We start from the raw sequence: 57671 nt of genomic DNA on the forward strand, positions 1-57671 counted from the left end.
TGCTGGCGACGTGGCGCCAGCAGGGACGCAATCCATACGAAGAGCTTCGTCGAGTCGTCAGCAGCAATGATATGATCTCACGGGCTCACGCTGTGCCGGCTGTCGAGACCTCGGGGTAAACACATACGTAAAATATAATCAATTCTCACTCTTTTATATCTGTAATGACGTTCTGTGTCTCTGTGATTATCCCTGTGTACAATAGGTTTGGTAAAGCACAAAGAGCAATTGATTCGGTTGCAAACCAAACCTACGACAACATCCAGCTAGTTATTATTGATGATAATTCAGAGGACGATATTGAAAATCATATTTGTATAGATTGTCAAAAATTCTCAGACGTTTCTATATGTAAACATTCTAAAAATAGGGGTGCGAATGCTGCAAGAAACACCGGCATTGATGAAGCATATGGTGAGTACATAGCTTTCTTAGACTCAGATGATGAATGGAGAGAAAGTAAGATTTCTGAGCAAGTAGAAGATGTTTCAAACTCCAAAGCGAAGTTCAGTTATACATGGGTTAAACAAGTTGATGAGCATAATGAGTATAATTCAATGAATACTCCGTGCGTCTACGGAAGTGCTACAGAAGACCTCATTAAAGGTAATGCGATTGGCACCTTCTCCTCTGTGATGGTCCAACATGATGTGATAACAATGGCAGGTAAGCCAGATGAGCGTTTACCGCTTTGGCAAGATTGGGAATGGTTCCTACGGTTGAGCAGGTATGCGGACTTCACTGGGATAGAGAAACCGCTTACAATACGTCATAACGAAGGTGGACAAATCAGTGATAATTTCGAATTAAAAAGAGATGAAGCATATCCTAAACTGTTGAACTCTTTAAAAAAGTTTGCATCTGAGGGGAATGAGCGAAAAGAGGCAATCGCTAATTTGCATTATAGTCTTGGTTACTCCGCGTTATCTTCGTACCGGTATTCCGAAGCTCGAAAGTGGATCGGCAGAGCAATCAAAAAAGACCCAACAGTTCCTAAGTATTACATGTATCTCTTATCCTCTAGTATTCATTACCCCTACCTTCAGAAGGGTAAGAGAAGCCTTGTGAGGATGTTCAATAATTAAATAAAAATGAACATCGTGCATCTTATAACGGCTTCCAGTTATCTTTGGATACATTCGTAGAAGACTGTGAGTCCCTATGTTAAAACATGAGAAATCCCCCGCCAGTCCCGTTGACTTGTTTACGGGTAGTAGTAGCTATGACCAATTTAAAAGATTTGGACAATGAGGACTGAACTTATTTTCACTCCACGTGAGTTCTTACAAGTCCTTTATGATAAACTAAGGTATTTAATTTCAAGCGGCAAAACCGAGTATGAAATTGGCAGGGAATCTGTTATATTTGTAACCTCATCTTATACCGAATTTATGCGGTTTATTGACCTTGTAGGCGAGGAAACAGTAGTTGAGGATTTAGTCAGTTCGATAAATAAAAGTGATGTCTTCTACGACATTGGTGCCAACGTTGGCACCTACACTTGCTTCGCCGCATCGAAATCACCCAATGGGAGCGTAGTCGCCTTTGAACCAGAACCAGATAACGCAACACGGCTCCGAGAGAACTTAAGTTTAAACGATCTATACGCTGAAGTAGTCGAAGTTGCTCTCTCGAACAGAACTGGAACTGTTAATCTTGAACTCACGGGTGATGAACCCGGTGAAGGCGAGCACACTATCGTAGCAAGCGGTGCTGATTCAGGCTCTATCGAAGTGCCGACAATGAGAGGGGATGATCTCATTGAGAAACGTGGGCTACCCGCTCCGACTATCATAAAGATAGATGTCGAAGGGGCTGAATTTATGGTTCTACAAGGGCTTGCCAAGACGATCGAAGAGAATTGTAGACTCATTTATGTGGAGGTCCATCCAAACAAGATGCTGAGTGGATCTGAAGACCAGGTAGTGTCGTTCCTTGAAAAGAGAGGCTTTGAAGTTGAGTACTTCACGCAGCGTGGTGACGAGCTGTTTTTACGGGCTACGAAGTAGCATCTAATGGCTCAAAGTCTCATCCATCGTTTCGCGTCGATACTTGGTGGGCGGGTGTCGTCCCTTCTATTAGGAGTCCTCATCACACCCATATTGGTCCGTCTCCTTGGTAGTAATCAGTATGGTGACTACGCGTTCTTACTGTCACTGCTTGGCATCACGATGATTCTCGTAAATGCGGGTATCTTTGACGGAACACGAAAATTCATTGCCGAGAATCGCGAGACAGCGGATTGGACGGAGCATGTCTTGGGTTTTTATATCCGAGTAGCCGGGGCATTTGCCGTAGCAGCAGCTATCGGATACGGAGTACTTGCATGGTCTCCACTCTCATCATCAGCCTTAGGCCCACAGTTTGAGACATATCTGTATCTGCTCGCCGCGCTAATACTAGCCCGACAAGCATTCTCCATCACACGTGGTGGTCTAATGGGGTTGGGGTTAGAAAATCGAAGTGAACCACTGAAAATTCTCCAGAAACTGTTGTTTGGTATCTTCGCTCTTTCATTAGCGTATCTGAATTACGGAGTTACGGGAGTTCTCATCGGCCATACCGCTGCGAGTGTTGTCGTCACAGTTCTCGGCGCAATACTGGTTTCGGCAGAAGTTGAGGTCTCAGCTGTCTTCAAGCGGATTCCTGCTGAATTCCCTCGTCGTGAACTACTCTCGTTCAACGGACTCAGCGTAGTTTTGATCTTATTGACTGCCTCGTTATATCATGTTGATATACTCCTGCTCCGGGTGTTAGTCGGGAGCCAACAAACGGGGTACTATCGTGCATCATTAGTCGTCGCAGAGTTTCTTTGGTTTGTTCCAAATGCTCTCCAGATGGTACTACTCCATTCCTCGTCTGAGTATTGGGCAAAGGAGAAAGTGGACCAAATCTCGGAATTAGTCTCTCGAACGACTCGATACAACCTCTTACTCACGATGCTATTCGCTATCGGAATCGCTGCACTTGCCAGTGATTTCGTCCCCTTGTACTTCGGTGCTGAGTTCCAACCTGCAGTCCTTCCATTACTGTTGCTACTACCTGGGGCAGTTGGGTTCGCTCTTGCCCGTCCCATATTTGCTGTTGGGCAAGGGAAAGGTAACCTCAAACCCTTGATTGGTGCGACAGGGAGCGCAGCTATCATGAATCTAGTATTCAATCTCATTTTGATTCCTCGCTATGAAGTAGCTGGAGCGGCAGTAGCTACCAGCATAAGTTATGGAATGATGATACTATTTCACGTGCGGGCAGCACGGAAGATCGGGTTCACTCCTGTCAGAAACCTGCGTATCGACAGAATCCTGGCAGTGGTACTACTGACCGCACCCATCATTTTCCTATTATCTTTCTTGATTGAATCATCTATAAATTCCTTGTTGATAGTACCGCCAATAGGTCTATTCGTATATTCTCTAATATCTTTGAAAGCGGGGGCTATAGAGGCGGATGAGGTAATCTCCGTATTAAATAGGCTCCCAGAGCCATTTTCGAACCACACGAACGTAATAATTCGACGTCTAGAGTAATCCAATTCCGCCGTACTGAATACCAATTCTGATATTCTCAAATAGCGCCCAGTTCCTCCAGAAAAAGAGCATCTTGACGGGGTGTCGTCAAGATAGTCAATGACTTGTAGTAGGGGAAACTGACCGTAGGTAGAACATGACTATTCTGGTGACGGGCGGTGCGGGATTCATCGGGTCACACCTCGTCGAGTATCTGCTGGCGGAGACTGACGAGTCTGTGCTTGTGCTCGATGATTTCTCGACTGGCCGTGAAGAGAATCTTCCCGGTTCGAGTAGGCTGGAACTGGTCGATGGTGATGTCTGTGACCAAGAGTTGATCGAAGACCTGGTGGACAGGTCTGATTCGGTGTATCATCTTGCAGCTGCGGTTGGTGTTGAGAAAGTGGTCGACGAACCGCTGGATTCCTTGCGGACGAATGTGGAGGGGACAAGATACGTTCTCGATGCAGCTGCGGTGGTTGGAACGCCAGTCTTTGTTGCGTCGTCATCGGAAATCTATGGAAAATCGACCGCGGTCCCCTTCAGAGAGGACGACGACAGAGTGATTGGTCCGACGTCGGTCCCGCGTTGGGGATACGCGAACGCGAAGGCGTTGGACGAGTTCTACGCACTCGCTCACCATGACGAGAACAACCTCCCGGTCGTCATCGGACGCTTCTTCAATACTGTCGGCCCCCGCCAGATTGGGGAATACGGGATGGTCATCCCAACGTTCGTCGAACAGGCGCTCGCTGACGACCCGATTACGGTCTACGGCGACGGCACGCAGACGCGGACGTTCATGCACGTCCACGATACCGTCGAGGCCGTTCACGGACTGATGACCGAACCGGAGGCGACCGGTCGCGTATTCAACATCGGGTCGTCCGATTCCGTCAGTATCAATGACCTCGCTCAGCGGGTCAAGGAACTGGCCGGGTCGAAATCAACGATTGAGTACGTTCCGTTCGAAGAGGCGTTCGATGAGGACTTCGAGGAACCGGACCACCGACAGCCAGACGTCACACGACTACGAGATACTCTTGGCTGGACACCGGATAGTGATCTCGATCGGATTCTGAAAGATGTCATAGCTGAACGCCGCGATGACGTGGAGGTGCCCTCATGAGCGACGAACCGCTCCTCGATAGGATCGCGAACCGTGAGACAAAAGTCGGTGTCGTCGGGCTCGGCTACGTCGGACTCCCGTTGAGTCTCTCGTTCGTGGAGGCCGGATTCCAGGTCAGAGGCTTCGACATCGACGACTATCGGGTGGGTGATCTTCAAGCGGGGACCAGTTACATCGACGACGTGACCGACGAACGTCTCTCGGCTGCCCTCGAGAGCGGGTTCGAGCCGTCGACAGAGCAACCGATTGTCGACAACTGTGACGTGTACATCCTCGCAGTCCCGACGGGAATGAGGGCAGATGAACCGGATATGTCTGCGGTAAAAGCCGCAGCAAGGACGGTTGCGGAGCGCTCTGGACGCCGTGAAACGCTCGTCGTCGTCAGCAGCACCGTCTACCCGGGGGCGACGAAGGAAGTCGTCACTCCCATCGTCGAGGCAAACAGAGACGACACAACGCACTTCGCAATGGTCCCGGAACGCCTGAACCCGGGCGGCGAATACGAGTTCTCAGAGATTCCTCTCGTTGTCGGTGCAGATAGTGAGGAAGCAGGGGCGGCAGCAACCGAGCTGTTCGAGAGCGTCGTCGCCAACGCGCATCCAGTCGATTCGACCGAGACCGCGGAGCTCGCGAAGACGCTCGAGAACACGTATCGAATGGTGAACATCGCCGTCGTGAATGAGCTCGTCACGCTCGCAGAGGGACTCGACGCTGACGTGTGGGACGCTATCGACGCAGCAGCCACCAAACCGTTCGGGTTCCAGCCGTTCCAGCCGGGGCCCGGTGTCGGTGGGCACTGTATCCCCATCGATCCCCAATTCCTCTCCTGGCGTGCGGAGGAACTCGGAACCGATCTTTCGCTACTTAACGGTGCCCAGCGGGTCAACGAGCGGATGCCGGCCCTCGTTTCCGAGCGAGTCGAGACGGCCCTTCACGACCGCGACATCGACCCGACTGAGGCACGGATTTTGGCACTCGGTGCAGCCTACAAGCCGAACGTCGGCGACACTCGGAACTCTCCCGCGCTCCAGGTCGTCGAAGCGCTTCCCGAGGACGCCGAGGTAATCGTCGCAGACCCCCACACCGAGCCGACCGAGGTCGCACGGGAACTCGTTCGGACACCGACCGCGTCCGATATGCAGTCCGCAGATATCGTCGTATTGCTCGTTGACCACGACGCATTCGACCTAGACGCTATCGGGGAGCACGCATCGCTCGTCTTCGATACCAGAGATGCGATGCCGGACGAAACGGATGCGGAAGTGGTTACACTCGGTCAAGGCTCCGGCGAGACTTCAGCCGAACATCCCACCAAACCTCCCAAACTGGAATCGAAGTAACAGTCAGCGACTCACTGTTCTCCTTCGGAATCCCAAACAAGTGAGAGCACGTCCTGAAACACCTTCCACAGCTGCCTGATGACAATTTTCAGATCGTACCATAAGCCTTGGTTACGGATGTACTGAATATCGTACTGGATCTTCTCACGCGGGTTCTGGCTGTTCGCCTCGTTGATCTGGGCTAACCCAGTCAACCCAGGCTTGACAAACCATCGCTGACGCCACTGTGCGGTCTCGGCTTCGAAGTCGTCTTCGAGAGCGGTCTGTGCGGGACGTGGACCGACCACGCTCATCCCACCGGTCAGAATCGACCAGAGCTGTGGAATCTCGTCGAGGTGGGTCGTCCGGAGGAAGTTCCCGAGTGGCGTCTCGCGGTCGCCTTCGAACGTGGTTCCGACTTCACCGTCGGGATCGGGCTTCAGTGTCCGGAACTTGTACACGGTGAACGTCTCCCCGAAGAGGTACGTCCGATCCTGACTGAACAGGATTGGACCGTTCCCCTCCAGTTTGATCGCGAGCGCGATGAGAGCGATAACGGGAGAGAGCACGAAAAGTGCCGTCCCAGCAAATGCAACGTCGAACCCGCGTTTGAACACGTAGTCTTGTATGTCCCAGGGTTCGACCTGAACGTCCACGAGTGTCCCTACCTCGATATCCTCGGTCAGCACGGCGTCGGCGTGGTCGCGGTGCACCTTCACAGCGACGCCGTGTTCGTAACAGGCGTCGAGCGCGCCGAAGAACTCCGCACGGTCAGTGTGCTCGAACGCGAGGACGACCGTGTCCACGTCGTATTCGACGAGCACGTCTTCGATGCGTGAGAGTCCACCGAGACGCTCCAGTCCTGTACCGCCGTCTGTGATAGCGATGGCAGGTTCGGTATCTCCGTTCCCATCGAACGCGACGGTCGGACAGAGATAGCCGAGCAGCGGGATATCGACTTCCTCCACGAGCTGCTTCACCCGGTCAGGGTCATCGCCGACGATGATCGCACGTTCGGCCTCACCCGACGGACGTCGACGAATCCAAACGAACCATGCGGGAAGAACCACCAGCAGGAGCGGTGCGACCGTGAGCAGGGTGAGTCGGGGGAGTCGATAGGTGTAGTCGAAGTACCCAATCGTCGCGAGTGCCAGCATCGCGACCAAGACGCGTTTCTGGCCGAGTACGACTGTATCGACGATCCGCCGTGGGCGGGGCTTGTAGAGTGGGATGAACACTGCAGTCACCACGACGACGGTCACTGTGATTTCGAAGACACCCTCCATACCGGAAGGCGAATCGACGGGAAGACGATTCAAGAGCGGGAGGGAGCCGAGAAGTGACTGGACAAGAGAGCTGTTGGCGAGCGCCACCACGAGCACTGTCAGCGCCACAACGCCAGCGACACTCGCGAGCCGATACCGCCAGCCACCATTCATTATCAGTCGGACTATCGTCGGTTAGGTTAAATGCTCCGAAGATGACAGACACCCACCGACGGCAGCACTGTTTCGTTCCAGTCTAGTATCCTATTATTTTCATTATCTCATGGATTCATCCTTCCACATAGAGCCGAGTATCGACACTCGTCGCAACAACATCCCCAATCAAAGTTGGGGGCAAAAAGGGACTGCTGGTTCTCGGCGAGTCCTGTCAGGCTGGAAGTCTCCAGCGAATCACGAATATCGCTCGGTGGCATTCCCGACCGAGACGGTTTCGTTTCCAAGCACTTCCGACTCGGTGACCGTGACAGTCGTCCCAGCCACTCGGTACTCAGTCCCGTACGGGACCCGAATCCGGTACGTTCCGTCCGCGCCGACCGTAACCCGACGCTCGTATGTGAACTCGGCTCCCGAGATCGTGACGGTCGTCGATGCGGTTATCGTTTCTCCTGCAGTCGCATTCCCTTCGATGACAGCCCCCGGTACAACCTGGAACACTCTGATCGACCCATCAGCACTCGCGTGAACTACGCGATAGTGTCCCAAGCCCGAAAATCCGTCCGTCGCACTCCCCCAGTACTCGTGCAATCGAACCCCGACCGTCGACTCGTTCATCCCATCAGAGATCCACTTGCTCTCTGTCACGATGTATCCACGTCTATTTCCGAGTCGTTCGTACGCAGACTGTGGATCAGTTTCAATCAAGAACTGGTTATAGTTCGACTGCGCGAACCCATACGAACTCGATTCGCCGCTCACGAAGTAGTTGTACATCCGGTTCCGGTCCCACTGGCTGAATACGTAGTTCTCGGGGTACTCCGAACCCTGTTCAACAGTGTGGCTCTCGATAGCCGTGGCAGCCTCGTACTGTTCGTCTTCGATTGTAGTGAGGTCGATCTTCAATGGCGTGAAGAGGATACCGACACCTGCGACGAGGATGAACAAGACGAGGAGGTATCGAAGTGAATTCCGGTCGGGGAGGGACAGTCCAGTCCGTTGACTCGATGGAACTCGTGCAGATACCGTGTCTGCTTCGTCGCTCAACACGTGCGGAGTAGGATCGGTGATGTCGACGACAGACGCGAGATGGACGAATCCCAGTCCGGCGAACAGTGCGACGAAGGCACCCAGTTCCCCGCTGAACCGCACCTGGATCAGTGCCAAAAGCAGGAAGAACCACCCGTACATGCAGGGAACGAGCCACCGTCTGCTCGGTGTCCGTGCCGCACGCCAGGTCACCCACGTGAGATACGGCAGGGCGAGAAAGAGGAGGAGTCCGAACCAGAAGATCGGCGCGGCTACCAACCCGAGGTCGCCTTGGAACAGTGGTTGTGACTCCGCGATTCCCTCCGTGTTGAACAGGAAGTCGAGTCCGCCAGAGAGTGTCGATTCGAGGTTGGGAAGTAGTACGAACGCACCAGCGACTACTGCACCCCCACCGACAGCTTCTGCCACCGCGTACGACCGAGCAGACAAACCAACCCGAGTGAACACCGCTGCAAGTACGGTCACCGTCAGGACCCCTGCGAACAGTAGCGCGGGCGTCGACGCTGCGAGATCCGTATGCCAGTCGAGCGTCGAGTGAAACAGCCACACGAGACCAGCCGCAAGGCACGTTCCGAGCAGTATCGGTGCATGATCACGTAACGGATGTCCGTCAGTTGCCACCAGCACGAGTGCAGACCCGGCAGCGTAGATACCCACCGGGAGTATCAGTAGGGGTCCAGCGTCCCAGGCGAGGACTTGTCCCGTAATGCCGACAGTCAAACACGCGACCGCGAGCCATCCCGACCAGTCCCGAACGTGGGGGCGGTCGGTCGCCACAACGAGGCCATAGGCAGTGAGCAGAAGCCACGGGTAGTCGAACGCGTGATGGTCTGCGAATCCGACTGCAGTCCGGAGTGCATGATCAGGAATCACGGCGAGCATCACGACCGCTGCGAGCGCGACTCGCCGGTCGGCGGTCAGCCGGAACGCGAGCAGGTACAACAGGACTGAGAGGACGACTGCTGCAACGACGGGGTAAACTGCCAGTACGACCCCTGTCGTGTACTGACCACCTCCGAAGAGAGCGGATACGAACCACAGTACAGCGACGAGCAGCGGCTCTCCCTTGCGAGCGCCAAATTCGATTTCCGAAACTACGCCGAAGTCGAACGGGCCGCTCGACTGCGCGAGCAGTTGTTCGACCAGATACCGATAGTAGTACGGATCGTTTGAGGAGAGAACCACCGCGTCGCCCCGGAACACCGACGGAATCGAGAACGACCGCATCGCGACCACGAGCAGGAGGGCACCAGCGAGCGCGAGTGCGGCGTTCCGGTCCACCGACGGCAGTGAGAGAGACGGCATCGAGACCCCCGACCCGTCCTCCTCCGTCACGGCGTCCTCGCCGTCGAGTGCAGCACGAACAGCGGACCGATCCGCAACGCGGTAGTCGCCGTCGTCGTCCTTCTCGACGGCGCCCCGGGAGACGAGTTCTCCGAAGGCCCCGGAGTCCAGCGGCACGTCGTCGAACGTCCAGCCGTCGGCGTCCGCATCGACATCGAGGACCGTCTCGAGGTCAGCCTCCAGCGCGGGCTTGTCCGCGAGCAGCGACTCAGTCGCGGACCGTGCGTCGTCCATACTCCGTTACTCCGTGATGAGTGGAATAAATCCATCGCGATAGTCGTCGCCCCATGAGTTTGGTTAACCAACAGAGGTCGGTTGTTGGTTAATGAGTGTCGCGAGTTCAACCACTATCGACCAATCGCGCCACAGCATCACACAACACCGACAGTTTATCTAAAGCGGTCGTAGTCGTTCGACGCACGCGCAGGCACCCCACGATGAAGGTATACCCGAAGATTCCGCGCTACGACCATCCGGTCGTTCCATCGTCGATGTTCGACGCCGACGACCTGACCCTGTGCGAGAAGTTCGACGGGAGCAGCTTCCGGTTCACGCTGTACGACGAGCGCTACAGCGATCACTACCCGGAACAGGTGTCGATGGCAGCTGACGGCGACGGGAGCCTCGTATTCGGTACGCGACGGTCCATCAGAGGTAGCCATCACGATTCGCTCGAGACAGTCGACGGTGCACTCCACCGAGCCGTCCGCACGCTCCGGGACGGAATCGACACCGAGGCGCTCCGAACGGTCCACGAGTCGTACGACACCCCGGCCGTGGTGTACGCAGAGAACCTCGTGTACTCGACGCTGGACTACGGGTACACCGAGCGAGCGCTCCCGGCGCTCGTCGGGTTCGACGCGCTTCCGTACTCGGCCATCAAGACGATGACACCACCCGGGAACCCATACGAAGAGACCTTCGACGGGTTCCTGTCGTGGGAAACCGCGTCGGATATCTTCGAACAGATTCGCGTCGAGGACGTGCCGACAACAGAATCGTTCGTCCCGGCGACGGTGCTCGAGCGCCCGAGCGATGGCTTCGAACCCGAGACCTACACGTTCCCAACGTCCTCGCTCGCGCCCGAGGTACAGGTAGAGGGCGTCGTCGCACGGACCGACGAGCATGGATACCGCGTGAAGCTCGTCCGGGACGAGTTCAGGGAGCTCAACCGCGAGCAGTTCGGACGCCAGCCGGCGGACGCCGAGTCCGGTGCGGAGTACGTCGTCGCCGCGTTCTGTACGCCCGGACGGATCCGCAAGCAGGTTCGAAAGCTGGTAATCGAGGAGGATCACGAGTTCGGCCTGCACCTGAATGACGAGCTGTATCCCCGCGTCGTCGAGGACATGTGGGCCGAGAACTGGCCGGAGCTGATGGAGCTTGATGTCTCGTTCATCCCGGCCGAGATCTACCCGTTGGTAGCCAATCGGTGTCGCTGTAACCCCTCATATATTTGCATAGTCAGAAGATATATTGAGACACACCACGTACAGTCGTGTATTACCGAGTTCGATCCGGCCCGGGACGCCGACACCACCGAGCGACGATGGCAGGAGGGGACGGACACGTTCGGACGCATCTACGAGGTCGCTCTCGGTGTCACAGACCCGACGCCGTACACCGAAATAGCCGAGATAGCGGACTGCTCGCCGAACGCCGCGAAGAAACATCTCGAACGGCTCACCGAGATGGGTATCGTTCGCGCAGACAGGGAGAGTCGGCCCGCCCGATACGAGCGGAACCAGGCCTACCTTGAATGGCAGGATGCCAGCCGGATTGCGGACGAACTCACCGTCGATGAGATCATCGACCGCGTCAAGCGACTGGAAGAAGAGCGTGCGGAGTACGAGGAACAGTTCGATACGACTGACCCAACGACTGTGTCTGTGTTCGACTACGAAGACCACGAGAGGGTCCACGAGCAGATGGCCGCGGTCAGCGACTGGCAGGGCGTGATTCGTGACATTCGATTGTACGAACTCGCGCGTCAGCTGTCACAGAACGACGGTCACCTGATTCCGGCGTAGGATGAGCCCGTCAGCAGACGGCCACGGCACGACTGGGCCACCGGACAGGGAGACACTCCGACTACTCGAACGACATCTCGCGTCGGATTCGCTCGTCGCCGAGACCGCGTTCGACCCGAACCGATTCGAGCCGCGACTCCTTCGAGTGAGACTCGCCGCCGAACAGTACCCGGAGATAGTCGAGACAGCCCGGCTCGACGTTCGATGGTTCACGACGGGCGATTTCTCGATACACTACATCGAGGAGCACGACGAGAGCCGTTGGGAGTGTCGGTGGGACCGGCATCCGAACGGCCACAACGCCCGCCTGCACTTCCACCAGCCTCCGGATGGAGCGGAAATCACGAATTTCTCGCTCTCCTCACTCCACCCGCTCGAACTTTACTCGACAGTCCTGGATGCAACCGAAGCACGAATCGAAACGCTGTGGGAAGAGACCAACCAGTATTTCTACACGCGAGCAGGCCGAATAGCCCGGAGCTTGACCCCGAGTCGACTCACCGAAATACGTGAAGCAGGCGTTGCAGTCGTGACGATTGCCGGATCGTGACCGACTCCGTTTGTATTCTGGATTCGGGCTCATCCTCCTGATGTTCAGTGAGACGCTGCTGGGACTGCTGTAGGTCGGTAACCTCGTCGCGTGTCCGTGCGAGTTCTCGTTCGAGGCTGTCGACTCGATTCCGGAGCAGGTCGACACGCTCGCGGAGCATCGTGGCTTCCTGATTCGAAACTGAAGGACGGGAGTCGCTGTCAGCAACGTCTTCGTCACCTACGGTTTGCTCGTACGTCTCACTCGACACCTGCACGGCGTTCGCGATAGTCTGTTCCCCGTATGTCGACCCGTCGGCGTAGTGGACCTCGTCCCACTTCTCGCGGTACAGGCCGGAGTCGCGAAACAGTCGGTCCATCTGCGTCTCGTCGTTGCCAGTCCAGAACGCCAGCAGACAGCACAGTGCCATATCGGCCTCAGACTGGCTCTCGTACCCCGCCGTACTCCCGTTCCAGAGTCGCTCGAACTTCGCGCCGTTCTTCGCGGTCGTCGCCTTCTCGACGAGGTCGGCATCAGAAAGAGACGTCGGCGTAGACACAGTACCGTGCTTCTGTGCTCGCTCTTCGGTCGACCGCTCGTCACCGCCGTACACGTACTGCTCGTACAACGGCGCGAATGCGTCCTGTCGTTCCTCGATGCATGTCGGCGTTCCCGCGAGATGGTCGCCCGTCATGGTGAAGAGACGGGCCGAGTCGTAGCACTCCACTGACCCCGACCGGGACTTCGTGCTTGGAATCACCCCCTCGATGAGTACGTGGACACCCTCACCGGAGGGGCTGACTTCGGTATAGGAATCTAACCGCTCCACGATATCCTCAGCCCAATCGGTCAGCTCGCCGTCCTCGCGACAGTCGTCGAGGTCCACGCCGACGAAGGGGTCGTCTTCGGTGAACACGAAGCCGAGTCCATCCTCCGCTTCAGAAGCACCAAGCGCGACCTCGTACAGACTCCACGTCTCCGGGTCCGAGACCGATGCAAAGGAACCGGTCTGTGGGTCGATCGGGACCTTGGTCATCTTCCCGTCGCGTTCCTTCGCTCGCCAGCACACCCACTGCGGGTAGTCACGAAGGGCAGCGGGAATCGCGTCCGCGTCGACCGTCATCGAGACCCCTCACCACCGTCGAGACTCAGTCGAACGTTCGGGTGCTGGTCACCATCAGGCTCGGAGTCCGCCTCATCCTCACCCATCACTTTCCCATCGAGCACCTGCTGCTCGTACGGGCTTGCTCGAACACGCAATGGAAACCAGCCTTCCTCGTCGATACCCAACAGTGCCTCAGAGAACCCATCCTCGTCGTTGCCTGCCTTCGCGGTGCGGACCCAGTTCACCTCGCGCTCGCTCAGCCCGAACCACTCCGCGAGCTTCTCCGCCTCTTCATCCACACGATGAAGCAACGTCATCGAGCAGAGGCTCGCGATGGTCTTCGCTTCTGGCGTGAGTGCGAACTCGCCGCCGGTCTGCGTGATGAAGTGCAGCGAGAGATCGTAGTGCCTGCTGTGACGTACCGCGGTCTCGAGAAAGCCCAGCGAGGTCGAGTCATGTAACAGATAGTGCGGCCTCGTCGATGACGAACACGACGCGCTTGTCGGTGCCCTTCGCGCGTTCATACACCGCGTTGAACAGTACCTGCATCATCAGGCTCGTCTCGGCCTGGCCACGGACGCCCTCTTCCTGGTGCAGGTCAAGATACACCACCGGGGAGCCGAGGTCGAACTCCGTGGGCTGGGCGAGGTTCTCGAAATCGCCGTCCGCGCGGAATGACGGCTGGAGGTCGGTGAGCAGCGCCTCCGCATCCGCCCGGACACGCTCCTGGACACCGTCGTTCGTGTAGCCGAACGCCGCAGGGTCGTCCAGCATCGACTCGAGCACGCGCAGGAGGTCGGTAATCGTCTGCGACTCCTTGCCATGCGTTGCGGGGTTTCGCGTGATGCCCGCCTGCTCGTAGGTCTCTTGCACCGCACGACGCAGTGTCTGTGTCCGGTCACCGAGCGGGTTCGACGCGACGTGTGTGAAGAAGGTCTTGAAGAACGGGAGTATTCATGCTATCTGCTCTTCTCACGGGTCGATGTCGGGCGTCGATTCGAGCACAGCTTACGGTGTCTCCCGAATCTCAAGCGGGTTGAACCCACACGTGCCATCCAGAGTGACACGCTCGCCATCGAGAGGGGTCATCGCGCACACCCAACCAGCGCTGTCGTCCGACAACCCCACGAAACAACCAACAACATCATACTTCAGCCCGTCTGACGGATTTATATGACTGCTGCTTCCGGGGACGACGGGCATCAATTCGTCCATCCGGACTCAGAGCCTATCGAGCTCCTGCACGTCGACGACGACGCGAAGTTCGCAGCTCTCGTTGCCGAGTTTCTCGAACGGCATGGAGAGCGGTTTCACGTCCACACCGAGACCGACCCGAACGCGGCGCTGTCGACGATTCGAAATGAAGAAATCGACTTCGACTGCATCGTCAGTGACTACGACATGCCCGGGCTGGACGGGCTCGAACTCCTCCAGGAGATCCGAACGGACTACCCGGACCTGCCGTTCGTTCTGTTCACCGGCCACGGCTCCGAAGCGATCGCGAGCGAAGCGATCACCGCCGGCGTCACGGAGTACCTGCAGAAAGGCGGCGGCACCGAGCAGTACACCGTGCTCGCCAACCGGATCGACCAGGTCGTCGAGCGATACTGGGCTAATCGCTACGCCGATCGCGCACGGCAGGCTATCGAAACAGCACAGGGTGGCATCAACATCCTCGATGCGGACGGTTACATCCAGTACGTCAACCGGGCGTGTGCAGACCTTCTCGGGTACGAGCGTGAAGAGCTAGTCGGCCAGCATTGGGAGACCCTCTATCGCGACGAGGACATCGATGAAGTCTACGATGAGCTGTTGCCGGCCGCACGACAGGGACAGTGGCAGGGCCGGACAACCTTCGAACGCAAGGACGGGGGGATCCTCGAGACCAACCATACCCTCACCGTCGGCCGTGACGGCTCGCTGGTCTGTACGTTCTCGCCGCTCGACGACCCCGCCACAGAACGGGCGCTCTCACTCAGAGAGCGCACGATGGCCGAAGCGCCCGTCGGTATCGTCCTGTTCGACCCGCACGCCGAGGGGAACCCGATCACGTACGCGAACGACGCCTTCATCGATCTCACGGGCTACGACAGACCCGACGTCGTGGGGCGGGAGTGGCTCTTCCTGCAGGGTGAAGAGACGAGCGACGACGCCGTTGCCGAACTCCGCTCGGCCGTCCAGAACCACGACCGAAGCACCGTCGAGATGCGGAACTATCGCGCGGACGGCACCGAGTTCTGGAACCGTGTACGAGTCGCCCCGGTGTTCGGTTCCGACGGCGAGCTGGCACACTTCCTCAGCTTCCACGACGACGTGACGGAACGAAAGACCGCCGAGGAGCGACTCCGCGCCGGGACGGCCCGCCTCGAAGCAGTGTTCGAGGGGTCGCCCGACATGATCGTGATCCACGACGCCGACGGCGTCATCCACGACGTCAACCAGCAATCGTGCGAGAAACTCGGCTATACCGAGGCCGAACTCGTCGGAAAGTCCGTGTTGGACATCGACGTGACGGCCGACAGGGAGCGTGCACAGTCGTTCTGGAAGAATCTGCCGACGAACTGTCCGCGTCGCTTCGAGGGTGAACTCCAGCGGCGTGACGGCACGACGATTCCGGTCGAGATCCACCTGATCCGGCTCGACCTCGACGGTGAGGACCGCTTCGTCGCGATGGATCGCGATATCACCGAGCAGAAAGCACGCGAGGCGGAGCTCCTCCGGCAGAACGAGCGACTCGATCGCTTCACGAGCGTCGTCAGTCACGACCTCAGGAACCCGCTCCAGCTCGCCCAGGGCCGTCTCGAACTCCTCGAAGCGGAGTGCACCAGCGAACACACCGAGGATATCGAATACGCGTTGGATCGGATAGACACGCTGATCGACGACCTACTCGCCTTCGCCCGTCTCGGTGACGAGGCGATGGAAATCGAGCCCGTGGACCTCTCCGAGCTCGTCCGGACGAGTTGGGAGACAGTCGAGACGGCCGAGGCGACGCTCGTCCTGGAGACGAATCGCTCCGTGGACGCTGACCGCGACAAGCTCCAGCAGCTGTTCGAGAACCTCTTCCGAAACAGCGTCGAGCACGGCGGCGCAGACGTCACCGTGTCCGTCGGCGACACGGATTCTGGGTTCTACGTTGCGGACGACGGCCCCGGAATCTCGGCGGCAGAACGGGGCGACGTGTTCGAGGCGGGTTTCTCGACGACGGACGCAGGGACCGGCTTCGGCCTGAACATCGTCAGGCAGATCGTCGACGCACACGACTGGGAGATCAGTATCACCGAAAGCGAGGGCGGTGGCACGCGCTTCGACGTACGAACCGTCTGACCTGCGTTCAAATGAACGCCTGATGCAACCGGTGAGACACTGCTGACGAAGCTGGGCGATATGCCCTGCATCCCACCTCTTGGTTTCGACGTAGTAGCCGAGTGTGGCCACAACGTATTCCGCGGGAAGCACGCAGCGGGTAGCGAGCGTGCGGAGGACGTGCGGTGTCGTAGAGAGTGTATTCCGGTCGTCGAGGGTGAGAGCGACGTCTTCCCGTACAGCAGTGTGGGGTATCGATCAAGTGCCGAGGCTTGACAGCATCGCCCGAAGCCTGTTTGCGTTTTCTTCGGTACACGGCACGGCGTCCATATCGAACGTCAAGACCACTGTGTAGCTGTTCGACGCGCCACTATAGCCGCGGATGTGGGTGTCGTAGCCGGCGTCCGGACCGGGGTCCAGGAGGATGTCACAGTCGTCCGGCGTCTGGGTGGATTGGAGTTCTGAACGCTCGATTGGCTGTGCGGCGCTGGCGCCCCCGGCGAACGCGGTGAGCACGAGTAGTACGCCCAGGAGACCGACACCAGTTCGACGCAGGGCGCGTCGTGATCGTGCGGTGGTCAACGGTGTCTCGCTCATGACGACTGTACCAAGGGACGCACGCATCCAGTCTTCACCCCCTGACCCACTGGCTCACGGTGTGAGCCACCACCACGGAGTTATTTACTGCTCGACACAGAACTGTCAGTCAACTGTATGGGGGGTGAGGACGTGACCGAAGCGGAGCGGCAGACAGTCGCGAAACGGGTCGAGTTCGTGGAGACGCTCTCGGAGGAGGGACCACTCCACCCGCACGAGCTCGTCGAGGTGTTGGGCCACTCCCGGTCGACGGTCACCAGGGCACTCAGTGAACTCGATGAGGCAGGGGCCGTCGAGAAGGGCGACGACGGCTATCGTGCGACACAGGCTGGGCGGATCGCGGCACGGGAGTATCGACGGTACCAGACCCGGTCTGCAGCGGTCCTCTCCACGAAGGAGCTGCTCGCAGCAGCACAGACGGGCGAGGAGTTGTCCGCCGATCTCCTGACCGGGTGCGAGACGTTCGAGTCGTCGAGCGAGTCACCGCTCCGGCCACTCGAACGCGTCACCGACCAGCTCCGTCGGGCAGACACCGTCCGTGCTTCGCTGCCGTCGCTGGGCTATCCGTCGCTGCTCCGAACCCTGCAACGACGAGCAGCCGACGCAGGTGTCGACAGCGACCTCGTGTTCAGTCCGGAGGGACTGGACTCGCTGATACGACGCGACCCTCGGCTGGTGGTACGACTGGCCGACACGGAGTCAGTCTCGGTATCGACGGCGGACGTGCCAACGTTCGGACTCGTGATCACGTCGACCGACGACGAAACGACCGTTTCGGTCGTGCTCTACGACAGCGACGGGGCGCTCGAGGGCGTCGTTCGAAACGAGACGAGACTCGCAGTCGACTGGGCTGATCGACAGTACGAACAGGTACAGGCAGCGGCCAGCGAGGCGACGGAGGAACTGGCTGTCGCGAAGCAATCGCTCTCCCGGGACGGTGGCAGTAGCATCCACGCCGGGCAGTCGACACAGCCGGCAACGGTGGACGCCGACGATTCGGACAGCCCAACGGCGCATGCACTCCCGGAGCCACTCGCGAACGAGGGCTTCATCGCGCTCTCCCGGGCGTACGTTCAGGGGAGAGATGAGACACCGCCTGCGGTCAGCTGGCGGACCGGGTTTGGACTCGAAGATGTCTGGAATGGCCACGCTGTCGAACGGGAGGCCCCCGGAGACGCGTCCGGCACGATGACCGAGCTGTTGCTGTCGTCGCTTCGCGACGGCACGGACCAGGTGCTACTTGGCCCACCCGGCGCCGGCAAGAGCACGGTGTGTAAGTCGGTCGCGTGGGAGTGGTGCAGCCGCGACCTCGGCCCCGTCCTGTATCGGTCAGGGGGGACAGCCGAGACGCTCGACGCGACCACGCTGCTCGAAGCGTATCTTCGAGAGAGAGACGGGGAGACGCTCGTCGTCGTCGAAGACGCGATTCGTGAGCATGCGAACGCAGTGTTCGAGGTACAGCGGTCGCTCGCCGAACTCGACGACGTGACGTTCCTCTTCGATGCCAGAGCGAGTGAGTGGGAGCCCACAGACGGTCTCGCCCTCGATTCGCGACCAGGGGCGTCCCAGCGAGCCGGACTCGAGACCGTGCGGCTTCCCGCACTGGACGAACAGGAGTACGACCGATTCGTCAGACGGTTCGAGACGTTACTGGACATCGATGTCGGGGTCGACGGCGACGCGCTGCAGGCGGAACTCGCGGAAACCGCGGATGGAGGCGATGACACCGTGGGCGCCCCGTTGTTGCTCGGGCACTCGCTCGCACAACGGGTGGACCCACGCGTCGACACAGAAACCGCCACCCCGACCAAGCTTGAGGCGACGGCACGGCAATTCGTGCAGTCGCTGGCCGACGACGAGAACCAGCTCAGGACCGACCTCGCGGTCCTGTCGAACGTTCTCAATGCCACCGATATTCCGGTCGCGCGCGAGTACCTCCACACAGTCGGGGCAGACAGGGACGACGTCGAGGACGCCATCGCATCGCTCGATGGCACCGTCCTGTTCGGGCTGCAGGCGACGGGCTCGCCGACGTATCGCACCCGACACGAACTCTGGTCGGTGCGCTTTCTCGAACAGTTCTCCGACGTGGTCCCGCTCGCACAGGCACAGGCGACGTTCGGCCGCTGCGTGACGAACCTGCTCTCGCTCGCGTCGAACGCGGACCTGCGCGCGCGGCTCAAGCGGGAGCTGGACGGACGCACGCCCCGACTCAACCAGGTCACAGCTGACCCGGAGACGTGGGCCGACGAACTCGTGCGTCGCGTCTTCACGCTCGGTGTGACGAACTCCTCGCTGCAGCCACTGTACGGGTCGACGGACGACGGGTTTCTCGACCTCCCGTCGGACTGCTCGGCACTCGTCCGCCACAAGCAGGGCTACTGGCGTGGGATGATGGCCGTCAAGCAGGGCGCGCTCGATGACGCCGAACGCGAGTTCGAACACACCCGGTCCGCAGTCGAGGCGGACGAGACTCTCTTAGCAACGGAGCTGGCAGAGGGACGGCTCGCTGCCAAGCGCGGGCTCGCGAGAGTCGCGATGATCCAGCGGGAGACCGAGACGGCACGTACGACCCTCTCGGAGTGTCTCGAACACGCCTCGGAGCTCGGCCATGTCCACACACAGACTGCGGTCAGATTCGAACTCGGTGGGCTGGCGTGGTCTCGTGACGAGCAACAGGACGCGAGGACTCATATGGAGAGAACTCACACACTCGCCAGCGAGCACGGACTCGAGCAGCGTGCGGGCGAGGCGCTCGTCGGCCTCGGAACCATCGACCAGGCACAGGGGGCGTTCGAGGCGGCGAAACGCCGTCTGGAAGCCGGGGTCGAACGGATGGACGCTACCAGCACGAGCCGGGAACGCGGCAACGGCCTCGCCAACCTGGCCGGCATCGAGCAGCGCCAGGGTGACCTTGAGGCAGCCGAGCGGCACTACGCCGAGGCGCTGGAGCTCTTCAGAGACACCGGACGGACGCTCCTCGTGTCGCGGACGCTCAACGGGCTCGCGTCACTGGAACGAAAACGGGGCGAGCTGAACGAGGCTGAAACGCTCGCCGAGGAGGCGCTGTCACTCGTCGACGAGCGTTCGCCGTGGCACGTGTCGAACGCACTGGTGACACTCGGCTGGATCGCCCACGACCGTGGTGTGACCGAAGCCGCAGAGGCCCGGGCGCGGGACGCGCTCGACACGGCCGAGGGCAACGACCTGCCGCGAGCACAGGCCAACGCGACCCGGCTGCTGACGCGAGTCCACCTCGACCGTGGCGAGCTCGACGCGGCCGCCGCCAAGCTCGAGCGCTACCACGAGCTCGCAGACCGACTCGAGAGCCGGGCGAAGCGTGCGGACGCAACCCTGTTGCGCGCTCGTCTCGAGTACCAGTGTGGCGACCACGAGAGCGCGGCGTCGAACGCACGGCAGTGTCTCGAAACGTACCAGGAGCGAGGTGACGTCCACAGGGTCGCGTTCTGTCTCCGCTTCATAGGACTGGTCGAACTCGACCGGGGTAACGTGGAGGCCGCAACAGCAACACTACAGGAAGGCTACGAGACAGCGTGCGAGAGCGGCGCAGCCCGGACGATCGACCGGCTCCGGACGGCAGTGGAGCGACTGCCCACCGACGAAGTCGAACTGGATCGTAACCTCTGCACTGATGACACGTAGAGTGAACTGCTCAGTGGCGGTACAGCGCTGCTTGAACACCGGGAGGGACAGAGAGCCAAAGACCGTGTCGTGGGGGACGGGTAACTCCGTTACCGGTCTTGGACAGACCTTGCCTCGCTACCCATAATATGTTAGATATCCTTAAATAATAAGTATATTGGCTGTCATACAAAGCGTCCCTGCCGACGCCTCTTGATCCTCGTTGATGACCTTCGACGGGTGGGGGGTCACAGTTTCACTCGCCAACGGTTTCGTCAACCCGAAGAACAGGGAATTCGACGCGATTAGTTGGGAAGCGGTATATTCAGCTCACACGCTTTTGTGACACCTACTAGTTATAGCACTATGGCAGGTAAGAAGGAGCCGAACGTGGGATCGCTCCCATGTATGGTCTGCGGTGAATCTCATAACTACCTCAATACGGCTCATATGGGGACCCACGATACAGGTCAACCGCAGAATATTGCGGAGTATCGGGATTGGGCTGCCGAGAATGCTGGTCTCGACCGTTCGCATCCCGCGATCGATTCGAACCAAATGCTGAAGCCGCAGCTGTGGCGCGAGAATCGGTATCTCTTCGACGGCTGGCAGGACTGGAACTAAAACAAGTGGTGACAGTTTCAGGAGATACGTACTGAACAGGAGATTCGGGTCGTCTGTGAAAGAGAACCTGTTTGATGTGGCAAGCTCAGGGGAAAAATTTCTCACTCCGAGACGTGATTTGTCGAGTCCCCGTCAGAATGGCCATGCGAGATACAGAGGGTTTGCTTAGCACGGAAACTGCGTTATGTTCTCTATCTGGATCCTGAATCAACCGATAGAACGTGCCTGCGTATCTATCAGTCTCAATCAGAGAACAGAAGTTACAGGACTACCACAAGTAACCATGGAAATCCGTCGCCTTCCCGCCGATGAGGCAGTTGTTCGTCGTTACATCGAAGACCTCTGGCTACCCTATAATCGTGAACTCGAAGGAATTGTCGACTCCTTTTCGCTTGCCGAGGACGTTGACATCGTGGCGAAGGAACTCGAGCATCGACTCAGTCGCCACGAAACGGAGAACTACCAAGCATGGGTCGCCGTCAACGGATCGCAGGACGAGGGAGACCTCGCCACTACCAGCGGTGACTTCGTCGGCTTCGTTACGACTGATATCGACGAGTCCCCGACTGTCTTTGACCGTCCTGACCGGCTTGTCATCTGCGATATTTACATCAAGAAGCCGTATCGAAGCACTGGTTTATCCCGGGAACTGGTTGAACGTGCGAAACGGCGGGCCTGTGAGAGCGGATGTTCCGAACTTAAACTTGAAGTCGATGTGGAGAACGAACGTGCCCTCGTATTCTATGAAAAACTCGGGTTCGAGCCATCTCGTCACACGATGGTCGCCACCGTAGCGGGGAACTGATCCCGTCCAACGAAGTGCTTACGTTCACGAGATATACTTATGCGGCACTGCTCAATTCAGACCCTGTATTTAGCACAGCCGCTGTAACCTATCATAGATTGAGGGCTTCAACAAGGCCCCAAATGTAGTTCCAGTCCATGGTGAGACGTTCGAATTGCCGTCAGTCAAATCGGGTCGAAAACATCGAGGGTTAGGATTCCGGCGATGCGTATTGGAGTTAATCAACAAACGAGGCATCCACCGACGGATGTTGGTTAGCACTGCATCGGCAGGCAACCCGGAGTTGTCCGGCCGAGGTTGTGGCTGCGCGCGCAGCAGAGCGAGCACGGAGCGGAGGGCGGGGAGGTGACTGGTGGGTGGTGGCCTTTGAGTGATTCGAGTAGAGAAATCCGGCGCGTAGCTGTATCGCGCTAGTAGTGGACGTCAGCTGGGACGATCCACAGCGGTTCGGACGAGTCCAGAACGCGGTTAAGGTGTGCCCGGTTCCGAATGCCGTTCGCGTGGCCGTCGTAGAGGAACAGCGAGTGTCCGCGGCACGACCCGATGTTGCTGCAGGCATGTCGAACGAACCCCTTGTCGTGCATCAGCTCCTCGACGGTCATCTCGTCAAGCGATTCACGGACCTTCTCGAGGTTGCGTTCGAACTCCGCGACGGTCGCATCCCAGCCACGCTTGAGCAACCGTGCGCCCTCGTGAGACTCGACAGGAGTCGCGACTGACCGGTCGCCCCAGCGGGCCTTACCAGCGACTGCAGCGTCTTCGTCGTCGAACGTGACGTAGTAATCGAAGACGGGCCGTTCATCGAGCTTCGCACCGACCAGCCTGTCGAACGTCACCGTCGCCTCTTCGAGTGCTTCTTCCTCGGACTCTGCTTCGACGAGTGCGTAGATTATCTGGTGCATGGGATCACACTCGCCAGCGCGTCGACGGGAACTCGGAATCGTATGGCTCCATCTCGCACGCTGGCACCCTGTTGCCAGCGCCACAAACTGGCTGCGGTCGCTTAGTCGAACAGCGACTCGTTCTCGAACTCCCGTTCACCGTCGCGGAAACTCAGCTGGGAAGCATTCGTACAAGGGATTCGTAGGCGAGAGCGGACGAGACGGCGTTTTTCAAACGCTGGTCCGTGGGATGTAGTTGTGGAGCGCCTCGACGGCATCTGTGACGAGTGCTTCTGCTAGCTCCCCCTGCTGGTCGTCGAAGTCACGGTGCTTGATGGTCGTCACGTACCACGGTGAGATGTAGGCCTGCGTCTTCGACCCGCCCCGAATCCACGCGTCGTTTGGAACGCTGATACCCTCGGGATGATCCGTCGTCGTCATTCCAACGGCGACACACTCCTCGGTAGCAAATGGATGCGAGTCATCGTTGACGACGAGCCACGGTCGATATGCAGGCCCAGATTTTTGCGGTGCAGGACCCCACCATACCTCTCCACGACTGGCCATCTAGCTGTCCTCGCCGTCCACGTCGACACCAGGACCCCACTCTTCAGGATTTTCGGGGCCGAGCTGGTACGTTGCGGCGCGAGCGGCTGCCATCGCCGTGAGTGACTTTTCGATATCCTCGGTCTCGGCGATTGCCCAGTACTCTCCTCGGTGGCGAACGAGCCCCCGGTCCTCGAGACGCGATAGTACCACGCCGACACTTCCGCGCGCAACCTGTGTCGCGTCGTGGATCTCCTTCGGCGTGTAGGCCTGGTCCGGAGAGGAGGCGAGGAAGGAGAGGATCTCCTCAGCGTTTGTTTTACCGCCCGCTCGGAGTTTCTCGACCGGGCTATCTTCGAAGCGCTCGATGTCGATGGGCATGCACATGAGTATGTAATCGGATGTAATAGGTGTAACGAGCAATCGGTTGGCTAAAGCGACTCCTCGGTCTCGAACGCCTGCTCACCGTCGCGGAAGCACGGCCAGCACGGCACGCCCGCTGGAAGTTCGTGACAGTCACAGTCGTCTTCATCAACGGATTCAGAATTCGAGTGCTCGACTGGTACCAGACCGCCGTCAGTCGCGACGGAGTTTTGTCGTGCAGCACCGAGGACCGGACCCCTGATGGCTACGGCGACGCGGTGCTTGCACGCACCGTCGAAGCGTTCGTCGGCAGGACAGCTACACGACGACGGAAGCCCGTCGACGACCCGCACCAGATACCGGTGTGCGCTCGGGTCGACGTGGCTGCAGTTGGTCACGAGCACGCCTTCAGGGATGAGCGTGAACTCGAAGGCCTCGTACTCGGCGCGGCGACGCACGCGTTTGGTGAACTCGAGTCTCGTCAGTGGATGCGTTTCGTTGGTGGGAATCAGTACTCACCTCACCCCGCAGGTGAGGATAAAATAGGGCGACTGTCATGACCCCGAATAGTTAATTATCTTTGAGAGGAGGGTAGAAACCATGCACGACAGTGGTGAAAACTTGGTCTACTATCATCTTCCAAATGATAAGGAATTCTCGTTGGAGTTTGTGAACCCTGATCGCTCGGTCGTCGAAGATCAACAACAAGGAATAGAAGGCCGGACACTTGTTCGAGAGTATGAATTAGAGCAAACAGTCTATGCATTGTATACCGCTCGACAACAAGCACTGGGCCCTGCTGAGGATCTGGACTACGACTTCAGTGCTGAAATGGAATCTTTCGATGCAGTAGACCGAACCATCGCCATCCGAATTCTGGGGTTGTTCAGAACGATTATTGACCAAACGTATGAAGAAGAACGAAAGAAGCTACGCGCATACAAACGGGTCGACCTCGATAAAATTCCTGATGCCTTGGGCTACGTGAATTGGGACGGAACCGTCCCGGAGATTGGCGGGTCGCTCCTATCAAATCTCATTTTAACACACCCGCTCCCGAACGCGAACCATCGGACGTCGCTAGCCTTGCTTGAGTTGTACATCCAAGCCCACAGGTACGGGTTTGATCTTCCTGAGATGGCCACCGAAGAGTTCGAGTGGAGAGGGTGGGCAAATCAACGAATTCGAGAATCGAAACGGCTTCTTACGGTTCGCCGGAACGCGAGCATATTTTATTACCTGTGGAAATTCGGTTGTGACGTTGTCGAACGGAAGGGTTCGATTCAGATTCGACTGGAAACTTACGCGCTAGATATCCCTCAGCACATCGCGTACGACAAGTACGGCTCCGAACATGAGGAGCTTTGTACAGACTTGACGGAACAGATTCTCTACCGAGAAGAGTACTCAGAACTGGTCAACGAAGGCGGAATGACAAAGAAGCAGTTCGCGAAGAGACTTCGAGAAATGCCTTAGTCTTGGAGGTGTGCAACGGACCGACCGACATCGTCAACACGCCTACTTGCTTGCAGGTCGTACTTTTCTTCCAGCTTTTGGACTGCTTCGTGAATGCTCATAGTGGTTTGCCTCAATCCGCTCCTTCTTTCTATTCTTTTCGAATCAGTGCGCTAGCCGAGGCACCAGTAGGGTGTCTTCTCTACCTTCTGCTAGCGCGTCCTAGGGAATAAGTCTACTCCCCCTACTAAGCTTCACGACGATCATCGATATGCAGCTCAGCACACCGCTTCAGTGGTTGTACATAGCACTGAATCCTCAACAACGGCTATTCCAGTATCAGATAATCAGGATCGGCTCGTTCGAGCCCCCCAACGAATCAGTACTCACTTCACCCCGCAGGTGAACATAAAATCTCACTCGGCGAGTGCGCCGAGCCGCTCACGGTGGTTCCGAACCGTCGCTGTCGACGTGTCTGCCGCGGCCGCGACTTCACGCTGGGTCAACCACTTCGAGCGCTGTCCGGCCACGTACAGGCAGGCCGCGGCGAACCCGGAGGGCTGGACGCCGTTGGTCACACCCGCGCGTTCGGCATCGTGTGCGAGTTCGAGCGCACGTCGTTGGAGCCTGTCGGGAACATCCAGATTGGATGCCAGCCGCGGAACGAACTCGCTGGGAGTCATCGGTTTCGTCGGCAGTCCCAGCTCGACATTGAGCGTCTTGTACCCGCTCTGGATTCGGTCCTCTTCGACCCGCGCAACGCTGGCGACCTCTTCGAGCGTCCGTGGAAGGCCGTTACACCGCGCGACAGCGTAGACACACGCCGCCGCAATCCCTTCGATTGATCTGCCTCGAAGCAGGCTCTCGGACTGTGCCGTGCGGAACAGCGAGCACGCCTGGTCGCGGATCGAGTCGCCGAGGCCGAGCGCACCCGCGATGCGTCGAATCTCGGTGAAGCCGTGCATGAGGTTCCGGTCCGCCTTGGTCTCACACCGCCCGCGAGAGTGTTCACGACGTAGTCGGGAGAGCTGTCGACGCTTCCGGGTGGAGAGGCCCTTGCTATCGGACTGGTAGCCGATTTTCGTCGAGAGTCCGCGGTCGTGCCGAGATGCGGTCAGTGGTGCGCCCGTCCGTCTTTGGGTGTCTTCGTTGTACGATCCCCACTCGGGGCCACGGTCGATCTGCCGTTCTCTGACAACGAGGCCACAGTCCTCGCAGGTACGCTCCGTCGAATCGGCCGTGATTCGGCCGTCGCATTCGGGACAGCTGTTGGTAGTTCGGTCGAGCGAGACGTCTTCGTCGAACGTTCGTGGATAGATGTCGCTAACAGGCATTTTCGGTAGTCCTCCAGGAGTATCGCCGATTTGACGACACCCCTCACCCATCAGGGGTCGATAAACTGTGCTGCGAGTGCGGGCTAGGACGTCTCCGGGGAAAGATAGAAGCCATTATCACGATAATCATTACGCAGATAATGACCTTTGTCGACAGGGATGACGAACTCGCCGCGCTCGAGCAGAGCCTCGAATCGCAGGGCCACGGGTTCTACGTCGTCTATGGTCGACGGCGTGTCGGGAAGACGGCGCTACTCAAGGAGTTCTGTCGGGACCGTCCCCACATTTACTTTCTCGCCGCACAGGAGGTAGAACAGCGCCAGCGCGAGAAGTTCGTCGAACAGGTCGCGGGCCACTTCGACGACCGCGTCCCACGCATCGACGGATGGGACGAAGCATTCGAGTATCTCGGGGAGCGACTCGCGACCGACCCAGCCGTCGTCGTCATCGACGAGTTCCCATACCTGGTCGAGGAGAACGACTCGCTTCCCTCGTACGTGCAGGCGTTCGTGGACGAACAGCTCCAGCACACTGAGTCGATGCTCGTCCTCTGTGGGTCGAGCATAAGCACGATGGAGTCCGAGGTGCTCGGCCACGAAAGCCCGCTGTACGGCCGTCGCACGGGACAAATCGACCTCCAGCCGTTCTCCTTCCAGCAGGCCCGGGCCGTCATCGACTACGAAATTGCGGACGCGATCCGATCGTACGCCATCACCGGTGGGACCCCGATGTACCCCACACTGTTCGACTCCGATCAGTCACTCGGCGAGAACGTTCGAACGCAGGTCCTGTCGCCGACGGCCGTCCTGTACAACGAGCCCGAGTTCCTGCTCCGGACCGAGTTGCGGTCCCCCGCCCGATATCTGAGCATCCTCGAGGCGATCGCGACCGGTCGGACGACCCCGAACGAGATCTCCGGGGCGACCGGTATCGACTCGGGGCCGCTGTCGAAGTACCTGCAGACGCTTCGGCGGCTCCGGTTCGTCGAGCGAGAGGTGCCAGTCACGGCGACTGGGAAGACGTCGAAACGCTCCCAGTATCACGTCGCGGACGAGTTCTTGCGGTTCTGGTTCAGGTTCGTCGAACCGAACCGATCCAGCATCGAAGAGGCACCCGGGCTAGTCTTCGAGGGGACGATCGAGCCGAATCTCCCCGACTACGTCGCGACGACGTTCGAATCTGTCTGTCACGAGGCGGTCTGGGAGGCAATTCGACGTGGAGAACTCGACTCCTACGCCAGCATCGGGCGGTGGTGGTACGGCGAGGACGAAATTGACATCGTCGGTCTCGCCCCCGACGCAGATCGAGTGCTCCTCGCCGAATGCAAGTGGACTACAGAGCCAGTCGGCCATGGACTCGTCGAGTCGCTGTCGAACAAGGCAGAGCGCGTTCGATGGGGACCAGATGACCGGGACGAACAGTTCGCACTCTTCTCGAAGAGCGGATTCGTCGACGGACTCAGAGACGAACTCGACGACAACTGGTCGTTGTTCGACCTCGCAGATATCGAAGAACTACTCTCGGTTCCATCGGAGTGTTAAGCAGTACGAGCGCGGATCGATCACCACATCGGCGACGATGCCGAGACTAACTACTAGATAGAATGGAGACTGATCCTCGCCGTCGGTCTCGGCGACAACAGGTGACTGTTCAGTCGCGCGAGAATCCACGAACTGGTCTCGTTGCAATCGTAGGAACCTCGTCAGGACGAATCCAACGACGAACGTAGCGGTACCGAACTTGCTACGATGTATCGAGCAACGACCGGGCACGCTCGACGTAGCTGTTTTCGTTCCAACTCCGTGCGTCGCTGATCTGGTCGAGGAGTTCGAGCGCGCTGGTCAAGGAGATGGTCCCAGTCTGAACCAGCACGGAGAGCAGCGTTGGCGTCGTCACGAGTCGTGTCTCCGCCAGCGAGGCGTGGATCAACCCGATTCGGTTGAACTCGTCACACAGCAGCAGTTCTGCACCGGTATCGTTCGCGAGGGTCACGGCCGCATTCTCGCCGTCGTCAAGCGGGAACGCGGAATCGAGCGCAACCGACTGTATCGTCACGTCGTCCGTTCGGTCGAGGACGGCCGATGCTGCTCGTCCATGAGAATCCTCGTACGAAGCGACGTCCTCCAACTCGTCGACGACTACCATCGGTAGCAACACTTCGTAAGTATCGAGACAGTTCGAAAGCGGGTCGATCTCCGCGTCGGCGACGATGCCGAGGCTCACGAGGCCGGAGGTATCCGCGACTAGCACCGTCATCTACAGGTCTGCTACGTCGTCCACGTAGCCCTCGTCGAGTTGTTGTTTCAGCACACGGAAGTTGGCCGCCTCTTCGGCACCGACCAGCGCTTTGAGCTGCTCGAACGAAATTTCGTCGTCGTAGTACGCAGCCGCAATCTCCTGCGTAATTGCATCGTCGTGAGCGGCATCTTGCAGATACTCACGGAGTGCGGTGACGAGGATATCGGTCCGGTCTTCACCGAGAACCGCCGCGAGCGCGTCCGTTCTATCGACCAAGCGGTGCGGAGCCCGGAACTGGACGCGCTTCTTATCTGAGCTCATCATGTGTACATTGTGAGCCAGCGACCTTAGCCGTTTTCGTGTGTACAACGTGAGCCAGCACGTGAGAGTTCTTCACAGTCATACTTCCGTTTCGACCGCGCCGATGATCTCTCGACCCGTCGCTACGATTCGCTCCAGCCGCTCCTGAATCGTCTCCGCAGGCTCACCGTCCCACGCAGCGGCGTACAACGCGCTTCGTGAGGCGTCGAGGCCGAAGTACTGCGAGGAGACCACGTAGGCCGTACTCTCGGCTTCGACCTCGCGCTTCTCACGTTCGTCCGCGCCGTCGATGTCGAAGTGGAGCAGGGAATGGGCGTACTCGTGGGCGAGGACGCTCGCGACCTGCGCCGCGTTGTCGTCGTCTCTGACTTCGACGAGTAGCGAGCAGTCGTACGTGCTCCGTTCTGTACAGACCCCCGCTGCACTCCCATGGGACCACTCCTCGGGAGGAACGATGTTCACCCGAACGCCGAGTTCCAGCCCGGCTTCCAGCAGTGCGTCCAAGAGTTCGTCTCCCGCACCATGCGCCGCCGTATCGAGTTCGGGCAGTGGCTCGCCTTCGGTCTGGGAGACGTCGAAGACGGGAACGGGCTTGAACCCCACGAGCCCCTTTTCCCACTCCTCGGGTGGTGTCTCCTCGTACGCACAGTCACTGTTCGTGTGGTAGGACTGCGAGTTCCCACAGCGGGGGCATCGCTTCGCGATGATGGGTGCCCAGATCCAGATCGCCGACTCGCCCTTCGAGACGTGACGGTCGAACTCGTTCTGCCACGTGTTGTAGCCGGCAACTTTGGTCGCCTCGGGACACTGGTGCTTGATCAGGAGCGTGTTCCGGTACGAGTAGTCGTGGAACCGCGACTGGACGTCCAGCCACTCCTGGAGTTCCGCGCTCGCTCTCGCTTCGTCCGAGAGCTCGGCGAACTGTTCAACCCACGCTTCGAGCGAGTCGTGCATCTCGTCGCGACGGGTGTCCGAGTCGTCGAACTCCGTTCGCCGCGTCTGTAGGTGGTCGGTCTCGGTACTGTCGGTCTGAGTTCTCTCGCAGGACATCGATACTCTCCGAGGAAGTCATTCGGCCTCCCTCACCCGACAGGGGGAGTGATAAATGAGCTCGGTAGCGACGAGTCGAGAGCGTTGCTGAGAGAAATTCTGGAGGGAGACAGGCTACTCGTCCAGCTGCCGAATCTCCGGGCCGTAGTTCCACTCGTACCGGTACTCGTCAGGATAGACGAGCTCTGGCGCCGATCCCCAGAGCGCTGCTCGACGGTCGTCGAGAAATCGGAACGAGCACTCGATCAGACCGTTGGGCTCGACGGGGAGGGTTGCATCGACGGGCACGGTTTCGTCGATATCCGGCGGGGGACGGAAGTGCTTGCGGTCGTTGTGCGAGTTGGTGTGTCGGTCCCACCGGCATTCCCAGCTAGACCCGTCCCATCGCTCCTGATAGTACAAGTTGTAGTCCCCCGACAGCAGGAGTCGTAGTTCGAGTCGAACCGCCGAGATTGGATCAGGGTAGTGTGAGGGGTAGAAGTGAGCGATTACGCGGTCGAGCTTCTCTGGTGGGAAGGTGTCGACCCGTTGGATGAAGGATTGTTGCCCGAGCTGTTGAGCGAGCAGTCGCATCCGCTCTTCGTTGAGGTCGTCTGGCCGACCCATGCTCAGGCGGGTTGCCAGTGGTTGCCGGCGCTGTCGTCCTGCTGAGACTGGAGGAGCGCCCGTCGTATGTCGCGAGTGCGACGGCGAAGCGTCCGAATCTCACTAAGCCGATCGTAGGTGTCTTCGAGTTCGTCGAACGGCACCTCCGAAAGCAATCTCGCGTCGACGTCGCCCCCATCGAGTCCGTCGGTCAGCTCTTCAAGACGAGTCTCGTGCTCGTCGAGCAGCGACTCGAGCTCCGTCTCGGTGTACTCCTTCGTGAGTCGGTCGACACGCAGGAACTCGAAGTACGCCTCGTTTCGCTCGTACAGCACTGGGTCGCTGCTCGTCTGATCGACGACTCCCATCGAAGCCAGCCATTTCAGATTCGTTCTGGCTCCGCCCGGCGAGCAGTCGGCCCGGTCAGCAATCTCAGTAACCGAGGTCGGTTCGGTCAGCCCAGTGACGACCTCGTACACACGCTCCTTGGTCGACCGGTCTGCGACGCTCTCTGCCCACGAGTCAGCAAATGACCCAGGCATGTCAGGCGGTTCGTCCGAGGCGTCGTGTTCTGCCATCGTGTCCTCTGTTTGTATTTTGCCCCATAATATTCTTCTGGTGCCTAAATATATGCTTTCTGTTGGTGGTGTGTCGTCTCAGTTCTCCCAGTAGAGTTCTCAGTCTCCCGATTCCGGCGAGCCAGTCAGGATGAAAGTACGCGAATAAATCACCGAGCGGAAAGTCCGGTCAGTCAATCGACGGACGAACCGCTCCGTTTGCGGAAGCGGTTCGACGATGCCAGCGTCGACGAGCGACGATACACCTATTATCGGCGAGTGTCAAGTGTTATCATGCCACGCCTTCTTTGCGTGGCGGTTAATATCATGAAGGGAATACAGGGCGGAGTCGCGGTCGTCACTGGTGGTGGATCGGGAATCGGTCAACAGTCGTCGCTTCGGTTCGCCGAGGCGGGTGCGAAGGTCGTTGTCGCCGATGTCGACGAGGACGGTGGCCACGAGACGATCGAGATGATCGAGAGTGACGGCGGCGAAGCGACGTTCGTCAGGACAGATGTCACCGACTCCGACGATGTAGACGCGATGGTACAGACGGCGCTCGACGAGTACGGTGGGCTGGATTTCGCACACAACAACGCCGGTATCGCGGATGAGGGGGCTCGTCTCGCCGAGTATGACGAAGCCGAGTGGGACCAAATGATCGACGTGAACTTGAAGGGAATCTGGCGGTGTCTGAAAGCAGAGATTCCGGAGATGGTCAAGCGCGGTGGTGGCGCCGTGGTCAACACCTCGTCAGTCGCTGGCGTGAGCGCGAACGGGAGTGCACACTACGCCGCCAGCAAACACGGTGTAATTGGATTGACTCGACGGGCGACGGTTGACTACGCCGAAGACGGAATCCGCTTCAACGCCGTCTGTCCGGGCGTCATCGACACGCCGATGGTCCAGCAGGCAGGTGAGGACAACACCGAGGAGATGGAGCGCATCACTGCAGCTATCCCTGCAGGCCGTCTCGGTGACCCCCGGGAGATAGCCGACGCCGTCGTCTGGCTCTGTTCCGAGGAAGCTTCGTACGTAATGGGACAGCCGATGATTATCGACGGGGGACTGCTGGTGCAGTAGAAGCGACCACCAGCACGATTTTCGGTCGGTTCGCACTTCCCGTTACGGACTCGTACGACGTGTGCCCATCAGCTGAAAGAGGTCGTGGCTGCGCGCGCAGCGAGCGAGTCGAACGGAGGGACGGAGTGAGTCTCGCGAGCGAGCACGGAGCGGTGGGTGGGGAGGTGGGGTCGCGGTGCCAGGACGACAAATGCCATCCAACCGGACCAATGAGGACCCGTCCTCTGGCCCCCGAGCGATGGCAAAAAAAGAGCCGATGGTGGTCGAACGGGCTCAGTCCCGGAGCACGTCGAGCCGTTGCTCAGTCGACCCTGCGCTAAAGTCCGCGTGGGTCGCCGTCCCGTTTCGCGGGCTCGGGCCGTCACCGTGTTCAAGCACGCGCACCTCCGACTGCGACGTGCATGCCAACGTTGGCCGGCCGCCGTACCAGCCGACCTCGCAGTTCAGGAACCTGACCCGGTCCCCCTCGCGGAGCACCGTCCCCACTTTGGAGCGCTTCCATATCGTCAGTTTCGCCGTTCCTGAGCCGTCTTCAAGCACGCCGACCTGTTGCTGGTTGACCGCCGCCGGCTGGTAGAGCGTCGTCACTTCGGCTTCGACGTTCGCCTGGATGGTGTACTTGGGATGGCCCATCCACTCTTCGATGGTCTCGATGGGCTGGATCGCATCCGTCCCCTTCGCCACGTCTTCGTTCGTCTGGAGGACGGCCGCCGTCACCCCCGTGCCCTGGCACGCAACCTTCTCGGCGAGCTGTTTCGCGTAGGCCGCCCGAGTTGGGCCACGGAAGCGCTCCGCCAACTGCATCCCGTATCGGTTCACCCCTCCCAGGGTCTCGGCGTCGAGTTGTTCACGCGGGTCAACGGCCGGGTCACCACCGCTGCCGAGCACGCCCCGCTCTCGGAAGTCACGGACGCGTTCGCTGGCTGCCCGCTCCGTCTGCACCCTGCACGACCGCTCCCGGTCGACGCCTACTTCCCCAGCCGCCAGTGCTTGTTCTCGATACCGCTCCAGCTCCTGTTCCTCACCCAGCCGCCGTTCCTCCGCTTCGAGCGTCGTCCCGTACGGGTGGTCCAGGTTCGCCTTCCGGCCCCAGTCGTAGTCGATTCGACCCTGCTTCTCGAGTTCGACCGTGGGTCGCAGCTCAGGTGCGTGTTCCCCACAGGCCGCCTCCGCCAGCACTTCGCTTTCGTCCTCGATGGCCTCGCCGAGCGTCAGCTGTTCAGTCGTCTGTTCGGCATCCGAAACTACATCACGAGTTGCGTTTCTACTAGACATTGGAGTGCTAAGCTCCGAAGGCGCTCACTGAGCGTCCACAACCGCGACTCCACTCGCGGTTTTCTGCACTGCATCACCGACCGGCCAGACACGTCTGCGCGCTCTCGCTCGCGCCTTCGCGAGCGCCCCTTGGGCGCGAGCGAGAGCGCGCCGTGGACCAGAAACAACCAGCACCGCGCGGCGACCCGTCCGGAGCGAGCGGCCAGCGGAGTAACCGTGTGGGGTGAGCACCCACGGCGCGCAACCCCCCGCGGTTACCCGCTGGCGTCGAGACCAGATGCCCGGAACGGGCGCGGGCGGTGCGGAGAGCGCCCGCACGCCCGGACTGGTCGGTCGTGAGCGACGCGGAGGGCGGCACGCGGCGAGCGGTGCGTGCCCTAAAGAGACACCAGTCTTCCGCCACGTTGCTCGGCGAACCAGTCACCACCTTGGTGGACTTAGAAAGGGCGAGGGCGCCTCGGTCGTCCCCCGACCCCGCAAGCACCGCAGGCACGAGGAGCGCAGCGAGGTTCCCGTGAGCTGAGCGAACGGGAGCAAGCGAGACGCAGTCTCGCGTGGTCGCGGGATGCCGAGCGGCCGAGGGCTTTCAGGAGTCGTCGCCGTCGCTGGGTGTTTGGCATCGCTACTCGTAGACGGAGATTCTACACTGAAGCCCCGACGGTCCGCTCGTCGAACGACTACTCGTCGAGGCGCTGGAGCAATTGGGTGACGTAGGGGCTTTTCTCCCAACTCCGATGGGGGCTGATCGCCGTGACCAGTGTACGGGCCTCCACGTTGGTCATGTGTCCGTTCCGGGCGTAGTCACAGATGAGCCGCGGTGTCGGGGTGATTCGTGGCCCCTGCAGGACCGCGTGGATGAGTGGGAAGTTCGTCCCGCCGAACTCGTCGGTGAGGAAGCCGTCGCCGTCGAGCGCGTTCGCGAGGACGATGCCATCAGTCTCGCCATCGTCGAGACCAAAGGTTGGGCGCGAGTCCGGGGTCTCGTCGTGTTCGTAGGGATCCTCGACGGTGTAGTGCTCGCGGGCCGCGAGGACGTTGTTCGCAGCAGCAGCGTGGATATCCTGATACTGTGTGATGTCGCGGAGCTCCGAGACCACTTCTGGCGACACGAACACGTCACACGATGTGAGCAGGTACTGGAATGGGTCCGGTGTGTCGGTCCCGACAGCTGCGTCCGCACGAGGCACTGCCAGACTCACCAGCGCGCTCGTGTCAGCGACGACCGACCGCAGTCGATAGCCGCTCATCGGTCGTCGTCGGTTGTGGTGTCGACCGTCGTTCCGTCGCCGTCGTAGATGTCGACGTCATCGGGGGGAGCGAGGTCGAGTGGCTCGTCCTCGAGGTCCGCTTTGAGCAGACGGAGTCGCTGGGCCGTTTCAGCGCCGACCAACTGCTTCACCGTCTCGAACTCGAGCTGGCCATCGTAGTACTTCGTCGCAACCAACTCCTGAAACGTCTCGCTGTCGGCTGTGTCTTCGATGTACTCCCGAATGGCCTCGACGAGGAGATCCGTCCGGTCTTTGTCGAAGAGGTCGGCGATGGCATCGAGCCGGTCGACAAGGTACTCCGGCGACTGGAAGTGAACCCGTCGCGGCTCGTCGCTTGCACCCATTCTATGTGCAAGTCCTGCACATGGAAACATAACTGTTTCGCTGAATGTGCAAAGCCTGCACATCGAGGCTCTTGGAACGGGACGGTCTCGCCAGTCTCAACCGTGGTCCTGGGCGGTCAGCTCTTCGAGAAATCAGCTGGTTGCAGTCACGATACGAACTCCGTCAACACCTTCGCGAGCGCCACTAGGCGCGAGCGAGAGCGCGCCATCAAAGGGACAGAACCAGCACCGCGCGCCGTCCGCCCGGGCCGAGCGTCCATCGGAGTAACACCTCAAGGTCAGTACTGCACTACCCGTGGTGGGGCGATGGCAGAGTTCGCGACCGGAACGTTGGCTTAACTATTCTTCAGCTCGTCGCGCGCCTCCGCAAACCGGACGGGGTCGGTTTCCCCATCGGCGGCCATCTCGTTCGCCGACTGTAGCTGTGAGTTGATGAGCGTGTTCTGTTGGCGTGACCACTCGGCATCATCGTGGGTGCGGACATACTCCGCCCACTTTTTGATCATGGCACGCCGTTGCGCAGCGTTCTTGCGCTGGCTTTCTTCAAACTCGTTTGAGTTCAGCATAGTGGTCCTCGACACCGAGTTCTTCGACGTATTCTACGAGCTGCTCCGTGTTAAATCGTTCCTCGAAGGTCAGATACAGGTGGAGGGCGTCCTCAAAATCTTTCCCAGTTGTTGACCCGGCCGCCTGCGCAAGCCGGAGTTTGTACGCAATCTGGAGTTCGATCGGACTGATCCTGATCTCACTCTCGTCGAGTTCGACGGTGAGTGCGTTCGAAATGGCCTCCCGTTCGACATCGTTCGAGACGAACCAGGTTTCGAAGTTCGGGTACATCGCACCGTCTTCAGCGATGCGGATTCTGCTTCCTTCGTTCAACATCGAATGCATCTCGTCGAGCGGCATCGCCATTCCCCAGTATCCCGCTGCATCGAGTTCCGCAACCAGTTGCTCGGTCTCTGGCTCAGAAAGGGGCTCGATTATCACATCGATATCCTCTGTTGCCCGCGAGCGTCCGGTGAGAATTGCGACGTAGCCACTGACGATGACGTACTCAACGTCACACGAATCCAGTACCTGAACGAACTCGAGTACGTCTGTGTCGAGGTCTGAGAGTGTCCGGGAGATCGTGAGGGTGTCGTTATTGAGTTCCATCAGTTACTCTTGTGGAACTGGAAAACGGGCTTCCAGTTTTGTGGTTGTTCTGGATGTAGCGTACTCATTCATCTGTTGAATACTGTTGGTCGGCTTCATCCCCGCCCTGAAGGGCGAGGCTTTCGCCTCGAATTTTCCGCGAGGAGCCGGCACGCTTTCCGAAGCTGGAGGAGTGCACCATCCTCGATATCGAGTCCGGACTCGATTTGGGTTGGTCGGTAGTCGAACGCGGCCTGTGCGTCGGCGATGAGCTGCTCGATCTGCGTGCTACTCATCAGTCAACACCGTTTTTCGAAGCGACTGGAGTTCGTCAGTTCCGTACACCGTGATTCCCTCTGTGAGGATTTCATCGAGTTTTGATTCGGAACGGTGTGCGCTCTCTAGTGATTCGACGAACGGTTCGAACTCGAATCGATCGCCGTTGAAGCGTTGCTCACCCAGGTCGGCGAGCACGTCCGTGACAATGCGTCGGGCACTCGTGCGATTGCCCTCGACGACGACGAAGAGGTCGATGTCACTCTGTCGGTCTGCCTCACCACGTGCGACGCTCCCGAAGACGACGATACCAGCAGCTTCGTCGATATCGTCAGCGTCAGCGATCGCTGTGGTGACCCGGTCGACGAACGCCCGAACCGGCGCGTGGAACTCGGACTGTCGAATCCCGAGTATGGGATCGTCTTTCTGGAGTCGCTCGTGGTTGACGGACACGTAGTTGCGTTGTGGGGATTTCCGAATGGTGACCGCACCCACATCGGCGAGTAGATTGACGGCTCGCCAGACGGTCGAGCGGGTGGCACCGGTCGCGTCGACGAGCTCTGGAATCGTAAATTCCGTCTCGTGTGCATCGGCCAGCAACTGAATGATGTCGTCTGCGACCCCCACCCGAAAGATACCGGTCTCGGTCTCTGGATGGACATCGATACAGACGCTTATATCTCGTTTCGTCATTTCGGATAGTGTCTGATTGTGCGCAATGACATATAAACCTGGTCTGCACGTCTTTCGAAGATAACTTCCAAAGATGGCGCTGCAGTCGAGGGGGAGCAGGGCTCGGTCAGTAGCGATGAAGCCCGAACCGTAATCGATGGGAAGATCGAAACGAGGTGGTATTGTCCTCCAGATGCCTACGCGAAGATCGTCCAGAAACTCGAGGAGCTTTCGACGTTGTTGACTCCCGTTCACAGAGCCGCTTGGCTAAGGCTCACGACAGTAACCCGATGAGTTAAGCCAGCCAGAGAACGGCGGACACACCGGACGACAAGCCGTCACCGATTGTCTCAACCAGCAGCGAACCAGAAGACGCAACGACCGGTCAGCGACTGGTTCTACCCGTCCACTGCGGGCGGGACTGAAAGGGGCCGAGCGGAGGACGAACCTCGGGGAAGCTCCCGTGAGTGAGCGCTAGCGAGCGAACGGGAGGCAGCGAGACGACGCAGGAGTCTCGCCAGCCAAGCACCGCAGCGGAGCGAGGAGCGCAGCGAGCCGCGGGAGTCCTCCGCTTGGGGGCTTTCCAGATAGTAAACTCGGTCAAAACCAATTTAATTTATATAGTACTCACTAAAATAAAACACACTGCACAATGTCGAAGCAGACGGAGTCAGCGACCGAGCTTCCGGTTCCGAGGCACGAGGACCGGACGTACATTCGCATTCGACCGACGGACACGGAACTGAGCGCGGGGACCGTCGTCACGCAGCTGGGACGACTGCATCGCAAGGAACTCCCGAACGACAGCTCGTGGTACAAGCGGCGGTTCGCCTCGACGACGCCCACGTTCGAGACGCTGCTCGTCAGCGACGGGACGACCACGTCGTACTACGCGGGCGTCGACAGTGAGCTGGCCGATTCCACGACGCGCGTGCTGCGGAGTCTCTATCCGGACACCTACGAGTTCGAGTCGATCGACTGGGCGCCGGATCGAACGCTCGTCGACACGGAGCGTCTCGCTGCCGTCGAGTACGTGGGACAGGTCGAGCGCTGGAAGGACTGGCAGACGAAACTCACGGAGTTCGAGTCGTTCTTGACCGACGAGCACGCGAGAATCCCGCTCGCGACGGTCGTCGAGACGATGGCCGACGTCGACGTCCCCATGGTGTATCAGGCGCTCTTCCGGCCGCGTGCGGACTGGACCAATGGTCGAGACGAGCGCATCTACGGCCTCGAGAATCGGTACGAGACGGCGGGCCAGCAGCTCTCGAACGCGCTCTTCGGCGCTCCGGAGGACCCCACGGTGCCGCGGGCCGACGAGGCAAGAATCGAGGAGCTGGAGGAGCGGAACCCACGACGGTCGTTCGACGTCACGGCGCGACTCGCCGTCGCGGCCCCGAAGGACCGAACGCCAGTCGAGGAGATCGCCCACGACCTCGTCGATGCGTTCGGGCACGTGAGCCACACGACCTACGAGATCGAAGGCCGCGTCAGAACCGACGCCAAAGCGAAACGAGTCCTCGACGATATCCGGAACCGAACCACGTACGAACCAACCTACAGACGCCTGCGAAAGCGGCCGTGGCGTCGCCCGGAGAGCCGCGGCATCGTCATGGACGACACAGAGCTCGGCGCACTAACGGTTGTGGACGGAGCTGCACTCACCAACGCGGGGGATCGAACCGTCCAGCCGACGCCGGGCGAGCGCCAGACGCTGCAGCGCCCGGCGCCGCCGATTCTCGACGCGTATACGACGAGAGGGCTCACACTCGGCAAGCCACTCACGGAGGACGCCTCGAGTGCGGACGAGCCGATTGCACTGCCTGAGGAGCTCCAGCCGATGCACGTCGCGTGGTTCGGGAAGACTGGCTCCGGTAAATCCACAGCCCTCACGTCCGGAATCCTCGACAATCATCAGGCCACAGATGGCGCAAGCATCCTCATCGATCCGAAGGGCGACGGGATGGCAACGGACTACATGCGGGCCCACTACGCGAAGTACGGCCACCTGAACAACGTGCTGTACTTCGACTGTGCGGAGACCCTGCCCGCGTTCTCCTTCTTCGACATCCGCGACCAGCTCGACGCAGGCATTCCACGGACGACCGCGGTCGAGGACAGCGTCGATCACTACCTCGAAATTCTCGGGCAGGTCATGGGGACCGACCGGTTCGAGCGTGCCGTTCGCTCCCCGGACGTGATCCGGTACATGGTAAAGGCGCTGTACGACCCGGTGAACGGCAGCGATGCGTTCTCGCACAGCGAACTGCACGCTGCGGTCCGCCAGCTCCACGAACGCCAAACTGCGCCCGCTGTTTCGGACCCGGACCTCGAACGGATGCTTTCCGGCGTCACGGCGAACAGTGCCCGGTCGTTCGACGAGATCATGCAGGGCGTCGCGAACCGCATCGAGAAGATTCCCGTCGACCAGCGTCTCGCCACCATCTTCGACCACGTGCCCCAGGACGATGACCCGCACTTCGACCTCGTCGACTACCTCGACGAGAACGTCGTCATCATCCTCGACACGGGCTCGCTCCGCCCGGCCGCCCAGCGAGTGCTCACGTTGGTCGTGCTGTCGAACCTGTGGACGGCGCTGCGACGCCGCCTGCGACAGTCCGACGGCGACCCCCCACTCGCGAACCTCTACATCGAGGAAGCCGCCAGCGTCGCCGTCTCGGACCTCCTGCAAGAGCTGCTGGCACAGGCCCGCAGCTTCGGCTGTTCGGTCACGCTCGCGATGCAGTTCCCCGCCCAGCTCAAAGAAGAGAGTGGCATCTACGACGAGATCCTCAACAACGTCTCGACGGTCGTCACGGGGAACGTCCCTCGCGACCGGGAGCTCGCCGCCCGGTTGGCCACGGACGATATGGACGCCGAAGACGTCGGGAACCGCCTGCGTGCGCTCCAGCGTGGCCAGTGGATGGTGAAACTCCCGGCCGCCTACGGGCAGCCGGAGCCGCGCCCGTTCACTGTCGAGTCCGTCGCGCCACCCGCAGGCCACCCGGCGCACGACCACACACCCAGTCGGTCCGAGGAGTGGGAGTTCCAGGACGCGAAGCTCGACGTCCACGAACGGACGCTCGAGACCGCGGGGCTCGTGCTCGGCTCACCGAGCGTCCGGACGGACGACGCCGAGGAGGACGTGGACGAGTCCGAGGATACTGACGTCGTCGACGAGAGCGCCCGCGTCGACTCCGCACTGCCGTACACACAGCGCATGCCGTCGACCGTCGACTACGAAGAATCGATTCACGCCCTCCGCTGTACGGAGTGCGAGAACAGGTACGACCCCGACATCATGGGGATGAAGCGCGCCATCTCGTGCTGTTCGTCGCTCGATGACACTGACAGAGACGACATCCCGGTGTGCAACCTCAACCTGAAGCTCACGCCCGAGGAACGCGCCGTCTCCGGGTGGTCCACGGACCAGTTACTGTTCCTCCAAGCGGTGTACAACGCCCAGCAACTGCGGTACGACACGCTGGAGTACGACCTGCTCGACGACTCCATGATCCGGTTGCAGGAGTACGTCGGTATCGACAGCGGGGACGTGCAGGACCTCATCGACGAGGACCTGCTCCGGCACGATACGGACCACCCCCACCGGCTCTTCACCGTCTCCCCCGACGGACGGAAGACCATCGGCGAGAGCTACCGCCAGGGCGTCGACTACGGCCACGGCGCTGGCGACCTCGAGGAATCGAGTCACCACGTGTTCGCGATCGAGGTCGGTCGACTGTACCTCGAACAGGAGTACGCGAGCAATCCGGAGTCACCGGTCGTCGAGATCGTCCCCTACCACGACATCGACGAGGGACGCCGACTCGACCTCGCTGGCGTCGACGCGGACGGCGAGATTCTGGTCGCTGCAGAGGCCGAACGGGTCAACCACGACATCCACCGCGCCGTTCCCGAGGACTTCGACAAGATGGCCGACTGCGGCGTCGACGAAGCCATCTGGTTCGTGACGAACCGCCGCGCGGGGCACGCGGTGCTCTCAGTACTGAACGACCCACCAGAGGGCGAACCACGCGTCGAGAAGACCTACAGCGAGGGAACCCCGCCACAGCAGTTCACCATCGATACCCCTGGACTGACCGCCATCTATCCACTCGGACACGTCCAGGGAACGTTACTCGACAACGACGACAGCGACACCGGGTAGCAAGAGTTGGGCCACCGGAACCTGAACGCCGCTCCGCCCGATTCAGTCGGACGTCGTCGACGATTCGTGAGACACGGACATGCCAGTTTGACGCACATAGAAATTCAACTTTATCACCATACTGTCCGAGTGGTTGGACACACTGAGACAGCGAGCAACTATCGAAAACCGGCCGCGATGCGCGCGGCGTCTCACCAAGCACGGAGTGACCCAACCGGAGCCGATACCCGCACTCACCGACCACCAGCTCGAACGTCACGGTGAGCGACCACCACCGACCAAGCCGGATCTTCACACTCAGGACTCGCCGTCGAGGCGCGCCCACCGCCGTCGATAGCCGCGCTAGTTCACTCTCCGTCGTTTCACAACCGGCCACAACACCCGCAAGAAGGACGCTATCGCTGTGATGAAGATGAATGTGAAACGCGACTGGAGACACGGACCTCGACCACCCCCGAAGCCCATATCTCTGTTTCCAGCCCCTACAGCGTCCGAACTCCTTCGATCCGGAGCCACCACTCCACCGTCGAACCGAGACGCTCCCCACCTCGCAGTTCGCGCGTCGACAAAACCGCCCGACTCGAACCGAATGTGAAGATTCGAGCCACCAGACCAACCCGCTCAGAGCGCAAAAGGAAACACCACCAAATCACGCTACATACACTCATTGGTGGCCTTACCCTCCGAAAACAGCGAGACACAGCTCTCACCCACTCGACGGCCGAGCACACGACTTTCTCGACAATATTCTCACACTCGGCTTCCTTACGGGTTCTTGCGGGTGATTTCGACGGTTGTGAACCTACGCACGGATGCCTAGCGACCCGCTGGCGTTCTCTGCAGACCGCAGACCGGTTCTCCCTTACTGTGGAAACACTGACTGCGCTCAACCGTATGACGAGGGAGTTGCCGTCTCGTCATCCGATAGCGGCTCCGGAGCCAGTGCTCGTATATTGCAAGCAACCCGCGGTTCCACTCCGAGGCACACCTGGACAGGATGACCGATCACTGAGGCTCGCCCTCGATAACGAAGCGGACCGTAAACGGCCCATCACACCGGAGCAAGGCCAGGGTGATGTAGTGTACGGGACCAGGGCTGTCCGTGACTGTTCCCCAGCTGTTGAATTGCTCGAATTACACAATACTATTTCGTTCAGTCAGCGAGAAGAACTGACGTTTCATCGGTGCACAACACCCCGGCTCAACTGCTACTCTGACCGGCCAGTACCGGGACGAGCAACTGGGGGTCAGAGGTTGGCTTACTCAGAATATATCGATAGTTCACGCGGACGGTCGTGTACGAACGAGCTCGTCCAGACACAGAGACCCACACCACAGAGCAGCGATGGCAGACGGGGACGGACGCGTCTACGGTGTCTCGTTTCCGCCCCGTCGTGAACAGCATCATCCACCGCAGACCGGAACGTGATGTGGCACGATCAGCCGTGCGATGGTTTTTCTTGCTCCCGACCAACCTCTAGGCGTGTCAGCATTCGACGCCGTACTGTTCGACCTCGACGAAACGCTCTGTCGCCGGACGCAGGATACGGCGGCGATGTACGCGGCAGCGTTCGAACACGTCGATGTGACACCCTTCGGCGAACCGGCGGACCTCTGGGCTGCGCTCGATGGGCCGCCGGATCACGACGACTGGACGGGGTATATCGGCGCGGGGTTCGCCCGTCTCGCCGCCCAGCACGGTCGGACGGACGTCGACCCCTTGGCCCTCGCTGCGGCGCTCCGGGAGTCCGTCGACGACGCCGCAGTCGAGTTCACCGAGGGAGCAAGTGCGGCACTGGACAGCGCCGCTGCCTGTGGTGCGGTCGGCATCGTTACGAATGGGCCGAAAGTGCGACAGGAACCGAAGCTCCGCACTCTCGGCGTCGCCGACCGTTTCGACTCCGTGGTGTACGCCGACGATTTGCGCCGAAAGAAGCCACACGCGCTGCCGTTCCATCGTGCGCTCGCCGAACTCGGGGTGTCGGCCGAACGGGCGCTGTACGTCGGTAACTCACTCACGTACGACGTTGCTGGGGCACAGAATGCCGGGGTCCCGGTGGCGTGGCTGCGGACCGAGGAGGGCGCCGCTGACCCCTACGCACCCGAGTACGTGATCGACTCGCTGTCGGAACTGCCGGCGATACTCGAGGGGGAGCGATGACCGGGGAGCAACTTGAGGCCGCCTTCACGGACGAGCGACTGCGCGCCGGTGCACGGGCCGCACTCCGAACGCTGGACGAGGCGGTGACAGCTGTGGAGCCGATCCCGCTGGGGAACAGGAAACGGACCGCAGTCGCCCGGTTCGAGAAGAGGGGCCCGGTCGTCGTGCAGGTGTGTACCGAGTCGACGTGGCTGCGGACCGAGGCGACGCTGTTGTCCATGATTCGCGACCGGACGGGAGTCCCGGTGCCGCCGGTGCTGGGGGCGGGTGAGCACGACGGTGTCGCGTATCTAGTAACCGCCTACGTCGCCGGCGACGACCTTCACGAACGGTTCACCGCGGTCGATCCCGGGGTACGGAAGCTGCTCGCGCGCTCGTTCGGGAGCTATCTGGCGCAGCTTCACGACGCGTTCGCGTTCGACGGCTACGGCCGGCTCGAGACACCGGGTGCGTTCTCGCCGCCCGGTGACGTGCTCTCGCCAGCGCACGAGGACTGGGCGGACTGGTTCCGGGGGTACGGCCTTCGGGCAGTGGACCGGCTTCCGGCGGAGTTCGACGCCCTGCGGCCCGAGCTGCGGGGACTGTTCGACGAGCCGGCGGTCGACGGGAGCGCACAGGCACGACTCTACCCGTGGGACTTCCGGCCGGGGAACGCCCTCGTCGCCGACGACCGGGTGACGGCCGTGCTGGACTGGGAAGCACCGCTGGCCGCTCCGGCGTCGCTGTCGGTCGCGAAAGCGGAGTTTCTCGTGGCCGACTGGTACGTGGACGAGCCTGCGCCACTCCGGGCGGCGTTCCGGACGGGCTACGAACGCGTGCGGCCGTCTCCCGAGGTCCCGACGGCTCACCGCGTTGCCGCGATCGCCGAGAGCGCCGTCGACTCGACAGGACGGGTGACCAACCCGCGGTATCCGGAACTGGATCGCGAGGGCGCTATCGCGTTCCATCGCGACTCGCTCGAGGCAGCGCTCGCAGGCGCACACGACTCGAACTGGTGAGCCGTTCTAGCCACGGGGGTACCGGTAGCATGTCAGGATGAGCGCAGCAGGCGCCGGTGATAGACGACGCAGTCGAGCGGCGGTGGCTACCCAGGCAATCGATACGACCGTCTCAGTAGTCGCCGAGGACGCCGAGCCGGCGCGCGCGCTGGGTGGACAGCTGGAAGACCGCGTAGCCGAGCCCGAGGTAGCCGACGGCGACCCCGACCAGCAGCGCCAGCTCGGTGGGCTGGAACTCCCAGAGCCGGACGCCGTCGACCATCGCCCGCTGGAGCAGCGCGCTCCCGTGGGCCAGCGGCAGGAGCTTCAACCACGGCATCTCCAGGACGGGCGCGGAGATCAGCACGACGAACCCGAACTGCAGGAGGTTCAGCCAGCTGCCGATGCGCTTGTAGAGGACGGTGATGCCACCGGCCGCGAAGCCGAGCCCCAGCACCGAGAGGATGCTGAGGGAGGCGATGACGACGATGGTGAGGACGTGCAACTGGAGGGTGGTACCGGTGAGAAGCAGCATCACCGCCAGGATGACCGACGAGATGAGGAACGTCCGGACCACCTTGGCGGCGCCTTTCAGCAGGGCGACGGGGGCGAAGCCGAACGGCGTCATCACGTGGCGTTCGAGCGTGCCCCACTGGACCTCGCTGCCGATGTCGTTGGAGATGGAGGAGTATGCGCCGACCGCCAGCGTCCACAGGAAGTAGCCGACGATGATACCCTCGATGGAGTCGGTCAGCGCCTGCCCGGCGAGCATCCGACCGCCGTAGAACAGCACACCGAAGAAAAACAGCGAGATGACGACGCCGCCGATAGCGTTGGCGGGGTACCGGACGAACAGCAGGAACTCCCGGTAGAGGACCGCTCGCGCGAGGTGGTAGTAGCCCGCCGGTCTGGGCGCCGAACCGTCCGTGTCGGTGCTCATCGGCCTCCCTCCCGGGTGAGCCCGACGAACACGTCTTCGAGGTCGGGTTCGACCGTGCGGATCCGCTCGGGTGTCACACCAGCGGTCGCGAGCACGTCCATGAGATCGTAGAGGTCGTCACCGCTCGCCTCGACGGTGAGTCGGGTCCCCCAGTCGAGGGTGTCGACGGCCGTGACCGGGAACCGCTCCCGGACAGCCGCGACCGCGTCGGCATCGAGGTCCGGGCTCTCGACCACGACGGTCCCGCCGGCAGCGCCGCGGAGCAGTTCGTCGACGGCGTCGTCGGCGACGATACGCCCCTCCGACATGACGAGCACGCGGTCACAGACGGCTTCGATGACGTCCATGTCGTGACTGCTGATGAGCACCGTGAGCCCCTCCTCCTCGGCGAGTCGGCGGAGCTCGCGCTGGAGCGTCCGGGAGCTCTCGACGTCGAGCCCGAGCGTCGGCTCGTCGAGGAACACGACTTCGGCGCCCCCGGCGAGCACGCTCGCCAGCGAGACCTTCTGTTTCATCCCCCGTGAGAGCTTCCGGACGGGCGTGTCCGCCCACTCCGCCAGGTCCAGCCGGTCGAGCAGGCGGTCGTGGCGGTCCGCGACGGAGTCTGGGTCGACTCCGCTCACCGTCGCGAAGTACCGGAGGTTCTCCCGGACGGTGAGCCGCCAGTAGTCGTTGCGTGCCCCTTCGAGCATCGCATCGACGTTCGCGTACGCCGCACGCGACCGGTCGCCGACGTCGATGCCGCGTATCCGGACCGTCCCTTCGTCGGGGATGACCATCCCGAGGACCGACTTGATGAGTGTCGTCTTGCCGGCACCGTTCGGGCCGAGGAGGCCGACGATCGAGCCCGTCTCCACCTCGAAACCGACGTCGTCGACCGCCAGCACCGAGTCGGGCCCCTCGTTGAACCGCTTCGTCACGCCCTCGACTGCGATGGCCGTCCCGCCGGCTGCCGTCCGGGCGTCGGGGTCGCCGTCGCTCCCGCGCCGCCGTTCGGCTGCCGCGTCCACAGAGCGGTCTACCGACAGTCCGGACGCGGCAGGTTGGTCACTCGACCCGGTATGTTCACCGCCGACCCCGCCCTGTTCGGTCATTGTCGGTAGTTAGGCTGCCAGCGGCAAAACACAGTCGGTGGGGTGCGAGCACGGCGACGTGAGCCACACACCGCGAGTCGTGCTGCCAGGCAGGCACTTGCGGTTCACCCGGACAGCAACGCCCCGGCTCGCTCGACGTCGTGGTCATTCTCACCACGACCGGCCTGACCTACCCCCTGATCCGTGTGCTGTGGCCGGTCGTGCTCGGGTGAGACATCGCGGGGGCAAGAACCAGCACCCCCGGAGCCCGAGGAGTGCTACCACTCGTCGTCCCACCAGTCGTCCCCCCAGTCGGCCAGCTCGCTTCTTGCCCGTCGGTTGGCTTCCTCCCACTCCTGCCGTTTCTTCTCGTGCTCGACATCGAACTCGTCGAGGCGACGACCAGCCGGATACGGGTGGTCGTGCTCTCCATAGTGAGCCGTAATCTCGGCGGCGGCCTCCCGTAACACGCTCACTCTGGCGTCGTGGAGTTCCCGAATCGTCTCCCTGGCGCGCTCGTCGTGGGCAGCCAGTTCACCAAGCGCGAGTACCCCCCAGAGTTCGAACTCGTGACCGTGCGGGTTCAGCATCTCGACGATCTGTGGGGCGTATCGCTCCGCACTCCCCGGGAGTTCCCGACTGATGTGTGCCAGCGTCAGCGCTGGTATCGTCCAGAAGTACTGCCGGCGTGACTGCCAGTCGTCGAGCTTGATGACCTCCTCCTCACTGTCCGGGTCCAGTTCCGCGAGCAGCATCTCTTCGTACGCTCTGGCCTCCAGCGGAGCGTCACGGGCCAGCCGCTCGACGACCAGCAGCAACCGCTTCTGCCGGTGGTCGGCGTACAGTCCGAACAGTCGCTCGTACACCTCTCCGTCCCCACAGTCGAGTCCCGACCAGAAGCTACTCCGACGTTGCGGATTCCTGGTCGCGTCGAGGAGACTGCTGACCAGCGTGCCCACGTGCTTCCGGTCGACCGACGAATCCCCTTCGAGCAACTCGACGATCTCCGTCGCGCGTGGAGAGTCCTTCCGCCTCGCCAGGAGGTCTAGCTCTCCCGGGGGCTGTTTCTCCCGCAACGCGCGTCCTGTCCACACCATAAATCCCAGGAACAGCACGACTGTCGCGACGGACTTGGACGCGTCCCCACCCCCGAGTGAGTCCAGAATCCCCAGCACCACCCCACTTGCCACCAAGTACACCAGGAAGTGGACCCCGATCGTTTGCAGGTGACTCTTGCCGTACCAGTAGTATCGTTTCAGCTGATTCATACGGCTCCTTCCCCGTTTCCTAACCCATGCTATCATGGATCATACCTGGCCATAAATTTTCGGCATCGTGTCATCGCCACGAATGGCATCGAGAAGCGCGCTACTGTCCCGTCACGCCGGTCAGCCAGTCGGCGACGTTCTCGACGAACGACCTCGCGACGTTCCGCGGCTCGGTGTAATACCGCCCGAGGAAGGACGCCCCGTCCGTCGGGAGGAGGAGGTGGTTCAGTCCCGTGTGGCGACTGACCGTCGCATCGTCGACGCCGTCCAGGGCAGTCCGCCAGGCCGCCGTACTCGAATCCGGTGGGACCTGAATATCTCGACTCCCCTGGCGAACCGTGACCGGAATCGACAGCCCGGCGGCGACCGAGCCCTGGTCGTAGTCCGTCACGGCGTTCCAGAACGCGCCGTACTGGCCGAACACGCGTCGTCCTGCCGGGAACCCGTCGGCCGACACCTGTTCACCGACCCGTTCGAGACGGTCCAGCGTCGACCGTTCGTCGTCCGAGACGGTGCCGTCCCACGCGTATATCTGGCGGAGCTGGTAGCGGTTCGCCCGCCACAGCGCCCGTCCCGGCACGTTTGCGAGCACGAGGGCGGCGGCGTGGTCGCTCCGCTCGGCGATCATCGGGCCGAGGTAGCCGCCGAGACTGTGGCCGAGGACGCCGACGCCGTCAGACTGCACACCGGGTCGTGTGGCCAGCGTCCGGACGGCCGCACGGGCATCTTCGACCACGGTCCACCCCGGGGTTAGCGTCGTCACGTCGTCGACGGAGTACTCCCTGGTGCGCTTGCGATAGCGGAGCACGGCGACGCCCCGACTCGCCAATCCGACCGCGAGGTCCCTGAACGGCTTCTGGGGCCCGACGGTCACGTCCCGGTCCTGCGGCCCCGACCCCGGCACTAAGACCAGCCCCGGAACGGGGCCCTCACGGTCGGTCGGGAGCGTTACAGTCCCGGGCACCGGATAGCCGGTTCCCGCATCTACGGTCACCGGTTCCGCCGTGTAGCTGCCTGTCCGGGCGTACGAGGGCAGACTGTACGAGCCGACCTGTTCGAGCGAGAACGACAGCCCGGTCACGGCGCCGTCGCGAACGTCGACCGTGACGGCGAGCCGTCCGTGACCGCCTTGGACGGAGACGAGCACGGAGTCAGCGTCGTCCGCCGTCGCTGTCGCAGTACTCGTCGTCGTCCCGGAATCCCCGGCCCGTGTCGTGCTCCGGATATGTTCACCGCCGTCGATGAACCAGCGCTGTTTCTTCCAGCGCTCTTCGAGCTGCTGTTCCGAAAGCTGTCCCGCCAGGGACGACGAGAACAGAGACCGTGCGGCCCCGTACTCCTCCGCCAGCAGGTTCTCGACGACCGACCGTGCGACCGTTCCCGTTGCCGGTGTGTCCGTCGTCGTCGGGTCGTCGGACGGTGGAGCGCTCGTCGTCCGTTCGGTCGTGGTAGGGGCCGTCGTCTCGCCGTCGTTCGACGTCAGGCCGAGACAGCCCGCCGTCGTGGCGACGAGCGCGCTTCCGAGCGCCTGGAGGGCCCGACGTCTGCCGCGACCGGTCCGCGTCATGCGCCGGTCGGCTCGTAGGTGTTCAGTTTGTAGAGCAGCCGCCCCACCGCGACGAGGATGGCGAGTCCGACGAGAGGGCCGAGAGACGACGGGACGTCGGTGACAGAGGCGAGGCCACCGAACGCCAGCACGGCGATCCCGACCCGCAGTATCGTGTTCCCCGCCATCTCCGCGACCACGTCGTCGGGAATCGCCGACTGACCGTCGTAGCCCGCCAGGAGGAACGTCCACCCCAGGAACCTGACGAGGATACCTCCGACGGTGACGATGCCACCGGCCGCGAGCCACTCGACCGCGGTCGATTCTGGAACCGGCATGTCAGATGGTCACCTCGCGACACTCGACGCCTGAGGAGAGGTGACCGAGGAGCGCCTCGGTCACCGCCTCACGCTCGTGGTGCACCCAGTGCGACGCGTCGGGGAACCGCCGCAACCGCCCGTCCTCGCAGCGGTCGACGCTCTCCTCGGCCATCACGGGGCGGAGTGCGATGTCGTCCTCCCCCCAGCAGACGAGCGTCGGCTGGGTGACGGTGGTTCGTGATGGCGGCTCCGACCGACGGAAGCCCCGGTACCAGTCGATCCGCGGCCCGATGCCGCTGTGCTGCCAGGCCGCCCGGTAGCGCTCGATGGTCTCCTCGTCGAACGTGCCCGGGTTCGAGGTGATCTCGAGCGAGTCGACCATGTTGGCCATCCCGTTCCGACGCAGCAGCCACTCGGGGAGCTTCGGGAGCTGATAGAACCAGACGTACCAGCTCCGCGCGATCTGCCGTGGACTGGACCGGAGAGTGTCCCGGTACACCGTCGGGTGCGGGACGTTCATAATCGCGAGCCGGTCGACCATCGAGGGCCGACGGAGCGCGAGGTTCCAGGCGACGAAGCCGCCGAAGTCGTGGCCGACGACGTGGGCCGACTCGCGCCCCTCGCTGTGTATCAGGTCGACCACGTCGGCGACCAGCTCCGACTGCCGATAGGCGTCGACGCCGTCGGGAGCCTCGCTCAGGTTGCAGCCGCGCTGGTCCGGAACGACCACGCGGAACCCGGCGTCGACGAGCGCGCCGAGCTGGTCGCGCCAGCCGTACCAGAAGTCGGGGTGCCCATGCAGGAGGACGACCAGCGGCGCGTCGGGGTCGCCAGCGGCCACGACGTGGAGCTGCACGCCGTTGACCTCGCGGTAGGTGGATTCCAGCCCGTGGTCGGGCAGGAGCGATGCATCGGTGTCCGGGAACGAGTTGGTGACCGACATCGGAGATGACTCGGGAGTCTCGCTCAGTTCAGTATCGGTACGACAGTCGTGAGACGGGGACCTTCGACAGCTAGACGTACAGGCCGTGGCCGAATACGCGGACTGCCACACCGGTGAGGGGACTTTTACCCGAGCCCGCTACCGGACGAGCTCGCCGAACACGCGTTCCTCGACCTTCCGGAGGTGCTCGCCGACCGTTGCGGGGGCGATGCCGACGGCCTCGCCGATGTCCTCGAGCGAGGCCTCGCGCGGTTCGCTGTAGTAGCCCAGCTCGACCGCGACCTCGAGCACCTCCTCCTGGCGGGACGTGAGCATCCGGCTGAACGAGGACCGGTCCGTCTCGTACTCGCCCATGTTCAGGACCTCGACGGTCATCGAGTCGAGCTCGTCCACGTAGTCGGACAGCTCCTGGAACGTCTCGCCGGTCCCCAGGTAGGTTATCTCGAGGTGGTCCTCGGACGTGAACCGGATGGGCGTATCGACGACCAGCAGCGACTCTCGTTGTAGTTCCAGGGACCGCCGGACCGTCTCCGTCGGTTCGAACTGGCTCACGGCCAGCCAGCGGTCCGCCCCGGCGGTGAGATAGTCGAGGACGTGGGGCGATTCGTCCATTATCTGTCTGTAGCGGTCCTGACTCCCGCTCGCCTCGGCCAGCAGCAGCACCGTCCCGTCGGCGAGCAGCTCGACGTGGTGGATCGCCCGCCGTTCGATGGACGGCTCGTTGCTCAGTTCGTTCCCGAGTGGATGGAGTGCACTTCCCCCGTCTGCTTTGACCAGTACCGTGAGATATCGCATGGACTCACCCGTCGTGCGCGGTATCGGACGACTTGGGCAGACCCGCATATAAATTCCGACACAGGTGAGGCAGCGTGCATACCCGACCGACACCGAAAACTGCCACCTGTGGACGATGCAACGCCAACGACACTTGCCCCCCGACCGACTCGTCGACGAGGTGGTCACAGCTCTCCCCGACGACGCCGTCGTCGGCCGTGACACACACCAGAACGCTCCCGCCGTCGTAGTGCGGGCCGACAGCGTCCAGACGGCTCTCTCGGTGCTTCGCTCGGAGCTCGGACTCGACCATTGCTCCTGTGTGACCGCACAGGAGTACGCGGACCGCTTCGAGACCATCTACCACCTCACCAGCTTCGACGACCGGAGCCGCGAACTCTCCGTCGTCGTCCCCACGAAGCGGGACGCCCCGATCAGCGAGTCGGCCGCGTCGGTCTACCGGACCGCCGAGTGGCACGAGCGCGAGGCGTACGACCTCCTCGGCATCGAGTACGAGGACCACCCTGACCTCCGCCGTATCCTCCTGCCCGAGACCTGGCAGGGCCACCCGCTCCGGGAGGACTACGACCAGGACCGGCCACAGATCGTGCCCCTGAAGGCCCACGCCAACCCGCTGCAGGAGGACCACCGCGGCGGCGGGACCGACACGATGTTCCTCAACATCGGTCCCCACCACCCATCGACCCACGGCGTGATGCACCTGAAGGTGACCCTCGACGGTGAGCAGGTGATCGACGTGGACCCGGATATCGGCTACATCCACCGGTGCGAGGAGCAGATGTGCCAGCGTGGCACCTACCGCCATCAGATAATGCCGTACCCCGACCGCTGGGACTGGGGTGGCGCGGGCCTGCTCAACGAGTGGGCCTACGCCCGCACCATCGAGAGCCTGGCCGACATCGAGGTCCCCGAGTACGCACAGGTCCTCCGGACGATGAGCGCCGAACTGTCGCGCATCCTCTCGCACTTCCTGTTCACCGCCATGTACGCGCTGGACGTCAGCGGCGAGTTCACCGCCGCCTTCATGTGGGGGTTCTGGGACCGCGAGCGCGTCCAGGACATCCTCGAAGAGCTGACGGGCCAGCGCCTCATGTTCAACTACTTCCGGGTCGGCGGCGTCGCCTGGGACATTCCGGAGCCTCGCGACGAGTTCTTCGAGATGGTGCGTGCGTTCACCGACGACCTCCCGCACAGGCTCGACGAGTATCACAGCCTGCTGACGAACAACGAGACGTTCCAGCTCCGCTGTGTCGACACCGGCCACCTCGACCCTGACGTCGCGAAGCAGCACGGAGTCACTGGCCCGGTCGCCCGCGGCTCCGGTATCGACTACGATCTGCGCCGCGACGACCCCTACGGCTACTACGACCACCTCGACTGGGACGTCGTCACCGAGGACGACTGTGACAACTTCGCCCGCGTGCTCGTCCGCCTGCAGGAGATCGAGGAGTCGGCGGCGATCATCGAGCAGTGCGTCGACCTGCTGGAGGACTGGCCGGAAGAAGAGCGCACCTGTCAGGCGAACGTGCCCCGGACCCTGAAGCCCACCGGCGAGTGCTACCGGGCCGTCGAGGGAGCGAAGGGCGAGCTCGGCATCTACATCCGCGCGGACGGCACCGAGACCCCGGCCCGGTTCAAGATCCGCGGCCCCTCGTTCTCGAACCTGTCCGCGCTCCCCGCGATGGCCGAGGGCGAGTACGTCGCCGACCTGGTCGCGACGCTCGGGAGCCTCGACACCATCATGGGGGAGGTGGACCGATGACGAGGGCTGGCTGGCGACCGTGGGCGTTCGACCCCGATGAACAGGTGACGTGCATCGCCTGCGGCGACGAGGTCGCCCGCGACGACGCCCGGGAGTACGACAAACACGGCGACCGCTGGAGCCGCGACGGGAAGCAGTTCGAGTACCTCTGCAAGCCCTGCTACCGGGAGTGCTGCCACCAGAACCGTGACGGCCTCGAGGAGAAACTCGTCGCGGCCGACGCCGGCCGGACCGACCAGCGGACGTTCCTCAGACGGTTCTGCGAGCGAGCGGCGGACGACGCGGAGTCGCGCGCCTGACCGCGCCCGCACCGGAGCCTCGCCACCGGAGCTGTTCGACCGCTTGGCCGTCCAGCGGCCTGCACGCCCATTTGACGCCCGTGTACGCAGCCCTCACCGGAACAGCACCGTCGGCGACCGCGCCACGTCGGCGACCGACTGTTCCGCCTCGATGGCGGGCAGGCGGACCGTCGCGACGGTGCCGTCGTCGTCCCCCCGGATCTGGAAGGAGCCACCGTAACGGGTGACGATCCAGTTGACGAGCCAGAGGCCGAGCCCGCTCCCGTGTTCGAGCGCGGACTCCTTGCCCTTCGAGATGACCTGTGCCTCCATCTCGTCGATGCCCGGGCCGTCGTCGGCGACGGTGCAGACGACCCAGTCATCGTCGTCGACGGCGGTGACACGGACCGCGGGCGCGGGTGATGGGTCGTGTTTGAGGCCGTTCTCGACGAGCTCGGCCAGCGCCTGCTCGAGTTCGACGCCGGCACAGACCGCGCGGTCGGTGCGGCAGTCCAGCTCGACCGTCCCGTCGGGGAACTGCTCGCGCTGGTCCTCGACGAGGGCAGCGAGCATGGCGCCGGTGTCGAGGCGGCCTGGCTCGCGTTCGTAGCGCGCGTAGCGCTCCAGTTCGCGGGCCTGCTCGGTGAGGTGGACGAGCGACTCGGCGGTGTTGACGATGCGCGAGCCGAGGCTCGCGGTGTCGGCGTCGTCGTCGCGGAGCAGGTCACCGAAGCCGAGCAGCGCGTTCATGTCGTTCCGGAGGTTGTGCCGGAGCACGCGGTTGAGCAGCTGGACGAGCTGCTCGGTCCGCTTGCGCTCGGTGATGTCGGTCTGGAAGCCGAGGAACTGGGAGACATCGCCGTCGTCGTTCTCCACGGGGCTGACCTGCACCTGGTTCCAGAACGGCGTGCCGTCCTTGCGGTAGTTGATGAGTTCGACGAGCACCGGCTCCTCGGCGGCGATACGCTCGCGGAGGGCTGCGACACGTCCGGAGTCGGTCGCCTCGCCCTGGAGGAACCGGCAGTCGCGGCCGAGCACCTCGTCGGTGTCGTAGCCGGTGACGCGCTCGAACCCCTCGTTGACGTAGAGCAGTGGGTTGCTGTCCCCGCCGGCCTCGGCGATGGAGATGCCGATGTCGGCCTCGTCCATCGCGCGGTTCTTCAGCCGGAGCTCGCGCTCGCGGCGCTTCCGTTCGGTCACGTCCCGACCGACGCCCTGGACGCCGACGACCTCGCCGTCGTCGGTGACGGGCGTCGCGTTCACCTCGATGACGACCTGCTCGCCGTCGGCGTCGGCGAAGTCGAGTTCGACGTTCTCGGCGGACTCGCCGTCGAGGGCATCGGCGTAGGCGACGAGTGCGTCGTCGAGCGTGGGCTGGGTGATGATGTCTGCAAAGGGCGAGCCGACGAGCGCCTCGGCCTCGTATCCCAGCGTCTGTTCGACCGCGGGAGAGACGTAGGTGAACTCGCCGTCGAGGTCGATCTGGAACAGGATGTCGAAGCTGGTCTCGGCGATTCGCTCGATGCGAGCCTTCTCGCGCTGGAGGCGTTCGTTTCGCTGTTCGAGTTCCCGTTCGTAGCGCCGGCGCTCTAACGCCTGTCCGACGACATTCGCGAACACCTCGATGAAGACGGTCTCCTCGGGCTCGAACCCGGCAGAGCGGCGCTCCCGGCCCCCGAAGCAGACCGTCCCGTACACCTCGTCGTCCACGAGGATCTTCGCACCGATGTACGTCTCCAGACCGAACGTCTGGAGGGCCGTCTCGGAGACCGCGTCGGAGGCCGTCGCGTGGTGGACCGCGAGGTGGCCGTCGAGTTCGACGGTGTGGCGACAGTACGCCTCGTCGAGCGGGCAGCTCTCGCCGGGCTGGATGAGCTCGTGGTCGCCGGCCGCCTGCTCGATGGTCTGGGTCCCGCCCTCGATGCTGGTGAGGAACCCGATTGGCAGGCCGAGGTACTCCCGACCGATGTCGAGCCCGTCGGCGACGAGCTCGTCGACCGGGCGGCCGTGGTCGGCGAACACCTCGTAGAGCTCCTCGCGGCGAGAACTACCGTCCATCAGGCACCGCTTGGGCTGGCTACACTATAACCCGTGTGGCATCGATGGTCGCCTGCCATCGGACGCATCGAGTGGCATTCTGGGAGGAGACTGCCATGGATCGCCCAGCCAGACGGACTCCTCGCGACCGCCGGGACCGCGCTCGCCGCGACCGTGGGCGGCTGTCTCGGGCTGGGTTCGAGCGAGCGCGACCTCGTCGACTACGTTCGGGCGGTCGAGCGGGCACACCGCCGGAACGGGCTGCTTCTGGGAGAACAGCAGTACGGTCGCCTGTCTCGACTGACGCTCGCGCCGGAGGCGCGTCCCGGCTACGAACCGTCCGTGTTCGCCGCGACCCGGTCGGCCTGTTCCTCCAGGTCGGCAGCGAGGGCCCGCGCCTGCTCCGGGCTCAACTGGAGTTCCTCCATGTGCGCCGGCAGCAGGTCCTCGGTCATGTTGTCCAGCTCGAACTGGAGCTTGACGTGGTCGGGCGACTCGCGCGCCGCCGTTGCGTTGCAGACCGCGAACACCTCGTCCTCGAAGTCGTGGCCCTTGACCCGGGCGTCGACGAGGTCCAGCGTCGTGTAGGCGTTCACCTTCAGGAGTCGGTCGGCCATACCGGAGTGAGTGCCGCGAGGCACTTAGCGGGCGCGACCGTGGCAACGGCTCACCGTCGGCAACACCCGTGCCCCCCTCGCTTCGATGGCCCCGGCTCGGGGCGCCATCTCGGACGACACCGTTCCGCCCGTCGTCGTCTACTCTGACCTGCCGATGAAGCTCGCGGTCGGCGTCGGGCTGCTCGCGTGGCTCCGTACGGGACCGGCGGTGATTTCGACCGGCGTAAAGGGTTCGGCCTGAATGTCGCGTACTTTACTTCCTCGTCGGGCGGCTGCTGCTGCTGCTGTTCCCGGGGCAGTGATGGGCGTTCCGACGGGCTGACCCATAGATTGATTATGCACGCGATAATATTATCGTGTGCATAATGATCGACCGCGAGCGAGAACGTGACTGGTTGCAGTCCCACCTCGATGAGGACCGACGCCAGCTCCTCGTTCTGTACGGTCGTCGACGAGTGGGGAAGACGACGCTCGTGACCGAGGTTCTCGACGAGCGAGACACCAGTTCGGTGTACTATCTCTGCGACCAGCGCGGACCCGAGGTCAACGCGCAGGCGTTCGCTCGACGGCTCGCGGACGTGTTCGACGACGTGGAGCCATCGGTCAGTGGGTTCGTCGATGCGTTCAGGTACCTCATACGGCGCGTCGACGGCCCGTTCGTCGTCGCCATCGACGAGTTCTCGTACCTCGTCGAGGAGGACGAGAGCGTTCCATCGGTGTTCCAGAACATCGTCGACGACGTGCTCGACGGTACCGACGTGTCACTCGTCGTCCTCGGGTCCTCGATATCGATGATGGAAGAGGGTGTGCTGAGCTACGAAAGCCCGCTGTACGGTCGCCGAACCGGCCAGTGGCGGCTCGAACCCCTCACTGTCGGTGACGCGTCGGGGTTCCTCTCGACGTACGACTCGGTCGAACTGGTCCAGGCGTACAGCGTCGTCGGCGGAGTTCCGGCGTACCTCGAACAGTTCGACCCGGATGA

Annotated in this window: 49 protein-coding genes and 3 pseudogenes (1 of these 52 running past the window's edge); 22 read left to right on the top strand and 30 right to left on the bottom strand. The window is 61.6% G+C overall.

Translation table 11 applies throughout. The features are described 5' to 3' along the window. Window positions 1-164 precede the first annotated feature (164 nt). From NO978_RS18670 to NO978_RS18690, 5 genes are all read left to right on the top strand, one after another. Window positions 165-1085, top strand: coding sequence for a glycosyltransferase family 2 protein (locus NO978_RS18670; RefSeq protein ID WP_257301046.1), 921 nt, complete (start codon window positions 165-167; stop codon window positions 1083-1085). A gap of 162 nt (window positions 1086-1247) precedes the next feature. Continuing rightward, window positions 1248-2009, top strand: a complete 762-nt coding sequence (locus NO978_RS18675; protein ID WP_257301047.1) for an FkbM family methyltransferase — start codon at window positions 1248-1250, stop codon at window positions 2007-2009. Between the two features lie 6 nt (window positions 2010-2015). Next, window positions 2016-3527 (top strand): polysaccharide biosynthesis C-terminal domain-containing protein, encoded by a 1512-nt coding sequence (locus NO978_RS18680; RefSeq protein ID WP_257301048.1) that lies wholly within the window; start codon window positions 2016-2018, stop codon window positions 3525-3527. A gap of 136 nt (window positions 3528-3663) precedes the next feature. Continuing rightward, window positions 3664-4635 (top strand): NAD(P)-dependent oxidoreductase, encoded by a 972-nt coding sequence (locus NO978_RS18685; protein ID WP_257301049.1) that lies wholly within the window; start codon window positions 3664-3666, stop codon window positions 4633-4635. Further along, window positions 4632-5975 carry a nucleotide sugar dehydrogenase gene (locus tag NO978_RS18690; RefSeq protein ID WP_257301050.1) on the top strand — a complete coding sequence of 448 codons (1344 nt, stop codon included), beginning with the start codon at window positions 4632-4634 and terminating at the stop codon, window positions 5973-5975. Before NO978_RS18685 ends, NO978_RS18690 begins: the two co-directional genes overlap by 4 nt. Window positions 5976-5986: 11 nt before the next feature. Here NO978_RS18690 and NO978_RS18695 read toward each other — a convergent pair whose 3' ends face one another. After that, window positions 5987-7393, bottom strand: coding sequence for a sugar transferase (locus NO978_RS18695; protein ID WP_257301051.1), 1407 nt, complete (start codon window positions 7391-7393; stop codon window positions 5987-5989). Between the two features lie 237 nt (window positions 7394-7630). Next, the gene (locus tag NO978_RS18700; RefSeq protein ID WP_257301052.1) at window positions 7631-9904 is read right to left on the bottom strand and encodes an STT3 domain-containing protein; all 2274 of its coding nucleotides are present in this window, start codon (window positions 9902-9904) and stop codon (window positions 7631-7633) included. A gap of 320 nt (window positions 9905-10224) precedes the next feature. Between NO978_RS18700 and NO978_RS20085 the strand changes: the two are divergent. From NO978_RS20085 to NO978_RS20095, 3 genes and pseudogenes are all read left to right on the top strand, one after another. Beyond that, window positions 10225-11220 (top strand): annotated as a pseudogene (locus tag NO978_RS20085) (RNA ligase family protein); the annotation flags it as partial. 66 nt (window positions 11221-11286) lie between these two features. Further along, entirely contained in the window at window positions 11287-11814 is a 528-nt protein-coding gene (locus NO978_RS20090) for a winged helix-turn-helix domain-containing protein (RefSeq protein ID WP_369684166.1), read from the top strand. Between the two features lies 1 nt (window position 11815). Continuing rightward, window positions 11816-12247, top strand: a pseudogene (locus NO978_RS20095) (hypothetical protein); the annotation flags it as partial. A gap of 64 nt (window positions 12248-12311) precedes the next feature. On the opposite strand, the gene NO978_RS18715 reads toward NO978_RS20095, so the two are convergent. Both NO978_RS18715 and NO978_RS18720 read right to left on the bottom strand, forming a co-directional pair. Then, a complete protein-coding gene (locus NO978_RS18715; protein ID WP_257301055.1) occupies window positions 12312-13466 on the bottom strand; it encodes a hypothetical protein in 1155 nt (384 codons plus the stop codon). Next, window positions 13463-14528, bottom strand: a pseudogene (locus NO978_RS18720) (transfer complex protein); the annotation flags it as partial. The gene NO978_RS18715 and the pseudogene NO978_RS18720, both read right to left, overlap by 4 nt. Before the next feature lie 93 nt (window positions 14529-14621). Between NO978_RS18720 and NO978_RS18725 the strand changes: the two are divergent. Beyond that, window positions 14622-16775: a PAS domain S-box protein gene (locus tag NO978_RS18725; protein WP_257301056.1), complete on the top strand. Its 2154-nt coding sequence runs from the start codon at window positions 14622-14624 to the stop codon at window positions 16773-16775. A 237-nt stretch (window positions 16776-17012) separates the two neighbouring features. On the opposite strand, the gene NO978_RS18730 is transcribed toward NO978_RS18725, so the two are convergent. Continuing rightward, window positions 17013-17351 (bottom strand): hypothetical protein, encoded by a 339-nt coding sequence (locus NO978_RS18730; protein ID WP_257301057.1) that lies wholly within the window; start codon window positions 17349-17351, stop codon window positions 17013-17015. Window positions 17352-17468: 117 nt separating this feature from the next. Between NO978_RS18730 and NO978_RS18735 the strand changes: the two genes are divergently transcribed. The 3 genes from NO978_RS18735 to NO978_RS18745 all read left to right on the top strand — a co-directional run bounded on the left by NO978_RS18735 (window position 17469) and on the right by NO978_RS18745 (window position 22422). Next, the gene (locus NO978_RS18735; RefSeq protein ID WP_257301058.1) at window positions 17469-21014 is read left to right on the top strand and encodes a tetratricopeptide repeat protein; all 3546 of its coding nucleotides are present in this window, start codon (window positions 17469-17471) and stop codon (window positions 21012-21014) included. Between the two features lie 345 nt (window positions 21015-21359). Continuing rightward, window positions 21360-21617, top strand: coding sequence for a hypothetical protein (locus NO978_RS18740; protein WP_257301059.1), 258 nt, complete (start codon window positions 21360-21362; stop codon window positions 21615-21617). 283 nt (window positions 21618-21900) lie between these two features. Continuing rightward, the gene (locus NO978_RS18745; RefSeq protein ID WP_257301060.1) at window positions 21901-22422 is read left to right on the top strand and encodes a GNAT family N-acetyltransferase; all 522 of its coding nucleotides are present in this window, start codon (window positions 21901-21903) and stop codon (window positions 22420-22422) included. A 410-nt stretch (window positions 22423-22832) separates the two neighbouring features. On the opposite strand, the gene NO978_RS18750 is transcribed toward NO978_RS18745, so the two are convergent. From NO978_RS18750 to NO978_RS18765, 4 genes are all read right to left on the bottom strand, one after another. Beyond that, window positions 22833-23324: a hypothetical protein gene (locus tag NO978_RS18750; RefSeq protein ID WP_257301061.1), complete on the bottom strand. Its 492-nt coding sequence runs from the start codon at window positions 23322-23324 to the stop codon at window positions 22833-22835. Window positions 23325-23534: 210 nt separating this feature from the next. Further along, window positions 23535-23870, bottom strand: a complete 336-nt coding sequence (locus tag NO978_RS18755; protein ID WP_257301062.1) for a type II toxin-antitoxin system PemK/MazF family toxin — start codon at window positions 23868-23870, stop codon at window positions 23535-23537. Then, on the bottom strand, window positions 23871-24230 hold the full coding sequence (locus NO978_RS18760) for a helix-turn-helix domain-containing protein (RefSeq protein ID WP_257301063.1): 360 nt from the start codon (window positions 24228-24230) through the stop codon (window positions 23871-23873). A 50-nt stretch (window positions 24231-24280) separates the two neighbouring features. Continuing rightward, the gene (locus NO978_RS18765; protein WP_257301064.1) at window positions 24281-24670 is read right to left on the bottom strand and encodes an SWIM zinc finger family protein; all 390 of its coding nucleotides are present in this window, start codon (window positions 24668-24670) and stop codon (window positions 24281-24283) included. 142 nt (window positions 24671-24812) lie between these two features. Here NO978_RS18765 and NO978_RS18770 point away from each other — a divergent pair, with 142 nt between their 5' ends. Next, complete coding sequence (locus tag NO978_RS18770) at window positions 24813-25688, top strand: hypothetical protein (protein WP_257301065.1); 876 nt, start codon at window positions 24813-24815, stop codon at window positions 25686-25688. Window positions 25689-26083: 395 nt separating this feature from the next. On the opposite strand, the gene NO978_RS18775 is transcribed toward NO978_RS18770, so the two are convergent. After that, the gene (locus tag NO978_RS18775) at window positions 26084-27001 is read right to left on the bottom strand and encodes a transcription initiation factor IIB family protein (protein WP_257301066.1); all 918 of its coding nucleotides are present in this window, start codon (window positions 26999-27001) and stop codon (window positions 26084-26086) included. A 140-nt stretch (window positions 27002-27141) separates the two neighbouring features. On the opposite strand from NO978_RS18775, the gene NO978_RS18780 reads away from it, so the two are divergent. Next, the gene (locus NO978_RS18780; protein ID WP_257301067.1) at window positions 27142-28542 is read left to right on the top strand and encodes an ATP-binding protein; all 1401 of its coding nucleotides are present in this window, start codon (window positions 27142-27144) and stop codon (window positions 28540-28542) included. A 202-nt stretch (window positions 28543-28744) separates the two neighbouring features. Here NO978_RS18780 and NO978_RS18785 read toward each other — a convergent pair whose 3' ends face one another. The 5 genes from NO978_RS18785 to NO978_RS18805 all read right to left on the bottom strand — a co-directional run bounded on the left by NO978_RS18785 (window position 28745) and on the right by NO978_RS18805 (window position 31773). Continuing rightward, window positions 28745-29257: a hypothetical protein gene (locus NO978_RS18785; RefSeq protein WP_257301068.1), complete on the bottom strand. Its 513-nt coding sequence runs from the start codon at window positions 29255-29257 to the stop codon at window positions 28745-28747. Continuing rightward, on the bottom strand, window positions 29258-29560 hold the full coding sequence (locus NO978_RS18790) for a hypothetical protein (RefSeq protein ID WP_257301069.1): 303 nt from the start codon (window positions 29558-29560) through the stop codon (window positions 29258-29260). A 78-nt stretch (window positions 29561-29638) separates the two neighbouring features. Beyond that, on the bottom strand, window positions 29639-30514 hold the full coding sequence (locus NO978_RS18795) for an ArdC-like ssDNA-binding domain-containing protein (RefSeq protein ID WP_257301105.1): 876 nt from the start codon (window positions 30512-30514) through the stop codon (window positions 29639-29641). Window positions 30515-30724: 210 nt separating this feature from the next. Further along, a complete protein-coding gene (locus NO978_RS18800) occupies window positions 30725-31216 on the bottom strand; it encodes a hypothetical protein (protein WP_257301070.1) in 492 nt (163 codons plus the stop codon). A gap of 2 nt (window positions 31217-31218) precedes the next feature. Next, window positions 31219-31773, bottom strand: coding sequence for a hypothetical protein (locus NO978_RS18805; RefSeq protein ID WP_257301071.1), 555 nt, complete (start codon window positions 31771-31773; stop codon window positions 31219-31221). Window positions 31774-32079: 306 nt separating this feature from the next. Here NO978_RS18805 and NO978_RS18810 point away from each other — a divergent pair, with 306 nt between their 5' ends. After that, on the top strand, window positions 32080-32835 hold the full coding sequence (locus NO978_RS18810; protein ID WP_257301072.1) for a glucose 1-dehydrogenase: 756 nt from the start codon (window positions 32080-32082) through the stop codon (window positions 32833-32835). A 273-nt stretch (window positions 32836-33108) separates the two neighbouring features. Here the strand turns inward: NO978_RS18810 and NO978_RS18815 are convergent, their stop codons facing one another. From NO978_RS18815 to NO978_RS18840, 6 genes are all read right to left on the bottom strand, one after another. Further along, window positions 33109-34110 (bottom strand): hypothetical protein, encoded by a 1002-nt coding sequence (locus NO978_RS18815; protein WP_257301073.1) that lies wholly within the window; start codon window positions 34108-34110, stop codon window positions 33109-33111. 677 nt (window positions 34111-34787) lie between these two features. Next, window positions 34788-35357, bottom strand: coding sequence for a hypothetical protein (locus NO978_RS18820; protein ID WP_257301074.1), 570 nt, complete (start codon window positions 35355-35357; stop codon window positions 34788-34790). Continuing rightward, window positions 35354-35722 carry a hypothetical protein gene (locus NO978_RS18825; protein ID WP_257301075.1) on the bottom strand — a complete coding sequence of 123 codons (369 nt, stop codon included), beginning with the start codon at window positions 35720-35722 and terminating at the stop codon, window positions 35354-35356. The genes NO978_RS18820 and NO978_RS18825 overlap by 4 nt, the downstream gene beginning before the upstream one ends. 335 nt (window positions 35723-36057) lie before the next feature. Then, the gene (locus tag NO978_RS18830; protein ID WP_257301076.1) at window positions 36058-36288 is read right to left on the bottom strand and encodes a hypothetical protein; all 231 of its coding nucleotides are present in this window, start codon (window positions 36286-36288) and stop codon (window positions 36058-36060) included. After that, entirely contained in the window at window positions 36266-36877 is a 612-nt protein-coding gene (locus NO978_RS18835) for a hypothetical protein (protein ID WP_257301077.1), read from the bottom strand. The genes NO978_RS18830 and NO978_RS18835 overlap by 23 nt, the downstream gene beginning before the upstream one ends. 267 nt (window positions 36878-37144) lie before the next feature. After that, entirely contained in the window at window positions 37145-37825 is a 681-nt protein-coding gene (locus NO978_RS18840; RefSeq protein ID WP_303647383.1) for a nucleotidyltransferase domain-containing protein, read from the bottom strand. A gap of 631 nt (window positions 37826-38456) precedes the next feature. Here NO978_RS18840 and NO978_RS18845 point away from each other — a divergent pair. The 3 genes from NO978_RS18845 to NO978_RS18855 all read left to right on the top strand — a co-directional run bounded on the left by NO978_RS18845 (window position 38457) and on the right by NO978_RS18855 (window position 45131). Continuing rightward, window positions 38457-41972, top strand: coding sequence for an ATP-binding protein (locus NO978_RS18845; RefSeq protein WP_257301079.1), 3516 nt, complete (start codon window positions 38457-38459; stop codon window positions 41970-41972). A gap of 1483 nt (window positions 41973-43455) precedes the next feature. After that, window positions 43456-44133 carry an HAD family hydrolase gene (locus tag NO978_RS18850; RefSeq protein ID WP_257301080.1) on the top strand — a complete coding sequence of 226 codons (678 nt, stop codon included), beginning with the start codon at window positions 43456-43458 and terminating at the stop codon, window positions 44131-44133. Next, complete coding sequence (locus NO978_RS18855) at window positions 44130-45131, top strand: phosphotransferase family protein (protein ID WP_257301081.1); 1002 nt, start codon at window positions 44130-44132, stop codon at window positions 45129-45131. The genes NO978_RS18850 and NO978_RS18855 overlap by 4 nt, the downstream gene beginning before the upstream one ends. A 112-nt stretch (window positions 45132-45243) precedes the next feature. Here the strand turns inward: NO978_RS18855 and NO978_RS18860 are convergent, their stop codons facing one another. The 7 genes from NO978_RS18860 to NO978_RS18890 form a co-directional block, all read right to left on the bottom strand. Beyond that, window positions 45244-46050: an ABC transporter permease gene (locus NO978_RS18860; protein WP_257301082.1), complete on the bottom strand. Its 807-nt coding sequence runs from the start codon at window positions 46048-46050 to the stop codon at window positions 45244-45246. Continuing rightward, window positions 46047-47144, bottom strand: a complete 1098-nt coding sequence (locus NO978_RS18865; RefSeq protein ID WP_257301083.1) for an ABC transporter ATP-binding protein — start codon at window positions 47142-47144, stop codon at window positions 46047-46049. Before NO978_RS18865 ends, NO978_RS18860 begins: the two co-directional genes overlap by 4 nt. Window positions 47145-47401: 257 nt before the next feature. Then, entirely contained in the window at window positions 47402-48391 is a 990-nt protein-coding gene (locus tag NO978_RS18870) for a hypothetical protein (RefSeq protein ID WP_257301084.1), read from the bottom strand. 100 nt (window positions 48392-48491) lie between these two features. Beyond that, window positions 48492-49958, bottom strand: coding sequence for a hypothetical protein (locus tag NO978_RS18875; RefSeq protein WP_257301085.1), 1467 nt, complete (start codon window positions 49956-49958; stop codon window positions 48492-48494). Then, window positions 49955-50275 carry a DUF3784 domain-containing protein gene (locus NO978_RS18880; RefSeq protein WP_257301086.1) on the bottom strand — a complete coding sequence of 107 codons (321 nt, stop codon included), beginning with the start codon at window positions 50273-50275 and terminating at the stop codon, window positions 49955-49957. The genes NO978_RS18875 and NO978_RS18880 overlap by 4 nt, the downstream gene beginning before the upstream one ends. A 1-nt stretch (window position 50276) precedes the next feature. Beyond that, window positions 50277-51200, bottom strand: coding sequence for an alpha/beta fold hydrolase (locus tag NO978_RS18885; RefSeq protein ID WP_257301087.1), 924 nt, complete (start codon window positions 51198-51200; stop codon window positions 50277-50279). A 138-nt stretch (window positions 51201-51338) separates the two neighbouring features. Beyond that, window positions 51339-51995 (bottom strand): helix-turn-helix domain-containing protein, encoded by a 657-nt coding sequence (locus NO978_RS18890; protein ID WP_257301088.1) that lies wholly within the window; start codon window positions 51993-51995, stop codon window positions 51339-51341. Window positions 51996-52110: 115 nt separating this feature from the next. Here NO978_RS18890 and NO978_RS18895 point away from each other — a divergent pair, with 115 nt between their 5' ends. Continuing rightward, window positions 52111-53757: an NADH-quinone oxidoreductase subunit D gene (locus NO978_RS18895; protein ID WP_257301089.1), complete on the top strand. Its 1647-nt coding sequence runs from the start codon at window positions 52111-52113 to the stop codon at window positions 53755-53757. After that, window positions 53754-54056 carry a hypothetical protein gene (locus tag NO978_RS18900; RefSeq protein WP_257301090.1) on the top strand — a complete coding sequence of 101 codons (303 nt, stop codon included), beginning with the start codon at window positions 53754-53756 and terminating at the stop codon, window positions 54054-54056. The genes NO978_RS18895 and NO978_RS18900 overlap by 4 nt, the downstream gene beginning before the upstream one ends. Window positions 54057-54149: 93 nt before the next feature. On the opposite strand, the gene NO978_RS18905 is transcribed toward NO978_RS18900, so the two are convergent. Both NO978_RS18905 and NO978_RS18910 read right to left on the bottom strand, forming a co-directional pair. Further along, window positions 54150-56093 (bottom strand): PAS domain S-box protein, encoded by a 1944-nt coding sequence (locus NO978_RS18905; RefSeq protein WP_257301091.1) that lies wholly within the window; start codon window positions 56091-56093, stop codon window positions 54150-54152. A 308-nt stretch (window positions 56094-56401) separates the two neighbouring features. After that, window positions 56402-56689: a DUF6360 family protein gene (locus NO978_RS18910; RefSeq protein ID WP_257301092.1), complete on the bottom strand. Its 288-nt coding sequence runs from the start codon at window positions 56687-56689 to the stop codon at window positions 56402-56404. Between the two features lie 85 nt (window positions 56690-56774). On the opposite strand from NO978_RS18910, the gene NO978_RS18915 reads away from it, so the two are divergent. Then, a complete protein-coding gene (locus NO978_RS18915; protein ID WP_257301093.1) occupies window positions 56775-56930 on the top strand; it encodes a hypothetical protein in 156 nt (51 codons plus the stop codon). A gap of 124 nt (window positions 56931-57054) precedes the next feature. Beyond that, window positions 57055-57671 carry the beginning of an ATP-binding protein gene (locus tag NO978_RS18920; RefSeq protein ID WP_257301094.1) on the top strand. It continues 754 nt past the right edge of the window, so the window shows 617 of its 1371 coding nt (coding positions 1-617); it begins with the start codon at window positions 57055-57057; its stop codon lies off the right edge, out of view.

Origin of the sequence: Haloarchaeobius sp. FL176, from assembly GCF_024609245.1 — an archaeon.
GTDB lineage: Archaea > Halobacteriota > Halobacteria > Halobacteriales > Natrialbaceae > Haloarchaeobius.

What these genes read in the sequence shown, in the direction of transcription:
- NO978_RS18670 (WP_257301046.1), top strand. Translation starts at nt 165, where the DNA reads ATGACGTTCTGTGTCTCTGTGATTATCCCTGTGTACAATAGGTTTGGT.
- NO978_RS18675 (WP_257301047.1), top strand. Translation starts at nt 1,248, where the DNA reads ATGAGGACTGAACTTATTTTCACTCCACGTGAGTTCTTACAAGTCCTT.
- NO978_RS18680 (WP_257301048.1), top strand. Translation starts at nt 2,016, where the DNA reads ATGGCTCAAAGTCTCATCCATCGTTTCGCGTCGATACTTGGTGGGCGG.
- NO978_RS18685 (WP_257301049.1), top strand. Translation starts at nt 3,664, where the DNA reads ATGACTATTCTGGTGACGGGCGGTGCGGGATTCATCGGGTCACACCTC.
- NO978_RS18690 (WP_257301050.1), top strand. Translation starts at nt 4,632, where the DNA reads ATGAGCGACGAACCGCTCCTCGATAGGATCGCGAACCGTGAGACAAAA.
- NO978_RS18695 (WP_257301051.1), bottom strand. Translation starts at nt 7,393, where the DNA reads ATGAATGGTGGCTGGCGGTATCGGCTCGCGAGTGTCGCTGGCGTTGTG.
- NO978_RS18715 (WP_257301055.1), bottom strand. Translation starts at nt 13,466, where the DNA reads ATGACGGTCGACGCGGACGCGATTCCCGCTGCCCTTCGTGACTACCCG.
- NO978_RS18725 (WP_257301056.1), top strand. Translation starts at nt 14,622, where the DNA reads ATGACTGCTGCTTCCGGGGACGACGGGCATCAATTCGTCCATCCGGAC.
- NO978_RS18730 (WP_257301057.1), bottom strand. Translation starts at nt 17,351, where the DNA reads ATGAGCGAGACACCGTTGACCACCGCACGATCACGACGCGCCCTGCGT.
- NO978_RS18735 (WP_257301058.1), top strand. Translation starts at nt 17,469, where the DNA reads ATGGGGGGTGAGGACGTGACCGAAGCGGAGCGGCAGACAGTCGCGAAA.
- NO978_RS18740 (WP_257301059.1), top strand. Translation starts at nt 21,360, where the DNA reads ATGGCAGGTAAGAAGGAGCCGAACGTGGGATCGCTCCCATGTATGGTC.
- NO978_RS18745 (WP_257301060.1), top strand. Translation starts at nt 21,901, where the DNA reads ATGGAAATCCGTCGCCTTCCCGCCGATGAGGCAGTTGTTCGTCGTTAC.
- NO978_RS18750 (WP_257301061.1), bottom strand. Translation starts at nt 23,324, where the DNA reads ATGCACCAGATAATCTACGCACTCGTCGAAGCAGAGTCCGAGGAAGAA.
- NO978_RS18755 (WP_257301062.1), bottom strand. Translation starts at nt 23,870, where the DNA reads ATGGCCAGTCGTGGAGAGGTATGGTGGGGTCCTGCACCGCAAAAATCT.
- NO978_RS18760 (WP_257301063.1), bottom strand. Translation starts at nt 24,230, where the DNA reads ATGCCCATCGACATCGAGCGCTTCGAAGATAGCCCGGTCGAGAAACTC.
- NO978_RS18770 (WP_257301065.1), top strand. Translation starts at nt 24,813, where the DNA reads ATGCACGACAGTGGTGAAAACTTGGTCTACTATCATCTTCCAAATGAT.
- NO978_RS18775 (WP_257301066.1), bottom strand. Translation starts at nt 27,001, where the DNA reads ATGCCTGTTAGCGACATCTATCCACGAACGTTCGACGAAGACGTCTCG.
- NO978_RS18780 (WP_257301067.1), top strand. Translation starts at nt 27,142, where the DNA reads ATGACCTTTGTCGACAGGGATGACGAACTCGCCGCGCTCGAGCAGAGC.
- NO978_RS18785 (WP_257301068.1), bottom strand. Translation starts at nt 29,257, where the DNA reads ATGACGGTGCTAGTCGCGGATACCTCCGGCCTCGTGAGCCTCGGCATC.
- NO978_RS18790 (WP_257301069.1), bottom strand. Translation starts at nt 29,560, where the DNA reads ATGAGCTCAGATAAGAAGCGCGTCCAGTTCCGGGCTCCGCACCGCTTG.
- NO978_RS18795 (WP_257301105.1), bottom strand. Translation starts at nt 30,514, where the DNA reads ATGCACGACTCGCTCGAAGCGTGGGTTGAACAGTTCGCCGAGCTCTCG.
- NO978_RS18800 (WP_257301070.1), bottom strand. Translation starts at nt 31,216, where the DNA reads ATGGGTCGGCCAGACGACCTCAACGAAGAGCGGATGCGACTGCTCGCT.
- NO978_RS18805 (WP_257301071.1), bottom strand. Translation starts at nt 31,773, where the DNA reads ATGGCAGAACACGACGCCTCGGACGAACCGCCTGACATGCCTGGGTCA.
- NO978_RS18810 (WP_257301072.1), top strand. Translation starts at nt 32,080, where the DNA reads ATGAAGGGAATACAGGGCGGAGTCGCGGTCGTCACTGGTGGTGGATCG.
- NO978_RS18815 (WP_257301073.1), bottom strand. Translation starts at nt 34,110, where the DNA reads ATGTCTAGTAGAAACGCAACTCGTGATGTAGTTTCGGATGCCGAACAG.
- NO978_RS18820 (WP_257301074.1), bottom strand. Translation starts at nt 35,357, where the DNA reads ATGAGCGGCTATCGACTGCGGTCGGTCGTCGCTGACACGAGCGCGCTG.
- NO978_RS18825 (WP_257301075.1), bottom strand. Translation starts at nt 35,722, where the DNA reads ATGGGTGCAAGCGACGAGCCGCGACGGGTTCACTTCCAGTCGCCGGAG.
- NO978_RS18830 (WP_257301076.1), bottom strand. Translation starts at nt 36,288, where the DNA reads ATGCTGAACTCAAACGAGTTTGAAGAAAGCCAGCGCAAGAACGCTGCG.
- NO978_RS18835 (WP_257301077.1), bottom strand. Translation starts at nt 36,877, where the DNA reads ATGGAACTCAATAACGACACCCTCACGATCTCCCGGACACTCTCAGAC.
- NO978_RS18840 (WP_303647383.1), bottom strand. Translation starts at nt 37,825, where the DNA reads ATGACGAAACGAGATATAAGCGTCTGTATCGATGTCCATCCAGAGACC.
- NO978_RS18845 (WP_257301079.1), top strand. Translation starts at nt 38,457, where the DNA reads ATGTCGAAGCAGACGGAGTCAGCGACCGAGCTTCCGGTTCCGAGGCAC.
- NO978_RS18855 (WP_257301081.1), top strand. Translation starts at nt 44,130, where the DNA reads ATGACCGGGGAGCAACTTGAGGCCGCCTTCACGGACGAGCGACTGCGC.
- NO978_RS18860 (WP_257301082.1), bottom strand. Translation starts at nt 46,050, where the DNA reads ATGAGCACCGACACGGACGGTTCGGCGCCCAGACCGGCGGGCTACTAC.
- NO978_RS18865 (WP_257301083.1), bottom strand. Translation starts at nt 47,144, where the DNA reads ATGACCGAACAGGGCGGGGTCGGCGGTGAACATACCGGGTCGAGTGAC.
- NO978_RS18870 (WP_257301084.1), bottom strand. Translation starts at nt 48,391, where the DNA reads ATGAATCAGCTGAAACGATACTACTGGTACGGCAAGAGTCACCTGCAA.
- NO978_RS18875 (WP_257301085.1), bottom strand. Translation starts at nt 49,958, where the DNA reads ATGACGCGGACCGGTCGCGGCAGACGTCGGGCCCTCCAGGCGCTCGGA.
- NO978_RS18880 (WP_257301086.1), bottom strand. Translation starts at nt 50,275, where the DNA reads ATGCCGGTTCCAGAATCGACCGCGGTCGAGTGGCTCGCGGCCGGTGGC.
- NO978_RS18885 (WP_257301087.1), bottom strand. Translation starts at nt 51,200, where the DNA reads ATGTCGGTCACCAACTCGTTCCCGGACACCGATGCATCGCTCCTGCCC.
- NO978_RS18890 (WP_257301088.1), bottom strand. Translation starts at nt 51,995, where the DNA reads ATGCGATATCTCACGGTACTGGTCAAAGCAGACGGGGGAAGTGCACTC.
- NO978_RS18895 (WP_257301089.1), top strand. Translation starts at nt 52,111, where the DNA reads ATGCAACGCCAACGACACTTGCCCCCCGACCGACTCGTCGACGAGGTG.
- NO978_RS18900 (WP_257301090.1), top strand. Translation starts at nt 53,754, where the DNA reads ATGACGAGGGCTGGCTGGCGACCGTGGGCGTTCGACCCCGATGAACAG.
- NO978_RS18905 (WP_257301091.1), bottom strand. Translation starts at nt 56,093, where the DNA reads ATGGACGGTAGTTCTCGCCGCGAGGAGCTCTACGAGGTGTTCGCCGAC.
- NO978_RS18910 (WP_257301092.1), bottom strand. Translation starts at nt 56,689, where the DNA reads ATGGCCGACCGACTCCTGAAGGTGAACGCCTACACGACGCTGGACCTC.
- NO978_RS18915 (WP_257301093.1), top strand. Translation starts at nt 56,775, where the DNA reads ATGGCCCCGGCTCGGGGCGCCATCTCGGACGACACCGTTCCGCCCGTC.